The sequence below is a fragment of the Roseateles sp. P1_C6 genome (assembly GCF_056406315.1).
Genome location: NZ_JBFUAK010000010.1, coordinates 275,251 through 325,539, shown reverse-complemented (window position 1 = coordinate 325,539; position 50,289 = coordinate 275,251). Strand labels below are relative to the sequence as shown.

Annotated in this window: 45 protein-coding genes (1 of these 45 only partly in view); 16 read left to right on the top strand and 29 right to left on the bottom strand. The window is 69.0% G+C overall.

Annotated features, from left to right (window positions below; translation table 11 throughout):
• Both AC1D29_RS22720 and AC1D29_RS22715 read right to left on the bottom strand, forming a co-directional pair.
• Nucleotides 1-199 (bottom strand): transposase (locus tag AC1D29_RS22720; protein WP_477899856.1); only part of this gene is annotated, 199 nt, incomplete at its 3' end.
• Between the two features lie 920 nt (nucleotides 200-1,119).
• The gene (locus AC1D29_RS22715) at nucleotides 1,120-2,037 is read right to left on the bottom strand and encodes a LysR family transcriptional regulator (protein ID WP_477901696.1); all 918 of its coding nucleotides are present in this window, start codon (nucleotides 2,035-2,037) and stop codon (nucleotides 1,120-1,122) included.
• Nucleotides 2,038-2,218: 181 nt separating this feature from the next.
• Here AC1D29_RS22715 and AC1D29_RS22710 point away from each other — a divergent pair, with 181 nt between their 5' ends.
• The 4 genes from AC1D29_RS22710 to AC1D29_RS22695 are packed head-to-tail and all read left to right on the top strand — an operon-like array spanning nucleotide 2,219 to nucleotide 5,102.
• On the top strand, nucleotides 2,219-2,797 hold the full coding sequence (locus tag AC1D29_RS22710; protein WP_477901694.1) for a YceI family protein: 579 nt from the start codon (nucleotides 2,219-2,221) through the stop codon (nucleotides 2,795-2,797).
• Nucleotides 2,798-2,836: 39 nt separating this feature from the next.
• On the top strand, nucleotides 2,837-3,445 hold the full coding sequence (locus AC1D29_RS22705) for an FMN-dependent NADH-azoreductase (RefSeq protein ID WP_477901692.1): 609 nt from the start codon (nucleotides 2,837-2,839) through the stop codon (nucleotides 3,443-3,445).
• Nucleotides 3,446-3,491: 46 nt separating this feature from the next.
• Nucleotides 3,492-4,082 carry an NADPH-dependent F420 reductase gene (locus AC1D29_RS22700; protein WP_477901690.1) on the top strand — a complete coding sequence of 197 codons (591 nt, stop codon included), beginning with the start codon at nucleotides 3,492-3,494 and terminating at the stop codon, nucleotides 4,080-4,082.
• A 45-nt stretch (nucleotides 4,083-4,127) separates the two neighbouring features.
• Nucleotides 4,128-5,102 (top strand): pirin family protein, encoded by a 975-nt coding sequence (locus AC1D29_RS22695; protein ID WP_477901688.1) that lies wholly within the window; start codon nucleotides 4,128-4,130, stop codon nucleotides 5,100-5,102.
• 515 nt (nucleotides 5,103-5,617) lie between these two features.
• Here AC1D29_RS22695 and AC1D29_RS22690 read toward each other — a convergent pair.
• Nucleotides 5,618-6,382, bottom strand: a complete 765-nt coding sequence (locus tag AC1D29_RS22690; protein ID WP_477901686.1) for an SDR family oxidoreductase — start codon at nucleotides 6,380-6,382, stop codon at nucleotides 5,618-5,620.
• 335 nt (nucleotides 6,383-6,717) lie between these two features.
• Nucleotides 6,718-6,960 carry a hypothetical protein gene (locus AC1D29_RS22685; protein ID WP_477901684.1) on the bottom strand — a complete coding sequence of 81 codons (243 nt, stop codon included), beginning with the start codon at nucleotides 6,958-6,960 and terminating at the stop codon, nucleotides 6,718-6,720.
• Between AC1D29_RS22685 and AC1D29_RS22680 the strand changes: the two genes are divergently transcribed.
• From AC1D29_RS22680 to AC1D29_RS22670, 3 genes are all read left to right on the top strand, one after another.
• Nucleotides 6,946-7,653 carry an alpha/beta fold hydrolase gene (locus AC1D29_RS22680; RefSeq protein WP_477901682.1) on the top strand — a complete coding sequence of 236 codons (708 nt, stop codon included), beginning with the start codon at nucleotides 6,946-6,948 and terminating at the stop codon, nucleotides 7,651-7,653. The two genes, AC1D29_RS22685 and AC1D29_RS22680, sit on opposite strands and share 15 nt — an antisense overlap.
• 301 nt (nucleotides 7,654-7,954) lie before the next feature.
• Nucleotides 7,955-8,509: a DUF427 domain-containing protein gene (locus AC1D29_RS22675; protein WP_477901680.1), complete on the top strand. Its 555-nt coding sequence runs from the start codon at nucleotides 7,955-7,957 to the stop codon at nucleotides 8,507-8,509.
• A gap of 754 nt (nucleotides 8,510-9,263) precedes the next feature.
• A complete protein-coding gene (locus AC1D29_RS22670; protein WP_477901678.1) occupies nucleotides 9,264-9,638 on the top strand; it encodes a hypothetical protein in 375 nt (124 codons plus the stop codon).
• A gap of 76 nt (nucleotides 9,639-9,714) precedes the next feature.
• Here AC1D29_RS22670 and AC1D29_RS22665 read toward each other — a convergent pair whose 3' ends face one another.
• The 4 genes from AC1D29_RS22665 to AC1D29_RS22650 form a co-directional block, all read right to left on the bottom strand.
• On the bottom strand, nucleotides 9,715-11,205 hold the full coding sequence (locus AC1D29_RS22665; RefSeq protein ID WP_477901676.1) for a tripartite tricarboxylate transporter permease: 1,491 nt from the start codon (nucleotides 11,203-11,205) through the stop codon (nucleotides 9,715-9,717).
• 12 nt (nucleotides 11,206-11,217) lie between these two features.
• The gene (locus AC1D29_RS22660) at nucleotides 11,218-11,727 is read right to left on the bottom strand and encodes a tripartite tricarboxylate transporter TctB family protein (RefSeq protein ID WP_477901674.1); all 510 of its coding nucleotides are present in this window, start codon (nucleotides 11,725-11,727) and stop codon (nucleotides 11,218-11,220) included.
• A 142-nt stretch (nucleotides 11,728-11,869) separates the two neighbouring features.
• Nucleotides 11,870-12,832 carry a tripartite tricarboxylate transporter substrate binding protein gene (locus AC1D29_RS22655; protein ID WP_477901672.1) on the bottom strand — a complete coding sequence of 321 codons (963 nt, stop codon included), beginning with the start codon at nucleotides 12,830-12,832 and terminating at the stop codon, nucleotides 11,870-11,872.
• Nucleotides 12,833-12,857: 25 nt separating this feature from the next.
• The gene (locus tag AC1D29_RS22650; protein WP_477901670.1) at nucleotides 12,858-13,880 is read right to left on the bottom strand and encodes a porin; all 1,023 of its coding nucleotides are present in this window, start codon (nucleotides 13,878-13,880) and stop codon (nucleotides 12,858-12,860) included.
• Nucleotides 13,881-14,004: 124 nt separating this feature from the next.
• Between AC1D29_RS22650 and AC1D29_RS22645 the strand changes: the two genes are divergently transcribed.
• Both AC1D29_RS22645 and AC1D29_RS22640 read left to right on the top strand, forming a co-directional pair.
• Nucleotides 14,005-14,688 (top strand): response regulator transcription factor, encoded by a 684-nt coding sequence (locus tag AC1D29_RS22645; protein ID WP_477901668.1) that lies wholly within the window; start codon nucleotides 14,005-14,007, stop codon nucleotides 14,686-14,688.
• A complete protein-coding gene (locus AC1D29_RS22640; RefSeq protein WP_477901666.1) occupies nucleotides 14,681-16,156 on the top strand; it encodes a sensor histidine kinase in 1,476 nt (491 codons plus the stop codon). The genes AC1D29_RS22645 and AC1D29_RS22640 overlap by 8 nt, the downstream gene beginning before the upstream one ends.
• On the opposite strand, the gene AC1D29_RS22635 is transcribed toward AC1D29_RS22640, so the two are convergent.
• The 12 genes from AC1D29_RS22635 to AC1D29_RS22580 form a co-directional block, all read right to left on the bottom strand.
• Nucleotides 16,116-17,267, bottom strand: coding sequence for an MFS transporter (locus AC1D29_RS22635; protein WP_477901665.1), 1,152 nt, complete (start codon nucleotides 17,265-17,267; stop codon nucleotides 16,116-16,118). The genes AC1D29_RS22640 and AC1D29_RS22635 overlap by 41 nt on opposite strands.
• 17 nt (nucleotides 17,268-17,284) lie before the next feature.
• Complete coding sequence (locus tag AC1D29_RS22630) at nucleotides 17,285-17,746, bottom strand: thioredoxin family protein (RefSeq protein WP_477901663.1); 462 nt, start codon at nucleotides 17,744-17,746, stop codon at nucleotides 17,285-17,287.
• Between the two features lie 177 nt (nucleotides 17,747-17,923).
• Entirely contained in the window at nucleotides 17,924-18,919 is a 996-nt protein-coding gene (locus AC1D29_RS22625) for an extracellular catalytic domain type 1 short-chain-length polyhydroxyalkanoate depolymerase (RefSeq protein ID WP_477901661.1), read from the bottom strand.
• 2 nt (nucleotides 18,920-18,921) lie between these two features.
• On the bottom strand, nucleotides 18,922-20,298 hold the full coding sequence (locus AC1D29_RS22620; RefSeq protein WP_477901659.1) for an efflux transporter outer membrane subunit: 1,377 nt from the start codon (nucleotides 20,296-20,298) through the stop codon (nucleotides 18,922-18,924).
• On the bottom strand, nucleotides 20,295-23,450 hold the full coding sequence (locus AC1D29_RS22615; protein WP_477901657.1) for an efflux RND transporter permease subunit: 3,156 nt from the start codon (nucleotides 23,448-23,450) through the stop codon (nucleotides 20,295-20,297). Before AC1D29_RS22615 ends, AC1D29_RS22620 begins: the two co-directional genes overlap by 4 nt.
• A gap of 12 nt (nucleotides 23,451-23,462) precedes the next feature.
• Nucleotides 23,463-24,677, bottom strand: a complete 1,215-nt coding sequence (locus AC1D29_RS22610; RefSeq protein WP_477901655.1) for an efflux RND transporter periplasmic adaptor subunit — start codon at nucleotides 24,675-24,677, stop codon at nucleotides 23,463-23,465.
• A 156-nt stretch (nucleotides 24,678-24,833) separates the two neighbouring features.
• The gene (locus AC1D29_RS22605) at nucleotides 24,834-26,057 is read right to left on the bottom strand and encodes a multifunctional CCA addition/repair protein (RefSeq protein WP_477901653.1); all 1,224 of its coding nucleotides are present in this window, start codon (nucleotides 26,055-26,057) and stop codon (nucleotides 24,834-24,836) included.
• Between the two features lie 32 nt (nucleotides 26,058-26,089).
• A complete protein-coding gene (locus tag AC1D29_RS22600) occupies nucleotides 26,090-26,398 on the bottom strand; it encodes a DUF1272 domain-containing protein (protein ID WP_477901651.1) in 309 nt (102 codons plus the stop codon).
• A 1-nt stretch (nucleotide 26,399) separates the two neighbouring features.
• Nucleotides 26,400-27,080 (bottom strand): glutathione S-transferase family protein, encoded by a 681-nt coding sequence (locus AC1D29_RS22595; protein WP_477901649.1) that lies wholly within the window; start codon nucleotides 27,078-27,080, stop codon nucleotides 26,400-26,402.
• A gap of 72 nt (nucleotides 27,081-27,152) precedes the next feature.
• Nucleotides 27,153-28,097, bottom strand: coding sequence for a complex I NDUFA9 subunit family protein (locus AC1D29_RS22590; RefSeq protein WP_477901647.1), 945 nt, complete (start codon nucleotides 28,095-28,097; stop codon nucleotides 27,153-27,155).
• Nucleotides 28,094-30,103, bottom strand: a complete 2,010-nt coding sequence (locus tag AC1D29_RS22585) for a lytic transglycosylase domain-containing protein (RefSeq protein ID WP_477901645.1) — start codon at nucleotides 30,101-30,103, stop codon at nucleotides 28,094-28,096. The genes AC1D29_RS22590 and AC1D29_RS22585 overlap by 4 nt, the downstream gene beginning before the upstream one ends.
• A gap of 105 nt (nucleotides 30,104-30,208) precedes the next feature.
• A complete protein-coding gene (locus AC1D29_RS22580) occupies nucleotides 30,209-31,843 on the bottom strand; it encodes an esterase/lipase family protein (protein ID WP_477901643.1) in 1,635 nt (544 codons plus the stop codon).
• Between the two features lie 137 nt (nucleotides 31,844-31,980).
• Between AC1D29_RS22580 and AC1D29_RS22575 the strand changes: the two genes are divergently transcribed.
• A complete protein-coding gene (locus AC1D29_RS22575; RefSeq protein WP_477901641.1) occupies nucleotides 31,981-32,523 on the top strand; it encodes a 5-formyltetrahydrofolate cyclo-ligase in 543 nt (180 codons plus the stop codon).
• Between the two features lie 14 nt (nucleotides 32,524-32,537).
• Nucleotides 32,538-34,196, top strand: a complete 1,659-nt coding sequence (locus AC1D29_RS22570) for a cation:proton antiporter (protein ID WP_477901639.1) — start codon at nucleotides 32,538-32,540, stop codon at nucleotides 34,194-34,196.
• Here the strand turns inward: AC1D29_RS22570 and AC1D29_RS22565 are convergent.
• The 4 genes from AC1D29_RS22565 to AC1D29_RS22550 all read right to left on the bottom strand — a co-directional run bounded on the left by AC1D29_RS22565 (nucleotide 34,193) and on the right by AC1D29_RS22550 (nucleotide 36,833).
• On the bottom strand, nucleotides 34,193-34,822 hold the full coding sequence (locus AC1D29_RS22565) for a LysE family translocator (protein ID WP_477901637.1): 630 nt from the start codon (nucleotides 34,820-34,822) through the stop codon (nucleotides 34,193-34,195). The genes AC1D29_RS22570 and AC1D29_RS22565 overlap by 4 nt on opposite strands.
• A gap of 13 nt (nucleotides 34,823-34,835) precedes the next feature.
• Nucleotides 34,836-35,369: a DUF4199 domain-containing protein gene (locus AC1D29_RS22560; protein ID WP_477901635.1), complete on the bottom strand. Its 534-nt coding sequence runs from the start codon at nucleotides 35,367-35,369 to the stop codon at nucleotides 34,836-34,838.
• 95 nt (nucleotides 35,370-35,464) lie between these two features.
• Nucleotides 35,465-35,881 (bottom strand): helix-turn-helix transcriptional regulator, encoded by a 417-nt coding sequence (locus AC1D29_RS22555; RefSeq protein WP_477901633.1) that lies wholly within the window; start codon nucleotides 35,879-35,881, stop codon nucleotides 35,465-35,467.
• A 4-nt stretch (nucleotides 35,882-35,885) separates the two neighbouring features.
• Entirely contained in the window at nucleotides 35,886-36,833 is a 948-nt protein-coding gene (locus AC1D29_RS22550) for a LysR substrate-binding domain-containing protein (protein ID WP_477901631.1), read from the bottom strand.
• A gap of 90 nt (nucleotides 36,834-36,923) precedes the next feature.
• On the opposite strand from AC1D29_RS22550, the gene AC1D29_RS22545 reads away from it, so the two are divergent.
• Nucleotides 36,924-37,223, top strand: coding sequence for a DUF2917 domain-containing protein (locus AC1D29_RS22545; RefSeq protein ID WP_477901630.1), 300 nt, complete (start codon nucleotides 36,924-36,926; stop codon nucleotides 37,221-37,223).
• Here the strand turns inward: AC1D29_RS22545 and AC1D29_RS22540 are convergent.
• Nucleotides 37,170-37,577 carry a TfoX/Sxy family protein gene (locus AC1D29_RS22540; protein WP_477901628.1) on the bottom strand — a complete coding sequence of 136 codons (408 nt, stop codon included), beginning with the start codon at nucleotides 37,575-37,577 and terminating at the stop codon, nucleotides 37,170-37,172. The two genes, AC1D29_RS22545 and AC1D29_RS22540, sit on opposite strands and share 54 nt — an antisense overlap.
• On the opposite strand from AC1D29_RS22540, the gene AC1D29_RS22535 reads away from it, so the two are divergent.
• Genes AC1D29_RS22535 through AC1D29_RS22520 form a run of 4 tightly spaced genes read left to right on the top strand, consistent with a single transcriptional unit; the run spans nucleotide 37,576 to nucleotide 40,843 of the window.
• The gene (locus AC1D29_RS22535) at nucleotides 37,576-38,172 is read left to right on the top strand and encodes a 5-formyltetrahydrofolate cyclo-ligase (protein WP_477901626.1); all 597 of its coding nucleotides are present in this window, start codon (nucleotides 37,576-37,578) and stop codon (nucleotides 38,170-38,172) included. The two genes, AC1D29_RS22540 and AC1D29_RS22535, sit on opposite strands and share 2 nt — an antisense overlap.
• 52 nt (nucleotides 38,173-38,224) lie before the next feature.
• Nucleotides 38,225-38,470, top strand: coding sequence for a DUF1161 domain-containing protein (locus AC1D29_RS22530; protein ID WP_477901624.1), 246 nt, complete (start codon nucleotides 38,225-38,227; stop codon nucleotides 38,468-38,470).
• A gap of 10 nt (nucleotides 38,471-38,480) precedes the next feature.
• Nucleotides 38,481-39,797 (top strand): Xaa-Pro dipeptidase, encoded by a 1,317-nt coding sequence (pepQ, locus tag AC1D29_RS22525; RefSeq protein ID WP_477901622.1) that lies wholly within the window; start codon nucleotides 38,481-38,483, stop codon nucleotides 39,795-39,797.
• Complete coding sequence (locus AC1D29_RS22520; protein WP_477901620.1) at nucleotides 39,797-40,843, top strand: hypothetical protein; 1,047 nt, start codon at nucleotides 39,797-39,799, stop codon at nucleotides 40,841-40,843. The genes pepQ and AC1D29_RS22520 overlap by 1 nt, the downstream gene beginning before the upstream one ends.
• Here the strand turns inward: AC1D29_RS22520 and AC1D29_RS22515 are convergent.
• From AC1D29_RS22515 to AC1D29_RS22500, 4 genes are all read right to left on the bottom strand, one after another.
• Complete coding sequence (locus AC1D29_RS22515; protein WP_477901618.1) at nucleotides 40,840-43,089, bottom strand: WD40/YVTN/BNR-like repeat-containing protein; 2,250 nt, start codon at nucleotides 43,087-43,089, stop codon at nucleotides 40,840-40,842. The two genes, AC1D29_RS22520 and AC1D29_RS22515, sit on opposite strands and share 4 nt — an antisense overlap.
• 100 nt (nucleotides 43,090-43,189) lie before the next feature.
• Nucleotides 43,190-44,728: an ATP-binding response regulator gene (locus AC1D29_RS22510; RefSeq protein ID WP_477901616.1), complete on the bottom strand. Its 1,539-nt coding sequence runs from the start codon at nucleotides 44,726-44,728 to the stop codon at nucleotides 43,190-43,192.
• Nucleotides 44,729-44,761: 33 nt separating this feature from the next.
• A complete protein-coding gene (locus AC1D29_RS22505) occupies nucleotides 44,762-49,243 on the bottom strand; it encodes a response regulator (protein ID WP_477901614.1) in 4,482 nt (1,493 codons plus the stop codon).
• 69 nt (nucleotides 49,244-49,312) lie between these two features.
• A protein-coding gene (locus AC1D29_RS22500; protein ID WP_477901612.1) for a response regulator crosses the window boundary here: on the bottom strand, nucleotides 49,313-50,289 show its 3' portion. It continues 181 nt past the right edge of the window; the window shows 977 of its 1,158 coding nt (coding positions 182-1,158); its start codon lies beyond the right edge, outside the window — the gene reads right to left on this strand; its stop codon occupies nucleotides 49,313-49,315.

Sequence of the window (50,289 nt, the reverse complement as noted above, 5' to 3'; positions counted from 1 at the left end):
CGGTCGAGGCGCCTTCGAGCTGGCCGGCGTCGACCTCGTGCTGGCGAACCCAGGTGTGCAGCGTCTGCGGTACGCAGCCGATCTTGCCGGCGATGGACTCGATGGCGGCCCACTGCGACGGGTGCTCAGCGCGGTGCTCCAGCACCATGCGCACGGCGCGCTCACGGACCTCAGGCGAAAACTTCGTGGACTTCCTCATAGCTCCATTCTCTTGAGTTGGAGCCTCCTCGAAACCCGGGGCGGTTCAGCCTCGTACCAATCTTGAGCGTTATCAAGACAGGAATTTGCATTGTCGAAGCAGAAGTCCGGGACAGGATTTCGCGGAATGCAGGTGTCCCCGGACATGGCGGGCGTAGAAACTGAAACGGACAGCAGAAAGCAGAGCGAGACCGATAAAGCCTTATACATAGTTACCTCTCTGATGAATTGTCATGACCGACGTGACGATGTGCCACCTACTGATGAACCGGACCTAACGTCATGTCGACGCTGATCCTAGTGCTGGGCGCTACTTGGGCACCGCGGTCTTTCCCTTCCCTAACTTCTCGGTCGGCTGCCATACTTTTGTTAAAGGGCTGACCTCCGAAGTGCCTCAGACAGCCTAAGCCGTCCTCTTGCATTCCTGTCTTTGTGGCAGCTTAGTGGCTCTCAAACAGGAACCTTGTCGACGCGACAGGCGCTTTGTTGTCGCAGCGGGCAACGGGTAGTCCAACGTGCTTCGCACGCTTCCGGCCGCCGCTCATGTCCAACGTTGAACGGCACCTTTCTGGCTGTTCACTTCACCATTGCCGACTTCCGCTCTGGGCACCGACCTGCCTCTCGAAACGCCGACCGCCAGGACGCCGGCAGCTTGGTGCCCTAAGCGGAAGGTCGAGATCGACAGCGGAGGACTGCTCCGCAGCGAGTGCCGTCATCCGCGGCAGGTCGCCGGGTTCACGGTCTTGGACAGGAAGCAGTCGTCGAGTCACCTGTCGACATGGCAGCAACGACTGCTTTCGAGCGGCGAGGGTGCGCCACACGCACCTCACCCCGACATCTCTGCAGCGGAAGCTGCAAGCAACCGTCCGATCGCTCAAGCGTCATCTGGGTATCCCTGAAAGAGCCTTCCTGCCGAAGGCATCAGGGCAGTTCCCGCAAGGACTCCCAGGACTGTTTCAAGTGGTCAATGAACCACCTGCCCGCGGGCCCGGGCGGTTCGGAAGCCGGGTGATACGCGGACATGGTCAACATGAAGCCCGTCCGCGGCATGTCGTCCACATCGAGGACAACCAGGGTGCCGTCAGCGATGTCCTTCTCGACCATGTGCAGTGGCATGCCGCCCCAGCCGACGCAGTCCTTCAGGAAGGCGTACTTGGTCGACAGATCGGCTAGGCGCCAGGTCGACGGCGACACCACGCCGTAGTCGCGTCCTGCCATCAGGTCTGATCGGTCGGTGAGCACCAGCTGGACGTGCTTCGCCAGCTCGCTCCGGGGAATCCGATCTGCCCATGCCGCGAGCGGATGGTTCGCCGCGGCGACCGATACCAGGGGCAATTCGCCCAAGCGCTCGCTCACCAGCGACGGGAACGTCACAGCCGGCAAGGTCGAGAGAATGCCCAAACTGCACCGCCCATCCAGCACGGGCTGGTAAGCCGCTCCCAGGCCCTCCACGAACAGGCGCAACGGCGTAAGAGGGAATTGGCTCGCAAATGCCCTTGCGGCAGCGCTGACGAGCGCAGTGGGGAAGAACACGTCAACCACCACCGAGAGCTCGGTCTCCTGGCCTGCCGCCATCAGCTTGGCTCGGGCCTTCAGCGTGTCCACACCAGACACGATGTTGCGGGCGTCGGCCAGCAGAAGCACACCCTCCGCGGTGAGCTTCGGAAACCGGCCTGAGCGGTCGAAGAGCACCACGCCGATTTGCTGCTCCAACCCGCTGACCCAGCCGCTCACCGCTGACTGCACGCGGTTGAGCTTGCGTGCGGCGGCGGAAAAGCTGCCCTCGTCCACCGCGGCGATGAACGTCCTGAGCTGGTCCAAGGAAACGCCGTCGAGCAATTGAGACTCCTTCCATCTCTTAAACAGATGGATCGAATCTCAATATACCGGCTTCTCAGAATGAAAGCCGGTCTCCATCATTCGTTCCCATGCAGTCATCGCTGCAAAGGATAGGAGGCAGCAGGGACCCATCTCTGTTTTAGCCCCAGTTCCTGCAAGCCACCCTCAAAGGACCCGTCCCATGCGCAAGACCCTCATCGCGGCCGCACTGGCCGCCGCCACCGCACTCGTCGGCACTGCTCACGCGGAAGTCGCAACCTACAGCATCGACCCCACGCACACCTTCGTGACCTTTGAGGTCACCCACTTCGGCACTTCGACCAACCGCGGTCGGTTCGAGAAGAAGGAAGGCACTGTTCAACTCGACAAGGCGGCCAAGACCGGCAAGGTCGAACTGACGCTCGAGACCGGCTCCATCAGCACCGGCACGGCCGCGTTCGACCAGCACCTGCAGAGCGACAACTTCCTCAACGCCGCCGCGTTCCCGACCGCCAAGTTCGTCGCCAGCACGTTCAGCTTCAACGGCGACAAGGTCAGCGAAGTGGCGGGGCAACTCACGCTGCTGGGCAAGACCCTCCCCGTCGTGCTGAAGGCCTCCAACTTCAACTGCTACACGAACCCCATCCTCAAGCGCGAGGTGTGCGGCGGTGACTTCGAGACCACGATTCAGCGCAGCCAATGGGGCATCGGCTGGGGCATCAACTTTGGCATCCCCGACACCGTGAAGCTCGCCGTGCAGGTCGAAGCCGTCAAGCAGTAAGCCCGCTGCGAACCACCCCCACCCACTTCGAGACCCAACATGCAACTCCTTCATCTTGACTCCAGCGCCCTCGGCGTCGCGTCCGTCAGCCGCCAGCTGACTGCTGAAATCGTCGCCCGCCAGAAGGCGCTTCACCTGGACATCCGGGTGACCTATCGGGACCTTGCAGCCGACCCCGCCTTGCACCTCACCGGCGCTCATATGGCCGCGCGCATGGGTGCTACCAGCGACGACGCCACCATCAACGCCGACCTGGTCAAGGGCAACGCCTACATGGACGAACTGCTCGCCGCAGACGTCCTCGTCATCGGCGCACCCATGTACAACCTGTCGATTCCGACGCCGCTCAAGGCCTGGATCGACCGCGTCGCCGTGGCCGGCAAGACCTTCCAGTACACCGCGACCGGGCCGCAAGGGCTGCTCAAGGGCAAGACGGCCTTCATCGCATCGGCGCGGGGCGGCGTCTACTCGGCCGGCAGCCCGGCTGCTGCGCTCGAGCACCAGGAAAGCTACCTCATTGGCCTGCTGGCCTTCCTCGGTGTGACCGACGTGAAGGTCGTGCGCGCCGAAGGCATCGCGTTCGGGCCGGAAGCCAAGGACGCTGCCATCGCGAAGGCCCTCCAAGACATCGAGGCGATTGCGGCCTGAAGGGCACGCGCTTCGCACATCTCAAACCCCCATCGAAAGAATCATCATGACCTCCTACTCCATCATCGGTTCCGGCAACGTCGGCACCGCCCTGGCTCGCCACTTCGCCCGCAGCGGCATCTCCGTGCGGATCGCCAACACGCGCGGCCCAGAGTCCATTGCATCCCTTGCTGCTGAACTCGGCGACAAGGTGATTCCCGTCGCGCTGCAGGACGCTCTTGCGGCCGACGTCGTCATCCTGGCTGTTCCGTTCCGTGCTCACGCGGCGGTCGGCGGTGCCCTCCCGAACTGGTCTGGCAAGGTCGTTGTCGACGCGATGAACACCTACGGCATCTCGCCGGAAGAGTTGAAGGGGCAGGCTTCCACTGACGTGGTGGCTGCCGCCTTCCCGGGTGCGAAGGTCGTCAAGACGCTGAACCAGCTGCCGGCCAAGCTGCTCGCGCAAGACCCTGCGGTCAACGGTGGTCGGCGTGTCATGTTCGTGTCGAGCAACGACGCCGGCGCTGAGGCGGCGATGGCCAAGCTGGTCGCGGACCTGGGCTTCGCGCCGGTCCCTCTGGGCAGGGCGAACGAGGGCGGGCTGCTGATCGGTATGGGCGGGCCGCTGATCCTGCAGAACCTCATCAAGCTGAGCTGACTGCCGCCCACGGGTGGCTCACCCACTGCTCTCTTCGGATTGTTCATGCCCCGTTCCATCATCAGCGTCGCCCGGCTCGGCACCCCCTGGGAAACCATCGATCCGTTTCTCGTCTGCGCCTATCACCTCGACCACTATCCACCTGGGAACGCCGACTTGGGACCGGTTGAGCCACCACCTGCCGATACAGGTGCCGGAAAATCCTGGCGCATGTACTTCGGGCAGACGGTGCCGGGCTTCCCTGCCCACCCACATCGCGGCTTCGAGACCATCACCATCGTCCGCCAGGGCGTGGTCGACCACTCCGACTCACTGGGGGCCACAGCACGGTATGGCGCTGGCGATGTGCAATGGCTGACGGCGGGAAGTGGCGTCGTGCATGCGGAGATGTTCCCTTTGTTGGACCCCCTCAAGCCGAACACGCTGGAGCTGTTTCAGATATGGCTAAACCTGCCGGCGCGCGACAAGATGGCTGAGCCCAGCTTCAAGATGTTCTGGGCCGAGGACATCCCGAGGCATGTTGAAGCTGGCGTCGATGTCACATGCATCGTCGGCACCTTGCACGGAGTGGACATGCAAGAGCCGCCGTCACCGCCTTCAAGGTCATGGGCGTCAGACCCTAGTTCGGACTTGGCCGTCTGGACGTTGAAGATGGCGCCGGGTGCGAGGTGGCAGCTGCCGGCTGCCTCGGGTAGCGGCACGCGCAGGCAGCTCCTCTTCTTCAAGGGCTCCACGCTGACCATCGACGGTGAGTGCGTCGACGCGCGTTCTGCTATTGAGGTCGACTGCTCCGCCGTGGTCGAGCTGGTCAATGGGTCAAAGGAAGCTGATGTACTGATGCTCCAAGGCCGCCCGATTGAAGAACCCGTCGTGCAGCACGGGCCGTTCGTCATGAACACGCTCGACGAAATCCGACGTGCTTACGTAGACTACCGAGACACCCGGTTTGGAGATTGGTCTTGGGGCGTCTACGACCCGAACCATGGCTCGAAGCGGGGAAGGTTCGCGTCAACCGATTGACGTTCGCGGACCGTGGTCAAGCGACTGCTCTCATGGGCGAAACTGCCGGTCGGTGCCAGCAGCGCTCAATGACCGGTCCGGGCGGCTGCTGTCGCTGATGTATCGGCATATGAATGACTCAGCTCAGCCTGGACCCGTAACTCGAACGAGGTCTGCTTTGGGCACATTCCCGCAGCTCGGTTCCGCGACGTTCGGGACAGCTTCGTGCCCATAGCCGAGATTGATCAGGTGCAGCAGGAGGCTGGGTGCTGCCGTTCGGTTTCAGCGGTCCGATAAGCGTTGCCGCCGACGCGGCCGTTGAACAAATCGATTTCTGTGCGTCAGCTGTACGTCGTGAAGCCGCCGATCAGCGAAGCAGGCACGCCATTGCCGTAGGAGCGCCGCAGGCTACTTTGCCAGGGTGCTGCACGCACCACGCTTTGTGGTTGACCACCACGCGCTGTCACCGGCCCGTCCACACCCCGTGCCGTTGCAGATCAAGGGCTGGACGGTCGCTGAAGGCAGCTTCGCGGCGATCAGATGAGGAAGCCGCCGTCCACCGGCAGCGCATGCCCTGTGGTGAACGAAGCGCTTTTCGAGCACAGCCACAGCACTGCCTGTGCAACTTCATTGGGCTCGCCGATGCGGCCCATTGGGTGCAGCGAGAGCACGCGCGCAGCCATCTGAGGGTCGCCCATCGCCAAGCCGGCCCGTTCGGCCAGCGGTGTGTGGATCACCGCAGGCGCCACTGCGTTGATGCGCACACCCTTGTCCGCGTACTCAAGCGCGGCGGCCTTGGTCAACCCGATCACGCCGTGTTTGCTGGCGTAGTACGCCACGCCGAGCCGGCCACCTGATAGGCCGGCTACCGACGCCATGTTCACGATCGCACCCTTGCTCTGCACGATGTGAGGCAACTCGTACTTCATGCTTAGGAAGACGCCTTTGAGGTTGACATCGATGACGTCATCCCACATGGCTTCGGGATAGCTCGCCGTCGGCACGAACGGCGCGCCTTCAATGCCGGCATTGTTGAAGGCGAAGTCCAGCCCGCCGTACTGCGCCACGGCCCTGCCCACCAGTGCTTCGACCTGCTCCGCCTGCGAGACATCGGTCTTGAAGAAGACCGCGTCACCGCCTGCGGCCCTAATCAACCGCACGGTTTCTTCCGATTCTTCTGCACGCCGGCTTGCGACGACGACACGTGCGCCTTCTTCGGCAAACAGCAGCGCAGTGGCGCGGCCGATGCCCGAACTGCCGCCGGTGACGAGGGCGACTTCGCCATTGAACTGTCTAGGCATGGAGCCTCCGTGAGGATGAACGGGCGGACGCGGGCCGATCGAACGGCCAAAGGCCCGTCTGCAGCATAGGCTTCTCGAAAGCCGTTTGCCTTGCCGATGGCCCCAATCACGGCACCCGTCGCCTGTCAGGCCGAAGACACCGACCAGCCGGTCCTGCTTACGCTCATCTCGAGCGCCAGCCAGCCGACCGGCGAATTGCCAGACGTGTTCAGCCCCGCAAAGTCACCTTGCGGCGACCCTAGGGGAAAGCCGTTCCCGGCCAGGAGCCGATGCCCGGGAGTGACAGCTCAGTGGATGCTCAATTTGAGCCCGTGAGCGAACAGATCGTCACCTCTCTACGTGTAATTGCCTCTCGATGGCAATGTCACCGGCACCACCCGGCCAATGCGTTTGCGCGCGATCGGAGCCAGGGTCTCTACAAGCCTGCCGACGGTGGTGCCTGGCTCGGCATCGCGTGATGTAACGTTGGTCGCTGTCCCTTCCTTCTCGCGGGGTATCTCTTGCCTGTCTTTCACCACGCTGGCGTCCGTCTGCATTACGACGTTCGAGGAGAAGGCCGCCCGGTGGTCTTCCTGCATGGAGGAACGGTCAACTTCAACACGAATTTCTCCGCTTTTGGATGGCGGGAAGATTTCGTTAGCCGTGGGTGTCAGGTCGTCGGTCTCGATTTCCGCGGCCATGGCCAGAGTGACAAGCCGCATGACGTAGGTGCGTATGGAACGGCAAACGTAGCCGGCGACGTAACGGCCTTGCTGGATCACCTGGGGTTGGATCGCGTCGACTTGGTGGCCTATTCGATCGGGACGGCCATTGCGCTTTGCCTGCTGCAGACGGTGCCGATGCGGATCAACCGGGTTGCACTGATCGCAACGGGGGACGGGCTGATTGGTCTGGCGCCACATGAGTTCAGTCGCATCCTGCCTGGGCTCGCCGCGGTGGTGGCGCGTTCCGAGTATCCAAAGGATCTTCCGAGGCACGTGGCGATGTATTGGAACTTCATTGAGACCAGCGGAGGCGACCGGGTGGCGCTGAAGGCGTTCGCCGATGCCTCGTATCCGCCGCTATCCGTAGCAGACGCGCAGCGCATCACCCATCCCGTTTTCGTGGTCAGCGGCGAGAACGATCTGGTGCTGGGTCGTGGTCCACGACTGGCCAGATCTCTTGGAAACGCCAGGTATCTCGAAGTCGCGGGCGCCGATCACTTCTCGCTTGCCGCTGACGGCTCGGTGAGAGAAGCGGTCGCAAGCTTCATCGATGAACAGGATGGATGAGGCGAAAGGGTGACCGGGATTCAGCCGGTGGGCCGCCCTGTACACCTTGAATCGGTCGCGCCGGCGGCAGTTCGAATTCGGCGACAGCTTTGCGGCAATGAGATCCGGCAGACGTATGTCTCCTGAGGGTTGAGACCGCCAGTTGGCCGGTTTGAGCAGCAGACATCAGGCGGTTGGCTGACGGACATCACTTGGCAGCAGGCGCATGGCGACGACATCCCGGACACGGCGAGCAGCTAAGTGTTCTGCGACGCCTAGGTGTTCCTCGAACTGCGCCCCGCCTCGTATGCTTTGACGCTTCATGAACAGCGATTCCAACAGACTAGCTAGCGCCCGCGCGCAATGGTGCTGGCGGGGAGAAGGCCGTCCCCCGTTCGCCGACGTCCCAGCATCGGGGCAGCATTCGGTCTGGGATTTCCCGCGCCCGCCCGAGCTCGTGCGTGAGACACGCGAGATTGTCGTGCGGTGGGGCAGCCGGGAGGTGGCGCGTACACGTGCCGCCTGGGCGGTGCGCGAGACTGCCCATCCGCCGACGTTCTACTTGCCGCTGGCCGACGTACAGCTTGGGCTGTTGCATCACGCGGGTGGCGGCTCATTCTGTGAGTGGAAGGGACCGGCTCGCTATTGGAATCTCGTTGACGGCGCGCACCGTTTGGACCAGGTCGCCTGGAGCTACCCCTATCCCTTGGCTGGTGCAGAGCCGCTCGCCGACTGTGTGGCTTTTTATGCCCACCCTCTCGACTGCAGCGTTGGCGGTGCGAAGGTCCAGCCGCAGCCAGGCGGCTTTTACGGAGGCTGGATCACGCCCGACCTAGCTGGTCCCTTCAAAGGCGGACCCGGCAGCGGAGATTGGTAGCCAGGCGGGCTGGCGGCCCGTCGCGCAAGACATGGCAACCCGCGCCATCGTTCAAAGCGCGAGCGTCGGCGAATGGCCGGTACCGGTGGGCCAGCAGTCGGTCAGCTGCCGAGCCTTTCAATGACCGTTGCGGCCGGTAGCGGCCACTGGATTCCGAAATCTGGGTGACATCAGCCAGCCTCTGCTGCCACCCGATTAATTTCGGCTTTGGGCACATTGCTGCCCCACGACTGACGAATCCGAGCGGCAGCACGCAGCCTTAAGCCGACGTCCCATACGCGGCCAGGGCTTAACTGCAAGCCGCGCCAAGATGTCGGCCTAGTCCGATCCAACTTTCACAGTCACCGGTTGGCGATGAAGACGCCTCGTCGCTTTTGGAGCAATGTCGGGTGATCCTGGCCGGCGAGATGACATAATCCGCCTAGTCGGCGAGACGATACGTTGCCGCCGATTGTTGGTCTGGTGTACCCACCTGTGTACCCAAGACGACGATTGCTGGGAAAGATGCAGTGTTTGCGCGGCCTGTAGCGCATTTTTGGATCCCGCCCCAGCCACCAAGAATGCAGGCCCCTGATTTCGATTGGAATCAGGGGTTTTTGCTTTCTGGGATTGGCGACCGGTTTCCGTGCCGAGTTGCACTGGTCCGAGTCTCGCCTGCGGTGTTCGCTGGTCCGCCCATGGACCTTGGACAGCTTCAATCTTCGTGGGTCGATTTGCCGTTCAAGGACCGCCCATGGCTGCTGGAAATACCGTCATGCAAGACGAACTGCTGGCGCTCGTCGCCAAGAGCCTCTGCACCCGCACGCTGAATCTCTTCGCGCAAGAGTCACGGCTGGACGGCGAGAGCCTGAAGGACGCCGTGGAACGGTATGAAGTCGATTACGCGTGGCATGTCCTGGGGTCGGACCGCCTGCGCAAAGAGACCGTGGCGCTGCTGGAGGCCAAGCTCGGGCATCCCGCGACCGACGCGCAGAAGACCAGTGTGGCCGACGTTTTGAAGGCGGCTGCTGCGGACCAGTCTTCGGACCTGTTGATGAGCTTTGACAGCGATGTGCCCGAACGGCTGGCAGCGATGCTGTGCTCGCGCCATGACCGCAAGACGCACTCCGAAGCTGAAGCGGTGAGCTGAGTCCGCGATCCGGTCGCATGCTGAAACGGCTCCCTCGGGAGCCGTTTTGCGTTGAGCGGCGCGGTTCTGACCGGCCTCAGCCCCGCCCCTTCCACCACTTCCACGCCCTCGGCAGCACCAGCACCGCCGCCAGCAGCACCAGCAGCCCCAGCGACAGCGGGCGCTCGACGAACACGCCCCAGTGGCCGCTGCCGATGGACAGCGCGTTGCGCATCTGTGCCTCGGCCAGCGGGCCCAGGATCATGCCGACGACCACCGGCGCGGTCGGGAAGTCGAAGCGCCGCATGACGACGCCCATCAGCCCCAGCCCCAGCATCAGGAACAGGTCGAACGCGCTCTGGCGCATGCCGTAGACGCCCACCGTCGCGAAGATCAGGATGCCCGCGTACAACTGCGGCTTGGGGATCTTCAGCAGCTTCACCCACAAGCCCACCAGCGGCAGGTTCAGCACCAGCAGCATCACGTTGCCGATGTACAGCGACGCGATCAGCGCCCAGACCAGCGCGGACGAGGTCGTGAACAGCTGCGGGCCGGCCTGGATGCCGTAGTTCTGCAGCGCGCTGAGCAGGATGGCCGCGGTGACCGAGGTCGGGATGCCCAGCGTCAGCAGCGGCACCAGCGTGGCCGTCACGGCGGCGTTGTTGGCCGCCTCCGGGCCGGCCACGCCTTCGATGGCGCCGGTGGTGCCGAACTCCTCCGGGTGCTTGCTGAGCTTGCGCTCGGTGGCGTAGCTGAGGAAGGTCGGGATCTCCGAGCCGCCCGCCGGGATGGTGCCGAACGGGAAGCCGATGAAGGTGCCGCGCAGCCAGGCGGGCCAGGAGCGCTTCCACTCCGTGCCCGTCATGTGCACGCTGCTGAGCTTGTTGATCTCCTGCGTGCTGCGGCCCTCGTAGAGCGCCATGTACAGCGTCTCGCCGACGGCGAACAGGCCCACGGCGACCAGCACGGTCTCGATGCCGTCCATGAACTCGGGCACGCCCATCGTGTAGCGCACCTGGCCGGTGATCTGGTCCAGCCCGACCAGGCCCATCGCCAGGCCGATGAACAGCGACGTCATGCCGCGCAGCGTGCTCTTGCCCAGCACGGCGCTGACGGTCGTGAAGGCCAGCAGCATCAGCAGGAAGTACTCCGGCGGGCCCAGCGTGATGGCGAAATCCGCCACGACCGGCGCGAACAGCGTGACCAGCACGGTGGCGATGGTGCCGGCCACGAAGGAGCCGATGGCCGACGTCGCCAGCGCCGCACCGGCACGGCCATTCTTGGCCATCTTGAAGCCCTCCAGCGCCGTCACCATCGTGCCGGTCTCGCCGGGGGTGTTGAGCAGGATGGAGGTCGTCGAGCCGCCGTACATCGCGCCGTAGTAGATGCCGGCGAAGAAGATCATCGACGCGGTGGGCTCCACCTGCGACGTGATGGGCAGCAGCATGGCCACCGTCACCGCGGGGCCCAGGCCCGGCAGCACGCCGATGCCGGTGCCGATCACGCAGCCGAGAAAGGCCCACAGCAGGTTGATGGGCGTGCCGGCTGTGGCGAAGCCGCCCAGCAGTTGGTTCCAGAGATCCATCATGGCCGGCGTCCTTTACAGCCAGCCGCTGGCCGTCAGCCCGGGCAGGTTGATGGCGAGCAGCTTGGTGAACATCCAGAACACGGGCGCGGAGATCGCAATACCCGTGACGAGGTCGATGACGCTGCGCCGCAGGCCGCCGGCGGCCTTGCCTTCGGCCACGCGCAGGCCGCGCACCGCCAGCGCAAAGCACAGGCCGCAGGACAGGATGAAGCCGATGGTCGTGATCAGGCTGGCGTTGGCGACGACGCCGGCCACCACCCAGGCGACGGCATGCCAGTCACCGCGCGCGGCGCCCGAGGGCGTCTCCATCTCGCGGAAGCCGCCGCTGCGCGCCTCCCACACCAGCCAGCCGCCGCAGACCATCAGCACCAGCGACACCAGCCAGGGCAGTGCGTTGGGGCCCACGCCGGCATAGCCGGCCTCGGCCGAAATGAAGGTGGCGCCCCAGGCCATCACGGCGCCGACCAGCAGCACGCCGATGCCGGCCAGCGTCTGGCTTGAGTTGGAAGTAGAACTGCTCATCGACGGCGTCTCCGTGTTTGACTTTGGGGCCGAGCACCGGGCCGCTCCCAAGCCGGCCCGTCTGGCGATGTGCTTGCCGGTCAATCCGGCAAGCATCGCCGTCCCCTCGGGGGACCGGCCAAGTTACTCCTTGGACGAGGGGCTAGATCATTCCTGACTTGACCATGATCGCGCGCAGCGCCGCGAACTCGCGGTCGACGAACTCGTCGAACTCCGGGCCGGCCAGCAGCGCCGGCGTCCAGCCGTTCTTCTCGATGGACTCTGCCCAGCTCTTGCTCTTGGTGGCCTGCACGACCATGTCGGTCAGTGCCTTGCGCTGCTCCGCCGTGATGCCGGGCGGTGCATACACGCCGCGCCAGTTGCCGATCTCGACGTTGATGCCCAGCTCCTTCAGCGTCGGCGCGTTCAGGCCCTTGATGCGGGCCGGCGACGTGACGGCGATGGCGCGCATCTTGCCGCTTTCCAGGTAGGGCTGGAACTCGCTGAAGCCACTGCCGCCGATGGTGACGTTGCCGCCCAGGATGGCCGCCGTGGCCTCGCCGCCGCCACGGAAGGGCACGTAGTTGATCTTGGCCGCGTCCACGCCCACGTCGCGGGCGATCATGGCTGCGGCGATGTGCTCGGTGGCGCCGCGCGAACCGCCGCCCCACTTGACGCTGCCGGGGTCCTTCTTGAGCTGGTCGACGACGTCCTTCATCGTCTTCAGCGGCGACGCCGCATGCACGACGAAGACGTTGTACTCGCTGATCAGCCGCGCGATCGGCGTGGCCTGCGACAGGCTCACCGGCGGCTTGCCGGTGATGATGCCGCCCAGCATGACGGCGCCCATGACCAGCAGCGCATGCGGGTCGCCCTTGCTGGCGTTGACGAACTGGGCCAGGCCCAGTGCGCCGGCCGCGCCGCCCTTGTTCTCGTACTGCACCGACGACGCGAGCTGAGCGTCCTGCAGCGCCTTGCCGAAGGCGCGGCCGGTGGTGTCCCAGCCGCCGCCCGGGTTGGCGGGGATCATCATCTTCATGGGAACGCCGGCTGCTTGTGCCGCCAGCGGCCAGGCGCCGGCGGCGGCCAGGGCCGCCAGGGACTTCAGGAATGTGTCGCGACGCATGGGTGTCTCCGTCTTGTGTCTAACGTCAGAACGAGTGATAGATGCCGGCTTCCAGACCGCTCGAATCCTGGCCCGGCGTGATGGCCGAGCCACCGGGGATCAGGAAGCGGCCGGTCGAGCTATTGTTCACCTGCGACAGCGTCGTGTAGAGCGAAGTGCGCTTGGACAGGTTGTGCACATAGCCTACGGCAAACAGCTTGCCCGTGTAGTCCTCGCCGTTGGCGCTGTTGCGCGAATGTGCGTTGACATAGCTGGCGCGGATGATGCCGTTGCCGATCGCGTAGTGGGCGCCGATGACGTAGTTCTTCTGCTCGCGGGTCGTCTGCTTGCTGTTGTGCACCAGGCCCAGCAGCTTCAGCGCACCGAGGGTGTAGCTGCCGCCCAGGTTGACGACCTTGAACTTGTCGCCGGCCAAGGTGTTGGTCGTGTCCGACACGCCCAGCGCGATGTCCAGCCCGTTGCCGGCATAGCCGATGCGCGCGCCCACGTAGCGGCCCGTGGTGCCTTCGCCGGCGGCCACCATGGCCTGGCCGTAGACGCCGCCCAGGCCGTCGGGCAGGAAGTAGCCGACCGAGTTGTCCGAGCGGATCACCGTCTTGGACGTGCCGGACACGCCTTCGAAGCCGTAGACCAGGTTGCTGGCCGCGCCGACGCCATTGGTGCCGAAGGCGTTGAACTTGCTGATGTTCCAGAAGGTGGGGGTGTAGTCGCGGCCCAGGCGGACCTCGCCGGCGTCCTTGCTCGCGAGGCTGACCGTCGCGCGGCGCCGCCAGTCGCCGCCGGCGCCCACGTCGGGGCCGATGGCGCCCTCGAGGTGGAAGCTGGCGCTCAGGCCGCCCCCCAGGTTCTCCTGGCCACGGAAGCCGATGCGGCTGGTCTGCAGGCCGTCGATGCTTTCCAGGTTCAGCGTCTTGCTGCCGTTCTTCAGGCGCTGCACGCCCACGTCCAGCACGCCGAAGATGGTCACGCTGGAGGTCTGGGCCGCGGCCAGCGTCGAGGTGGCAACGAGTGCCGCACAGGCGAGCGCCTTCATGGTCTGCGATGTCATCGCTTGTCTCCTTTTCTTATGGGAGAGGCCATGCTCGAAAGCCAGGCTGTCATTCGGCTGTCCATCGCGTCGGGGTAAACCTCAGCCCCTGCGCCGGGGTGGCCCGGTGCTAGCCTGCCGGCCCATGAAGCTGCTGGTCATCGAGGACAACGCCGCGATGCAGACCACGCTGCAGCGCTCCTTCGAGCGTCGCGGCTTCAAGGTCGTCATCTGCGACGACGGCGCCAAGGCGCTGAGCCGCTGGCGCGCCAGCGTGCCCGACGTCGTGCTGCTGGACCTGTCCATGCCGGGGCTGGATGGCCTGGACGTGCTGGCCCAGGCGCGTGCCGAAGGCCTGGCCACGCCGGTCATCATCATCACGGCGCGTGGCACGCTGGGCGACCGCATCCTGGGCCTGAACACTGGCGCCGACGACTACCTGCCCAAGCCCTTCGACCTGGACGAGCTGGAGGCCCGCATCCGCGCGTTGGTGCGCCGCCAGGGCCAGGCCGGCGACGGCCCAAGAGGCGCGGAGACGCCCAGCTTCTGCGGGCTGCGCGTGGACGTCGAAAGCGGCGCCGTCTGCCATCACGGCCAGCCGCTGGACCTGCCACCGCGCGAGGTGGCGCTGCTGCGCGCGCTGCTGGTGCGGCCGGGCCAGGCCGTGGCCAAGGACAAGCTGTTCGACCTCGTCTTCGCGGACGCGGCCGACGCCCAGCCCGACGCGATCGAGGTGGTGGCCTACCGCTTGCGCAAGCGGCTCGCGGCGACCGGCGCCAAGCTCGTCACGCTGCGCGGTCTCGGGTACCTCTTGCAAGCAGATGACTGAATCGCGTCTCTGGCAACGTCTCGCCGGGCTGTCCATGCGCAGGCGCCTGCTGTGGGGCATCTTGCTGCCGGTGGGCCTGCTGGTGGCCATCAACACGGTGAGCCTGTACCGCGAGACGCTGCGCGCCGTGGACACGGCCTACGACCGCACGCTGCTGGCCTCGGCCAAGGCCATCGGCGAGCTGCTGGGCGTGCAGGGCAGCGGCGACCACGCCCGGCTGGTGGCGGCCGTGCCCTACGCGGCGCTGGAGGCCTTCGAGACCGACGGCCGCAGCCGGCTGTACTTCAAGGTGCGCGGCTTCAAGGGCGAGATGGTGTCGGGCGATGACGATTTGCCCGACTGGCAGGGCAAGCTGCCCGACCAGGGCGCCTACGCCGCGCTGGTGGACTTCTACGACGCCACTTTTCGTGGCGAGCAAGTGCGCATGGCCGTGCTGCTGCAGCCGGTCTCGGGGCAGACGGGCATGGGCCAGGCCACCATCCAGGTCGCCGAGACGCTGGACCTGCGCCGCAGCCTGGCGCGCCAGGTCTTGCTGCACACGCTGTGGCGGCAGGCGGCGTTGCTGGCGGTCATCGCCATCGTCGTTTGGGCCGTGGTGCAGCGCGCGACGCGGCCGGTGCGCGAACTGAGTGCCGCGCTGACGGCGCGCGACGCCGACGACCTCAGCCCCCTGCAGGCGCCGCGCATGCCGGCCGAGCTGGCGCCGTTGATCGCCGCCACCAACGATGCGCTGGCCCGCCAGGCGCGGCTGCTGGAGCATCAGAAGCGCTTTGTGCGCGATGCGTCGCACCAGTTGCGCACGCCGCTGGCGGTGCTGAAGGTGCAGGTGCAGTCGGCCCGGCAAGGCGACGTGGAGCCGCTGCAGGCGCTGGCCGAGATCGACACGACCGTGGCCCGCGCGACGCAGCTGGCCAACCAGATGCTGGCGCTGGCCCGCGCCGAGCAGATGCGCCAGCAGGGCGAGGCCATGCCCACGCAGGACTGGGCCGAGCTGACGCGCGCCGTGGCGCTGGACCTGGCGCCGCTGATCGCCAAGCAAGGGCTGGACTTCGACATCCACACCGAGCCCGCGGCCATCGCCAGCCACGAGTGGGCGCTGCGCGAGCTGACGCGCAACCTGCTGCACAACGCCATCCTGCACACGCCGGCCGGCGGGCGGCTGGGCATCACGCTGACGGTCGACGCGGGCACCGCGACGCTGGTCATCGCCGACACCGGCCCGGGCCTGACGCCGCAGCAGCAGGCCCGGCTGTTCCTGCCCTTTGCCGTGGGCGACGCCGGCAAGGGCTCGGGCCTGGGCCTGGCGATCTGCCAAGCGCTGGTGCATTCGCTGGGCGGGCAGATCGACCTTCGCAACCGGCTGGACGGCAGCCGCGTGGTGGGCCTGGATGCGCGCGTCAGCCTGCCGCTCGCGGGCCGGCGGCAGGTCAGGCCTGCTGCATCGCCCGCCGTGCCGTCAGCGCCATGAAGATGGCGAACACGACGACGACGACCAGGCCGGCCGTCAGCGACGAATGCTCGGCGACCAGGCCGATCAGCGGCGGGCCGGCCATCATGCCCAGGTAGCCCACGCCCGACACGGCCGCGATGCCGTGCGCCGACGACACGCCCGGCACCTGCGACGCGGCGCTGAACAACACCGGTACGACATTGGACAGGCCCAGGCCCACCAGCGCGAAGCCGGCGAGGGCCACGGCGGGCGAGGGCAGGGCCAGCGCGAGCGCCATGCCGGCGGCAGCCAGCACGCCGCTGGCGCGCATCAGCGCGGTGCCCGACAGGCGCTCCCGCACCCAGTCGCCACCGCAGCGGCCCGCGGCCATCGCGCCGCTGAAGCTGGCATAGGCCAGCGCCGCGGTGCTGGCCTCGCTGCCGCGCTCCTGCTTCATGAACAGCACGCTCCAGTCGTACATGGCGCCCTCGGCGATCAGGCCCATGGACGCCAGCACGCCCAGCAGCAGCAGCGGGCCGCGCGGGATGCTGAGCGGCTGCTTCTCTTCGGACGCGCCGGGCTCCACCGGCAGCATCCAGCGGCTGGCCAGCAGCACGGCGACGGCGCCCAGGCCGGTGGCGACGAACAGATGGCCTTGCGGCGTCAGGCCCAGTGCCGGTGCCGCGCTGCCCAGGCCCGCGCCCACCATGCCGCCCAGGCTGAACATGCCGTGGAAGCCGCTCATCAGTGGCCGGCCGGACTGGCGCTCGATCTCGCTGGCCTCGACGTTGACGGACACGTCCAGCAGGCTGCCGGTGATGCCGAAGCCCAGCATGACCACCAGCAGCGCCGCGTAGAACGGGAAGGCCAGCAGGCTGGCGACCGTGGCGCAGCACAGCACGCCCATGGTCGCGGCCACGGCGGCGGGGCCGAAGCGGCCGACGATGCGGCCCGCCTGCGCCAGCGCCAGCAGCGCGCCCACGCCGCCGGCCAGCATGGCCAGCGCCAACGCCTGCTCGCCCAGGCCGTAGTGGGCCTTGACGGTGGGCACGTGCACGCCCCAGGTCGCGAACATGACGCCCAGCACGAAGAACTGCGTGCGCAGCGCGATGGAGGCGCGGGCGATGGCGCCGGCGGGGGACGCCGTCACGGCAGGGCTGAGGGTGCTCACTTGGCCGTGGCGGTCACGCGGGTGAAGAAGTCGTAGACGCCCTGGTCGCCCATCTTGCGGGCGTCGGCCAGCTCGCCGCCTTCGGTGGCGTACAGCAGCTTGCCTTGCGGCGACAGCACGGCGACGGCCGGGATGCCTTTCTTCAGCGGCACGCGGTAGCTCTCGGCGATGTCGACGTTGTGGTCGAAGCGGCCCACGTCCACCTTGACGACCTTGAAGCTCTTGGCGATCAGCGGCGCGCTGGGGCCGCTCTTGAACGTCGCGTCCAGCATGCGGCAGTCGCCGCACCAGTTGGCGCCGAAGACCACCAGCACGGGCAGCTTTCCCTTCTCGGCGTCGGCCAGCGCGGCGCGGATGTCGGCCTTGGCGTCCGCGGCTTCGTCATAGATGGCGGGCGGGCCACCGGCCTGGGCGGCGAGGCTGGTGGCGAGGAGCAGGGAGGCGGTCAGGAAGCGCATGGCGAGGAGGCTTGTTGGGCAGAGCCGGGCATTGTGTGATGAGCGCAAAAAGGGGTTGGACAGCAGGGCTGCTGCGCGTTTGAAAGCGCTTTCAAACTATCTTGCATGACAAATGACAGCGATGTCAAGAGCCTCGCGGCGTGGGTCGCTGGCTCAAGTCGCCGAGTCAGGGGCGGCTCAACGGGACGACTGTTCGAAAAAGCGCCAGATCTGGTCGTTGGCATCCAGCGCCTGCGAGGCGCCTGCCTTGCCGCGGCGCACCGTGGACGCACCGGGCCAGGAATGGCCGCCGGTGTCCGTCACGCAGAGCTGCACGCTGACGCCGCCGGCGCAGCCGGTGTAGGCCTCGCAATACGCCCCGTCCTTGGCACCCGACTTGTCCAGCGTGCGCTGCGGGGCGGCGGCGCAGTGGTCGCGCTGCACCCAGCGCGACACGGTTTCGGGCACCGAGACGAAGGCCATCACCTTGCTCTCGTCGCGGAAGGCGCCCGGGCCGGCGCCACCGTTGAAGAGCACGTGGTCGTCGTCCTTGGCGTGGATGTGCAGCACAGAGATGGGCTTGCTCGGCATGCAGCTGGCGGTGGCGTCGGTGCCGGCCACGGATGCGACCGCGCGGAACACGTCGGCGGCCTCGCAGGCCAGGCGGTGGCTCAACATACCGCCGTTGGACATGCCGGTGGCGAACACGCGGCTCGCATCGATGCTGTAGCGGCCCTGGATGGCAGCGACGACGGCGCGTGCGAAGCCGACGTCGTCCACGCCCTTGTCGCGCGCATCGCCGCAGCAGCCGCCGGCGTTCCAGGTGGCGAACTTGCCGCCGGGAAGTTTGCTGTAGCCGTTCGGGAAGGCAACGACGAAGCCGGCCTCGTCGGCCTTCTTCTGCAGGCCGTACTTCTCGTCATCGGCCATGTACTCGGCATGGCCGCCGCCGCCGTGGAAGGCCAGCACCAGCGACGCGGGCCGGGCGGCGTCATAACCCGTCGGCAGGTGCACCAGCACCTTGCGGCCCTGCACCTGCAACTCCTGCAGGCCGCCCCTGGCCGGCGCACTGTCCTGGCCCTTCTCGGCGCGCCGCTGTTCGACGCGGGCCTTGAGGCGCTCGCGCAGCGTCTCCTGGGCTTGCGCCGCAGGCAGCAGCAGCGACAGGGCCAGCATGACGGCGAGACCGCGCATGCTCAGCCCCCGCCGCCCAGCGCGCGGTAGACGGCCACCAGGTTCTGCGCGCGCAGGCTCTGCACCTGCACCAGCGCCTGCTGGGCCGCGAACAGCGAGCGCTGCGCGTCCAGCACGTCCAGCGAGCTGGAGATGCCGGCCCGGTAGCGCTCCTCGGCCAGCGCCAGGCGGCGTGCCTCGGCGGCCACCAGCGCGGCCTGCGCGCTGCGCTGCTCGGCCAGCGTCGCGCGGCCGGCCAACGCGTCGGCCACGTCACGGAACGCGCTCTGGATCGCCTTCTCGTACTGCGCCGTCGCCAGGTCGCGCTGGGCGCGCGCGGCGGCCAGGTTGGCGCGGTTGCGCCCGGCGTCGAACAGCGGCTGGATCAGCTGCGGCGCAAAGCTCCAGGCCGTGTTCTTGAACAGGCCGTCGAGCTGGCTGCTGGTCGTGCCGAAGCTGCCGGTCAGCGTGATGCGCGGGAAGAAGGCCGCACGTGCGGCGCCGATGTTGGCGTCCGCCGCGGCCAGCTGCTGTTCGGCCTGGCGGATGTCGGGCCGGCGCGTCAGCACGTCGCTGGGCACGCCGGCCGGCAGTTCGGCCAGCGGCTCGAAGTCGGCCAGCAGGCCGGTCGGCGCGGGCAGGTTGGGCGGCAACGCGGAGCCCAGCAGCAGCAGCAGCGCGTTCTCGTCCAGCGCGCGCTGGCGCTGCGTCTGCGCCAGCGCCACGCGGGCCGACTGCAGCGCGGACTCGCCGGCGCGCAGGTCCAGCTCGCTGGTGATGCCGCCCTCGAAGCGCTGGCGGATCAGGCTCAGCGACTGCTCGCGGCTGGCCAGCGTGTCGCGGGTCAGTTTCAGCAGCGCCTCGTCGGCCTGCAGCGCGACCTCGGTCGTCGCGATGGCCGCGACCAGCGCGTTGCGCACCGCCAGCTGGTTGGCCTCGGCACCCAGCAGCTGGGCCTGCGCGGCGGCATCCAGGCTGCGCAGGCGGCCGAACAGGTCCAGCTCGTAGGCGGTGACCTGCAGGCCCGCCTGGTAGTTGCTGGTGATGCCACCGCTGGCATTGGGCGTGCGCGAGCCGCTCAGCCCCGCGTTGACGGTGGGCCAGAGGTCGGCGTCGCGCGCCGCCGCGGTGGCGCGGGCGGCGTCGATGCTGGCGATGGCCGCGCGCAGGTCGCGGTTGTTCGCCAGCGCCAGCGGGATCAGCTTCTGCAGCCGCTCGCCCTGGAAGGCCTGGGCCCAGGGCAGCTCGGCCGGCGCGGTGGCGCCGCTACCGCCCGCGTATGGGAAGGTGGTAGCCGGCAGCGCGCCCTGGGCGGCTTCGGCGGCGGTGGGCTTGCGGGGCTCGGGGCCGGCGCAGGCGACCAGTGCGAGCGTGGCGGCGAGGGTCAGTGCGTGCTTCATGCCTGGCCCCCCGACTCTTCCTCCGCCTCGTGGGCGTCGCGCCTTCGCTGGCGTTCGCTGCCGGGGAAGAACCTGCGCACGATGACGAAGAACACCGGCACCAGGAACACCGCCAGCATGGTCGCGGAGATCATGCCGCCCATGACGCCGGTGCCGATGGCGCGCTGGCTGGCCGAGCCCGCGCCGCTGGCGAGCACCAGCGGCATGACGCCCAGGATGAAGGCCAGCGACGTCATCAGGATGGGCCGGAAGCGCAGGTGCGCCGCCTCGATGACCGCCTCGACCGCGCCGCGGCCGTGGGCCTGCAAGTCCTTGGCGAACTCGATGATCAGCACCGCGTTCTTGGCCGCCAGGCCGATGATGGTGATCATGCCGACCTTGAAGTAGACGTCGTTCTCCAGGCCGCGGAAGTTGGCGCCCAGCACCACGCCCAGCACGCCCAGCGGCACGACCAGCAGCACCGCCAGCGGGATGCTCCAGCTCTCGTACAGCGCGGCCAGGCACAGGAACACGGCCAGCAGCGAGAAGCCGAACAGGATGAAGGCGGTGGAGCCGGACAGCTTTTCCTCGCGCGTCAGGCCGGTCCATTCGTAGCCGAAGCCCGCCGGCAGCTCGGCGGCAATGCGCTCCATCTCGGCGATGGCCGCGCCGCTGGACACGCCCTTGGCGGGCTCGCCGGCGATGCGCATGGTCGGGTAGCCGTTGTAGCGCACCGTCTGCATCGCGCCGCTGATCCACTTGCTGCTGGCAAAGGCGGCCAGCGGCACCGGCTGGCCGGCCGTGTTCAGCACGTTCAGCTTGAGCAAGTCCTCGGGCTGCATGCGCGCCCGCGCCTCGGCCTGCACGACCACGCGCTGCAGCCGGCCGGCGTTGGGGAAGTCGTTCACGTAGCTGGAGCCCAGCGACGTGCCCAGCACCGCGTTGATCGCATTGATGGGCACGCCCAGCGCCAGCGCGCGTTCGCGGTCGATGCTGAGTTCCAGCTGCGCCGCGTCCTCCAGGCCGTCGGGCCGCACGGCGGCCAGCAGCGGGCTCTTGGCGGCGGCGGCCAGCAACTGGGCACGTGCGGCCAGCAGCTCGGCGCGCGTGTGGGCGCCGCGGTCCTGCAGGCGCAGCGCAAAGCCGTTGGCGCGGCCCAGGTCGCGGATGGGCGGCGGGCTGACCGGGAAGATGACCGCGTCGCGGATCTTGCTCAGCGCGCCGAAGGAGCGCGCCACCAGCGCCTGCGCCGTGTGCTCGGCGCCGTGGCGCTCGTCCCAGGGCTTGAGCGTGATGAAGCCCAAAGCGGCGTTCTGCCCCGAGCCGGCGAAGCTGAAGCCGACCACGCTGACCATGCTCTCCACCTCGGGCTGCTTGAGCATGTACTCCTCGGTCTGCTTCATGACGGCCAGCGTGCGCTCCTGCGTCGCACCGGGCGGCAGCTGCACGTTGACGAGGATGCTGCCCTGGTCCTCGTTGGGCACGAAGGAAGTCGGCAGCTTCTGGAACATCAGCGCCGCCACGGCGATGACGGCCACGTACAGGATCAGCCAGCGCGGGGCCTTTTTCAACATGCGCGTGACGCCGCTTTCGTAGCGCTTGGCCATGCGGGCGAAACCACGGTTGAAGGCGCCGAAGAAGCCGCCTTTCTCCAGGTGGTGGCCGGCCTCGACGGGCTTGAGCAGCGTGGCGCACAGCGCCGGCGTCAGCGACAGCGCCATGAAGGCCGAGAACGCGATGGAGCTGACCATCACGGCCGCGAACTGGCGGTAGATGTTGCCGATGGCGCCGCCGAAGAAGGCCAACGGCACGAACACCGAGATCAGCACCACGGTCACGCCGACGATGGCGCCGGAGATCTGGCCCATGGCCTTGCGCGTGGCCTTGAGCGGCGACAACCCCTCCTCGCTCATGATGCGTTCGACGTTCTCGACGACGACGATGGCGTCGTCCACGACGATGCCGATCACGAGCACCATGCCGAACATCGTCAGCACGTTGATGGAGAAGCCCAAAGCCAGCAGCGTCGCGAAGCTGCCCAGCAGCGCGATGGGCACCACCAGCGTCGGGATGATGGTGTAGCGGATGTTCTGCAGGAACAGCAGCATCACCAGGAACACCAGGAACACCGCCTCGATCAGCGTCTCGACGACCTGCGAGATGGAGATGTCGATGAACAGCGAGCTGTCGAAGGGGATGTTGGCCTTCACGCCGGCCGGGAAGTAGGGCGCCAGTTCCTTGAGCCGCTTCTTGACCAGGCCGGCCGTCTGCAGCGCATTGGCCGACGGCGCCAACTGCACGCCGATGCCCACCGAGGGCTGGCCGTTCAGCCGCGTGGAGCGGCCGCCATAGGTCTGCGCGCCCAGCTCGACGCGGGCGACGTCCTTGAGCCTGACGGTGGAGCCGTCGCTGCCGGCGCGCAGCACGATGTTGCCGAACTGCTCGGCGCTGGTCAGCTGGCCGCGCACGACGACGGTGGCGAACAGCGTCTGGCCGGGCACGCTGGGCTGGTCGCCGATGGTGCCGGAGTCGACCTGCGCGTTCTGCGCCTGGATGGCGGCGTTGACGTCGGCCGGCGACAGCCGGTAGCCCAGCAGCTTGGCCGGGTCCAGCCAGATGCGCATGCCGCGCTCGGTGCCGAACAGGCTGGCCTGGCCCACGCCGGGCACGCGCTGGATCTCGGGCAGCACGGTGCGCGACGCGTAGTCACCCAGCGCGACGGGGTCGAAGGCCGGGTTGTCGCTGGACAGGATGGTGAACAGCAGGAAGTTGGGGTTGGCCTTGTCGACGCGCACGCCCTGCTGGATGACGGCGGCCGGCAGGCGCGGTTGCGCGCGCGCGAGCCGGTTCTGCACGTCCACCTGCGCCAGGTCGGGGTTGGTGGCAGGGTCGAAGTTCAGCGTCAGCGAGCCGGTGCCGTCGGCCTGGCTGACGGCCTCCATGTAGATCAGGCCGGGGGCGCCGTTCATCTCGCGTTCGATGATGCTGATGACGGCGTCTTCCAGCGTCTGCGCCGAGGCGCCGGGGTAGGTCACCGACAGCGAGATGGCCGGTGGGGCCACCGGCGGGTACTGCGCGATCGGCAGCTGCGTGACCGCGACGCCGCCGATGACGAGGATGAACAGGGCGATGACCCACGCAAAGATGGGTCGGTTGATGAAGAACTGCGCCATTCGGTGAGCCTCTCAGCGCGAGGCGGCCGACGCGGGAGCCGGTGCCGGGGCTGACGCCGCGGCGGAACCCGGCGGCGACCACGGTACGGGCCGCGCCTTGCCGCCGGCGCGCGTCTTCTGCAGGCCGTCGACGATGACCTTCTCGCCCGGCTTCAGGCCCGACAGCACCAGCGCCTGGCCGCTGCGCGGCGGGCCCAGCTTGACGGGCCGCGCGGTCACGCCGCCGTCCTCGCCGACCACCAGCACCGTGTCGCCCTGGGCTGTGCGGCTGACGGACTGCTGCGGCAGCCAGATGCCGTCGGCCACCTCGGCCAGCGCCAGGCGCACGCGCACGTACAGGCCGGGCAGCAGCGTGCCCTGCGGGTTGGGCAGCTCGGCGCGCAGCGTGATCTGGCCCGTGCTGGCGTCCACGCTGAGGTCCGAGAACAGCAGCTTGCCCGTCAGCGGGTAGAGGCTGCCGTCCTCCAGCACGAGCTGCACCTGCGCCGCCTCCTTGCCCGCCGCGCGCTGCAGCTGGCCATTGGCCAGCGCCGCGCGCAGTCGCATGACCTCGGCGGCCGGCTGCGTGAAGTTCACATAGAGCTTGTCGACCTGCTGCACGATGGCCAGCGGCGTCGCCTCGCCCTGGCCCACCAGTGCCCCTTCGGTCACCAGCGCCCGGCCGATGCGGCCCGAGATGGGCGACGTGACCGAGGCATAGCCCAGGTTGATCTGGCCCGTCTGCACGGCGGCCTTGCCGGCGGCCACGTCGGCGGCGGCCTGCTTGGCGGCGGCCTGCGCGGCCAGCGCCTCCTGCTGGCTGACGGCCTGGCTCTTGGCCAGCGGCGCGTAGCGGTCGGCCAGCGACTGGGCCTGCAGCAGGTTGGCCTCGGCGCGCGCGAGCTGGGCCTGGGCGCTGGCCAGCGTGGCGCGGTAGGGCGACGCATCGATCTCGAACAGCGGCTGACCGGCCTTCACGTCCGAGCCTTCGGTGAACAGGCGCTTTTGCAGGATGCCGGCGGCGCGGGCGCGCACCTGCGCGATGCGGAAGGCCTCCAGCCGGCCGGGCAGCTCGGTGGTCAGGTCGGCGCGGCCCGGTGTGGCCGTGATGACACCCACCTCGGGCGGTGGCGGCGCCGGCGGCGCGGCCTTGCTGTCGCCGCCACCGCAGCCGCTCAGCGCCATGCCCAACCCCGTACCCACCACCACTGCACCCCAGCGGGCGCTGCTACCCCATGCCGACTTCATCCTGTGAGCCTTTGTTTGGAAAGCGTTCCACGGCGTTGTGGCCGCTCGCGCCCGGCGCCACAGACAGGTTGGCGACAGGCAAAGCGACGACTTTAACGAGACCGCGTGGCAGGCGTTCGTGAAGCTTCGAAAAGTCCACAGCCGCCGGCAGGGCCGTCAGCCCTGCAGCGCTGCCAGCCGCGCGCGCTGCACGGCGCGGCCGATGTCCTGGCCCTTGGCGCCGCGCGCCATGGCCGCCGCGCTGACCGCGGCCAGGTCCACGCGCTGCGTGGCAGCCAGGTCGGCGCCCAGGCGTTCGCGCTGCGGATAGGGTCGGTTTTCCAAACCCAGGCGGCCACGCGCGTCGCATTCGCAGGCCCACAGCAGCTCGGCAAAGCGGTCCGGCCGGCGCCAGGCGTCGCAGCGCTCCAGCAGGCGCAGCCGCGCCTCGGCACTGAAGCCCTCGCTCTGGTGCACATGGGTGTGCTCGCGCGCGACCAGTTCGGCCAGCTCGCGGCAGTCGGTGGGCACCTTCCAGCGCGCGCTGACAACGCGGGCCAGCTTCTCGCTGCGCGCCTCGTGGGCGATGTGGCGCGGCAAGTCTTCCTTGCGCGTCGTGCCCTTGCCGAGGTCATGGCACAGGCAGGCGTAGCGCACGGTGAGCGGCGCGGCCTGCGCGGCGCACTGGTCCAGCACCAACATCAGGTGCACGCCGGTGTCGATCTCCGGGTGGTGGGCCTCGGGCTGCGGCACGCCGAACAGCGCCTCGACCTCGGGCAGCAGCTTCTGCAGCGCGCCGGCGTCGCGCAGCACGTCGAACATGCGCGAGGGCTTGGCCTCCATCAGCCCGCGCGACAACTCCTGCCAGACGCGCTCGGCCACCAGCGCGTCGATCTCGCCGGCCGCCACCATCGCGCGCATCAGCTCGACCGTCTCGGGCGCGACGGTGAAGTCCGCAAACCGCGCGGCGAAGCGGGCCAGCCGCAGGATGCGCACCGGGTCCTCCGCGAACGCGGGCGACACGTGGCGCAGCACGCGCTCGCGCAGGTCGCGCTGGCCGTCGTGGGGGTCGATGAGGGTGCCGGCCTCGTCCTGCGCCATCGCGTTGATGGTCAGGTCGCGGCGGGCCAGGTCTTGTTCCAGCGTGACGTCCGCTGCCGTGTGGAAGGCAAAGCCGTGATAGCCCGCGGCCGTCTTGCGCTCGGTGCGGGCCAGCGCCACTTCCTCGTGGGTCTGAGGGTGCAGGAAGACCGGGAAGTCCTTGCCGACCGGCTGGTAGCCGGCCGCAGCCAGGTCCTGCGGTGAAGCGCCGACAACGACCCAGTCGCGGTCCTGCACGGGCAGGCCCAGCAGCCGGTCGCGCACGGCGCCGCCGACGAGGTAGGTTTGGAAGGAGGACATGGCCCGGCATTCTGCGTCGGGCCGGCGCGCCGCTATCTTTTGTCCGGCGGCAGCCCGGTCAGCGCGGCCACCAGCCGGGCGTGGGCCTCCAGGTCCACCGGCCGCAACTTCGGCACCGTCCTCGCCGGGTAGGCGCCCAGGTAGTTGTCGCCCTTCCAGTTGCTGGCGGGGCGGACCGGCCGCGGCACGAAGCCGCCGCCGCAGTTGGGACAGACGTTGCCCAGCAAGCCTTCGGCACACGGGGCGCAGAAGGTGCACTCGAAGCTGCAGATGCGCGCGTCCAGCGACGCCGGCGGCAACGCCACCGCGCAATGTTCACAACAGGGGCGCAGTTCCAGCATGTCAGCGCCCCTTGCGGTAAGGCTCGTCCTCGACGACGAAGTCCTGCTCGCGCATGGCGTCGGCGATCCAGTCCTCCACGGCCGGGTGGGCCAGCAGCGCGTCGCGGTAGGCCGCGGCGCGCTCGGATACCGGCAGGCCGAAGCGGCTGAGCCGCACGGCCACCGGCGCGAAGTAGGCATCCGCCGCGCTGAAGGCGCCGAACAGGAAGGGCCCGCCGCTGGCTGCCAGCGCCTCGCTCCAGGCTGCATCCAGCCGCGTGACATCGGCGCGCAGCGCCTCGTCCTCGGCCCACAGCTTGGCGCCGACATCGGGGAAGAACACCTCGATGTTCATCGGGCAGACCGTGCGCAAGCGCGTGAAGCCGGCGTGCATTTCGGCGCACAGGCTGCGCGCGCGGGCGCGGGCCTTGGCATCACGCGGCCAGATCGCATGCTCGGGGTGGCGGTCGGCGACGTACTCGGCGATGGCCAGCGTCTCCCAGACCGTGAAGCCGTCGTCCTCGACGATGACCGGCACGCGCTGGGTCGGGCTGACGCCGGCGATGACGCGGTACCACTCCGAGCCTGGACGGAAGTCGAAGCGCAGCTTGACCTCGTCGAAGGGAATGCCGAAGGCGGACAGCAGCACGCCGCTGCGCATGGACCAGGACGAGTAGTTCTTGTTGCCGATGTAGAGCTTCATGGGGCCTTTCGCTGGAGGACCGCCGAGCTTAAAGAACGGGCGCCCTGGCCGCGATGAGCAATCCGCAACGGATTAATGCCTAGCGCGCCAGGCGTCCAGCCGCGCCAGCCCCGCGCCGGGGGCGAGATAGGTCGGCAGCACGGCCTCCAGCGCGGCCGGCCGGATGCCCAGTTCGGCCAGGCCGGGCAGTGCGCCGCTGGCGACATTGGGCACCGACAGCGACGCCAGGTTGTCGCGCGACAGCACGGGCTCGCCGGGCAGGCACTCCATCGCCAGCGCCTGCAGCGTGGCGATGGTGTGCGGCAGCGGCAGCACGCGGCGCTCGCAGCCGGCGGTTCGGCCGGCCAGCCGCACCAACTGGGCAAGCGTCAGCACGCGCGGGCCGGCGATCTCGTAGGTCTGGCCGACGGCCTCGCGGCGCAGCAGCACCTCCACCAGCGCCTGTGCCAGGTCTTGCACCCAGACGGGCTGCAGGCGTGCATCCGCCCCGCCCAGCGGCATCAACGGGAACAGCCGCTGCAGCCGCGCGAACAGGTTGACGCTGTGGTCGCCGTCGCCGAAGACCAGCGAAGGCCGCACCAGCGTCAGGTCCATCGCGCCGGTCTGCGTAGCGACCTGCAGCACCGCCTCGCCGGCGGCCTTGCTGCGCAGGTAGCGCGACGGCGCGTGTTCCGCCACGCCCAGCGCGCTGACATGCACGACGCGCCGTGCGCCCGCCGCGGCGATGCGCCGGGGCAGCTCCACATGCGCATGCTCGAAGGCCGCGGCGCTGCCCTGCAGGATGGCGACGAGGTTGACGACGGCGTCGTGACCTGGCACCAGGCGCGGCAGATCGTGGAAGACATCGGCCTGCACGACGGTCACGCCGGGCAGGCTTTGCACGGCTTGCGCGTGCGGCAGGCGGCGCGTGGGCACGGTGAGGCGCACGCCCGAACCGAGGCGGCGCGTCAGCTGCTCGCACAGCGCGCGGCCGACAAAACCGCTGCCGCCCAGGATCAGCACGGAGGAAACGCTCATGGCTTGGACTCCCCGGCCGCCGCGGGCGGCACATCGCTGACATCGGCATCACGGGCGCCGGCGGGGCCGACGCTCTTGCCCAGGCGCTCGCGCAGCGTCGGTGCCGGCAGGCCCAGCAGCTGGGCGTAGACGGCGCCGCCGATCAGCACCTTGCGCACATAGTCGCGAGTCTCGTTGAACGGGATGTTCTCGGCCCAGATGGCCGCGTCGATGACCGGGCCATCGCGCCAGCGTGCCGGCCGGCCGGGGCCGGCGTTGTAGGCCGCCGCGGCCAGCGCCTGCGCGCCGTCGAAACGGTCCAGCACCAGCTTCAGGTAGTTGGTGCCGATGCGCAGGTTGAAGTCGCGGTCGTGCATCAAATCCGGGCTGTAGCTCATGCCGACCTTCTTGGCCGTCCACTTCGCCGTGGCCGGCATGACTTGCATCAGCCCGGCCGCGCCGACATGCGAACGCGCGTCCAGCACGAAGCGTGACTCCTGGCGGATCAGGCCGTAGACATAGGCCGGGTCCAGCGCCGCGGCTTGCGCCTCGCGCATCAGCTCGACGCGGTGCGGTGTCGGGTAGCGCTGGTTGATGTCGATCTCGGTCTTGGTGCGCTCGCTGGTGTTGATGCAGCGGTCCCAGACCTCGCGGTCGCAGGCCTCCTGCGCCGCGGCCAGCAGCGCGCGGTCGCCCATGCCGCGCAGCGAGAAGTTCCACTCCCGCACGCCCTCGTTGCGCAGGCCCAGGTCGATGAGTTGCAGCGCGCGCGTCAGGCCCGGGTGGCTGCGCGCGGCGCGGCGCTCTTCGGCCGTCAGCGGCGGCGGCGCGGGCGGCAGCGGCGTGGGCAGGCCCAGGTCCTCGGCGGCCAGGCGGCCGAAGTAGTTCAGCGGCGTGGTCGCCAGCGTGGCGAGCTGGGCGCGCGCGGTGGCAGCGTCGCCCTGCTGGCCTTGCTGCCGGGTCGCGCGGGCCTTCCAGTAGACCCAGGCCGGGTCGCGCTGCTCGCTGCTGCTCATGCGCTCGATGGCCCGCAGCGCCGCGGACGGCGCCCTGGCACGCAGAGCGGCGCGGGCATACCAGGCCAGCGAGTCGTCACTCCAGGCGAGGTCGGGTGCCAGCTTGTTGGCGCGCTCGAAGGCGGGCAGCGCGTCGTCGCGCAGCCGCAACGCGGACTGGCGGCCGATCTGCACCCACAGCCAGGCCTGCAGGTCCTGCGGCAGCTTGCTCCACTTGTCGTTCAGCACGTCGCCGGCCTGGTCGGGGTCGTTGGCGGCCACGCGGGCCAGCGCCAGCGCCGTCAGCTCGGCCTCGGCACGCGGCGCGATGCGGGCCTTGCGCGTCAGGTAGCGGCCGGCGTTGTCCTGCAGCTCGGCGAGCTTCTGCTCCAGCGGCTTGGCCGCCAGCGGCATGAGGGCCTGGCGCGCGGCGCGCGGGCGGCTCTGCTCCGTGGCCAGGCGGGCCTTGGCCCACAGCGTGTCGGGTTTGAACAGGCCGGCATCGACAAAGGCATAGGCCAGCTGCAGGCAGCCGTCGTCGCCGTCCTTCTGCGCCAGCCAGGCCGCGCGCGCCGTGTCCGCGCTGACCTTGGTGCCGGCCAGGTGGTCGGCCAGCAGCGCATAGCAGGCGACCTCGCGGTCGTCGCGCATCTGGTAGCCGGCATGGTCGCGCCGGAAGCCGGCCCAATCGCGGCGGCGGCCCAGCTCCAGCAGCCAGTCATTGCGCAGCCGGTCCTCGACATAGCTGCCGGCATAGCGCGCGTAGAAGGCGTCCATCTCGGGCTGGCGGACCTCGGCGAGCCGGGCGTTGAGGTCGAAGTACTCGACCCAGCCGGCCAGCGCGTGGTTCTGTGCGCGTGCCGCGTCGACCAGCGTGGCCAGGCGTTTGCGGTCGCGCTTGGCCCAGGCCTCGCGGGCCTGCACGGCCAGGTCGGCGGCGGCTGGCGCCGGCTGCGCCGTGGCGCCCACGGCCGCCACCAGCAGCCAGGCCATGACCGAGCGGCCCATCCATTCGAGAACTCGCCCACTCATTTGACTCACACCTACCGCAACTGCCACGCCGGGCAATTTAACCCACGTCCCTATCCCTACCCGGGGACATTGGCGTTCGGCCGCATCGCGGCAGCGTCCCCCGGGTCAGCGCGCGTCCAGGTTCCAGCCCTCGATGACGAAGCGCAGCCGGCCGCGGATGCCTGGGTTGGTGGCCTTCATCCGGCCGTTGGGGTCCAGCGTGGCGCTGTCGAAGGGCACGTTCACCTCGATGCGGCCGGCGCTGAGCTGTGTGGGTGTGATCTCGGTGTCGGCCATGGCCACGCCGGCGTCCTGCCAGGCGTACTTGACCTTCCAGGGGTCACCGTCGGCGGCGGGCGGCACCATCTCTAGGATCAGCGCGTTGCGGAACAGGTAGCCGCCCTCGAAGTGCTCGTTGAGCCACAGCCGCTTCTCGATCTCGTAGTCGGGCACGCGCACGCCCAGCGTCATGCCGTAGGCCAGGGACCGGCGGCGCTTGTTGACCTTGGCCCAGTTGGCCAGGAACACGGTGCTGAGGTACTGGCTGCTGTCCTTCTTCCAGTTGGACTGCGCGACGCAGGCGACCGAGTCCTCCTCGGTGGTGCGCCTCGTCAGGTACCAGAGCTTGCCGCGCGGCGAGGCCAGCACCTCGATCTGGTACAGCGCGTTGACGGCGCGGCCGGCGTCGGCCTCCTTCTGCACCGCGTCGGGCAGGCGGATGTCGTCGATCTCCAGCCAGAGGTCCACGCGGATGTCGCCGAACAGGAAGCGCGCCAGGTTCTGGAAGCCCTCCTCGCTGTTGACGATGCCGAAGTGCCCCGAATGCGAGCGGTAGACGAAGGCCTTGGCGCATTGCTCGGTGACGTTGCCCTTGGCGTCCAGCCCGCACAGCGTCGCGTTCTCGATCTTGACCAGTCCGTCGCTGCCATGGCCCACGAAGGTGCGCGACAGGCCGGCCGCGGTCTCGTAGTCCAGCCGGTTGCTGCCCACCAGCGTGAACACGCGCCGCGACGGGAAGCGGGCCTCGGGGATCAGGTCCACGCGCTTGTGCTTCTTGGCCGCGGCGGCCAGGTCCAGGTAGGCCGGCATGCGCTTGTCGCGGTCGAAGTTGGAGATGTCGTTCAGCGACAGCCAGGACGGGATGTTCTGCCCCAGCACGTCGATGCCGTTGTGCGGCGTGGCGTAGGTGAAGAACTTGTCGACGTGCTTGACGACTTTCTCGGTGTCCAGCGCCGCGTTCTGCAGGAAGGCCCGGCACACCAGCCCGCCCATGGAATGCGCGACCAGGTAGCAGCGGAAGTCGGCCGGCTTGATGCCGTTGTCGGGGTTGCGGCACACCAGCTCGCGCACGCGGGCGATGAGCTTGGACAGGCCGCGCGCGAATTCCTCGATGTCCGGCGTCTTGCCGCCGCCGAGGTAGCTGGAGGCGGCGTCGTAGTAGCGGTAGATGACGATGCTGCGGCTGCCCAGCTTGTTGCTGGTCGGCTTGCCCATCGAGTCGGACTCCCACTCCGGGTCGATGATGTCGTAGCCGTCCTCGTAGACATCCTGATAGCCGTACTCCGACGCCAGCCGCACGACCGGCGACTCGAACACGTACTTGCGCGGCCGCTCGTCCTTGCTGGGCACCGCGCGGTACATCGTCGAACCCAGGTTGAAGCCGCAGAACGGGTCGGCCGTGGTCTCGTCGATCTCGCCGCGCGACATCGCATAACCGCGCACGTAGATGATGGGATGGAAGGGGGCGTCGGGCGTGGGCATGGGGCGGCTCCGAGGGGCGGTGACAGCCGACCATAGCCCCTAGCCCGGCGCCGACCAAGGGCACAAACCTGGGCTGCTGGCGGGCCGGTGCGGCCCCGTCGGTTCCAATACGCGGCGACCCGCTAACCTGCCCACCCATGAGCGCTGCCCACCCCGACCGTTCCGCCCTGCGCCGCGAGCTGCTGGCCGCGCGGCGCGCCTTTGTGGCCACCCCCGCCTTCCAGACGGCGCAGGCCGCCCTCGCGCCGCGCCTGGCCGAGCTGCTGGCGCAGCTGGAGCCCGAGCTGCTGGGCGTCTACTGGCCGCTGACGGGCGAGTTCGACCCTGGCGCGCCGCCCTGGCCGCGCGCGCTGCCGTTCGCGCGCCGCGACCCGGCCGACATGGTGTTCCGCCGCTGGGACGGCCATGCGCCGGCCTCGCAGGACGAATGCGGCATCTCCACGGCCACGGGCGCCGTCGCCGTGCCCGACGTCGTGCTGGTGCCTTGCGTGGGCTTCACGCGCGAGGGCTTCCGGCTGGGCTATGGCGGCGGCTATTTCGACCGCTGGCTGGCGGCCCACCCCGGGGTCACGACGATCGGTGTGGCATGGTCGGGCGGCGAGACGCATTTCGCCGTCGAGGCGCATGACCGCGCACTGACGCTGATCCTGACCGAGCGCGAGCTCATTTCCCCCGACTGAGGAGTTTTCGCACGATGCATGACGGCATGACGCTGATCTCGACGCTGGCCGCCGCCTTCGGCCTGGCCCTGGTGCTGGGCCTGCTGGCGCAATGGGCCAGGCTGCCGGCGCTGGTGGGCTATCTGCTGGCCGGCGTGCTGATCGGGCCGCACACGCCCGGCTTCGTCGGCGACGTACACCTGGCGCAGCAGCTGTCCGAGGTGGGCGTCATGCTGCTGATGTTCGGCGTGGGCCTGCATTTTTCGGTCGGCGACCTGATGTCGGTCAAGGGCATCGCGCTGCCCGGCGCGCTGGTGCAGATGGCCGCCGCGACGGCGATGGGCGCGGGCCTGGCGCACGGGTGGTGGGGCTGGACCCTGGCGGCGTCGCTGATCTTCGGCCTGGCGCTGTCGGTGGCCAGCACCGTGGTGCTGCTGCGCGCGCTGGAGTCGCGCGAGCTGCTGCACACCGGCAACGGCCGCATCGCCGTCGGCTGGCTGGTGGTCGAGGACCTGGCCATGGTGCTGGCGCTGGTGCTGATCCCGGTGCTGGGCGGCGAGGGCGGCAGCGGCGGCCCGGCGCTGTGGCTGACCATCGGCAAGACGCTGCTGGCCGTCGTGGTGTTCGTCGCGGTCATGCTGGTGGCCGGCCGGCGCCTGCTGCCGTGGATGCTGTGGCAGGTCAACCGCACCGGCTCGCGCGAGCTGTTCACGCTGGCCACCGTGGCGGCGGCCGTGGGCCTGGCGGTGGGCGCGGCGGCGTTGTTCGGCGTCAGCGTTGCGCTGGGCGCCTTCTTCGCCGGCCTGGTGCTGCGCGAGTCGGCCTTCAGCGAACGCGCGGCGCACGAGAGCCTGCCGCTGCGCGACGCCTTCGCGGTGCTGTTCTTCGTTGCGGTGGGCATGCTGTTCGACCCGCGCATCCTCATCGACCAGCCGCTGGCCGTGCTGGCCACGGTGGCCGTCATCCTGGTCGGCAAGACGCTGGCCGCCGGCGCGCTGGTGCTGGTGCTGCGCTACCCGCTGAGCACCGCGCTGACGGTGGCGGTCAGCCTGGCGCAGATCGGCGAGTTCAGCTTCATCCTGCTGGGCCTGGGCCAGAGCCTGAACCTCGTGCCGGCCGAGGCGACCAGCCTGGTCGTTGCGGGCGCCATCGTCTCCATCGCGCTGAACCCGCTGCTGTTCTCATGCGTGGAGCCGGTGCGGCGCTGGGTGCTGGCGCGCTCCGAATGGGCGCGCAAGCTGGAGGCGCGCGACGACCCGCTGGCCGAGCTGCCCGCCGACACGCCGGCCGCGGCACTGGCCGGGCAGATCGTGCTGGTGGGCCATGGCACGCTGGGCACGGCCTTGCATGCGGAGCTGGGCAGCCGGCCGCTGGTGGTCATCGACCATGACCGCGAGATTGTCGAGAAGCTGCGCGCCGCCGGCCAGGCGGCCGTGCTGGGCGAGGCCACCGAGGCGATGACGCTGGTGCAGGCCCACATCGCGCAGGCGGCCTGGCTGGTCATTGCCGTGTCCGACGTGCGCGGCGTGCCCGCCATGCTGGCCCTGGCGCGCCAGCTCAACCCCGCGCTGCGCTGCGCCGTCGTGGCCCACACCGACGAAGAGTTGCAATGGCTGGGCGAGGCGGGCGTCAACGAGGTGCTGCGGTCGCAGCAGGCATTGGCGCAGGCGCTGGCGCGGGTGGTGGCGGCTTAGGCCTTCTGCCTGGCGCCGCCGAAGGCCGCATACAGCCCCAGCGCGAAATACACCAACGCCGACACCCAGCGCCCGCTGCCGGTCGCGCCGCGCAGCAGCGGCTTCATCCAGCCGGCCAGCAGCGCATAGCCGCTGTCGGTCACGGCGGCGATGGCGACGAACAGGATGCTGAGCGTCAGCGCCTGCGCCGCCTGCGAGCCCTCGGCGTGCAGGAACTGCGGGATGAAGGCCGCGAAGAACAGCGTCGTCTTGGGGTTGAGCAGCGCGACAAAGAAGCCGTCGCGAAACAGCTGCCGTGGCGCGGCCGGTGGCGGCGGCGTGCCGTCCGCCGCCGCGGCGGGCTGGCGCAAGGCCTGGATACCGAGGTAGACCAGGTAGGCCGCGCCCGCCCAGCGCACGACGGTGAAGGCCAGCGACGACGCGGCGAACAGCGCCGCCAGGCCGATGGACGCACCGACCGCGTTGGCCAGGTTGCCCAGCGCGACGCCGGCCACCGACGCCAGCCCGGCTTGGCGGCCCTGCGCCAGCGTGCGCGCGACGATGAAGACGACGCCGGGGCCGGGCGTCAGCGCCAGCACGAGGGTCGCGATCAGGAAGGCGTAGAGGGCGGCGCCGGTGGGCAGCATGGTGGGGGTCTCCTCAGATGCGTTTCGATGGCATGAAACGCGGGTTGCGCAGCAGCGCCGCCGACACCAGCGACACCAGCAGGCCGACGGGCACGATCTCGCCCATGGTCATCGGGAAGCGGTACAGCGGGTTGGCGTACATGCGCTTGAAGTCATCCATCTTGGCGGCCAGCTTGGCCAGTTCGGCCTCCGGCAGGCCCTTGGCCTTGTTCTGGGCCAGGTACATCTTGGCCCATTCGGTGCCGAAGTCCATCTTGGTGATGGCCAGCGTCACCTCCCAGGCGGCCGCATAGACGACGCCGGCAACCAGGCTGATGGCCAGCCCCAGCACGAACGCGGGCCAGAAGCGGATGACGCCGCCCAGCTCGTCATCGCGCCGGCGCTTGATGGCGACGAAGACCAGGCTCAGCGCCACCAGCATGATCAGGTAGCCGATGACCATGCCGTGCTCGGGCGGCGCGCCACGGTTCATGATGAGCAGCGCGAACAGCGGCACGCCGGCCGCCAGGCCGGCGGCGATGCCGAAGGACAGGATGGTTTTCAACATGGGGACCTCAGGGCGGAGTGAAGAGGCCGCCATGGAACGATGTTCGGGCCGCCGGCGCTATCGGAAAAATGGGTGATTTCGCTGAAATCAGCCCTTCAGCGCAACAGTCCGAGTTCGCGGGCCTTCAGGATGGCTTCGGTGCGGCGGCGCGCATCGAGCTTTTCGTACAGCTTGGCGACATGCGTCTTCACCGTGTGCGGCGACACGTGCAGCCGCTCGGCGATCTCCTTGTTCGACAAGCCGGCCGCCAGCAGTGCCAGCACCTCGCGCTCGCGCGGGCTGATGCCCAGCGTCGCCTGCGCCTGCGGGTTGCCGTCGAACGGCGGCGGCGGCGCGCGGTGGCCCAGCAGCTTGACGCCGGCCCAGATGCCCAGGGCCAGGAAGGCCAGGGCGATCACGGCGATGTAGAAGGTTTCGGACTGGGCGCGGGCGAAGTGGCGGTAGTCCAGCCATTGCAACGCCGCCGCGCCCGCCGCCAGGGCCAGGCCGTAGAGCAGGGCACGGCGCCACATGGCGCTAGACGCCGGCCACCTGGGCCCGCGTGATGGCTGCCTGCTCGCGCACCCAGTCCGCGAACTGCTGCACCTCGGGCCGGCGTGCCGCGTTCGGGCCGACGATCATCCAGTAGCTGAACGGGCAGCCCAGCCGCCCGGCCTTGCCGAAGGGTTCGACCAGCTCGCCGCGCGTCAGGTGTTCGTGCACCAGCGGCAGGCGGGCCAGTGCCACGCCCTGGCCGGTAAGCGCGGCCTGCACCTGCTGGTAGGTGAAGTTCAGGTAGAGCCAGCGACGCGGCTGCAGGTCGTGCTCGCCATGCTCGGTCAGCCAGCGGCGCCAGCTCAGGAATTCGGCGCTGGGGCGCGGGTCGTCCTCTTCCGCCAGCGCATGGCCGGCGAGGTCGGCGGGCTTCTTCAGCGGTGCCGGCGGCTTCTGCAGATACCAGGGGCTGACGCAGGGCGAGAGCAGTTCCTCGAAGAGCTGCACGGCGTCCGCCGGCACCGACGGGCGGTCGTCGTAGCGCAGCGCCAGGTCGCTCTCGCCGTCTTCCAGGTCGACCTTGCGGTCATAGGCCGACACGCGAATGTCGATGTCCGCGTGCTCGCGCTGGAAGGCCTCCATGCGCGGGATCAGCCACAGCGACGCGAACGACGCAAAGGTACTGACATTGACGACGCGGCGGCCGCGCGTGCGGCGGATCTGCCGCACGGTCTGGTCCAGCCGCGACAGCACGGCCACGGCGGTGGGCAGCAGCTGCGCGCCATCGCTGGACAGCTCGACCTTGCGCGTGCCGCGCAGGAACAGCACGCAGCCGATCTCCTCCTCCAGCGACTGGATCTGCCGGCTGATGGCCGACTGCGTCAGGCTCAGTTCCTCCGCGGCGGCCCGGAAGGACAACAGCCGGGCGACGGCCTCGAAGGCGCGCAGGGGGCCGACCGAAAGCGGGCGCTGGCGAATGGGCTGATTCATGCGTGAATGGTATCAATCCCTGCGGCGCAATCATTGGACCGACGTGGGTGATCTAAGCAGAATCCCTGACATCAACCCAGGAGGCTCATCATGAGCGACGCGCAATCTGTATGGCATCTGGACGGTGGCCGGGCAATGACCCTGGCCGGTGGCGCCGAGGCGCGCCGCCTCGCGGTGGCCCGCGGCCGCGTGTGGCTGACGCTGTCCGGCACGGCCGACCAGCCGGCCGAAGACAAGTGGCTGGAAGCCGGCCAGGCCCTGGCGCTGGCGCCGGGCCAGACGGCCGTGCTGGAAGGCTGGCCGGCGGCTGATTTCGAGCTGCTGGTGCCGCCCACCTCAGGCGCGGCGGGCCGCGGTTTTCTTGGCCGCCGGTTTTTTGGCGGGCGCTGATTTCTTTTCGGCCTTGGCCGGCGGTTTGGCATTGGCCGCGCGCAGCGCGGCCTCAAGCGCCAGCCGCGCCCACGGCAGCATCAGCGGCGGCGACTCCAGCGCCTCCTCGGGCGGGCGGTAGTAGCCCGTCATGACGCGCTCGCCGTGCTTGGTCTCGAAACTGAACGGCGTGCAGCCGGCGGCGACAAAGCGTTCCCGCGTCGTGTCGTCCGTCTTCAGGAACAGCTGGCCGCGGTCGATGAGGGCCATGAAGAGGCCGTCGACATAGAAACCCTGGCCGCCGAACATGCGGCGCACGCGCACGGGTCCGAGCGGTGACAGCAGCTCGACGCACAGTTCGGTGAAGGCATCCATGCCGGTCACTGTAAGCTCGCGCGCCATGGATGCGAACGACCGCGCCGCGATCCGGCACAAGCTGATCGAACAACGCCTGGCCCTGCGTGACCGCCTTGCACTGGCGGCCGATCTGCAGGAGGTGCTGCGCGTCTGGCTGCTACGCCGGCGCGAGACCACCATCGGCGCCTACTGGCCCATCAAGGGCGAGTTTGATCCGCTGCCCGCGTTGTACCGCTGGGCCGAGGACCACCCGGAACGGCGCATCGGCCTGCCGGTGGTCGACAAGGTGCACGGCACGCTGCGCTTTCACGTCTGGTACCCCGGCTGCCCGATGGAGGAGGACGCCTTCCACATCCCCAAGCCCAAGGGCACCGAGGAATTCCAGCCGCAGCTGATGCTGGTGCCCTGCCTGGGCTTCGGGCCTTGCGGCCTGCGGCTGGGTTATGGCGGCGGCTTCATGGACAAGACGCTGTCCGAGATGCGGCCACGGCCCGCCTCGGTCGGCATCGGCTACGCGCATGGCTTCCTGCCGTTGCTCAAGCCCAGTGCGCTGGATGTGGCGCTGGATGCGATGTTGACGGAGGAGGGGGTGGTGTGGGACCGCGAGGGCTGAACGCCGGCTGCCAGACAATCCGGGCACATCCATTGCCACAAGCAAATCTGCCATGTCCAAGCCCATCCTGCTGGCACTGACCGCCACCGCCCTGTTGCTGACCCAGGCCGCCCAGGCCGCCCCCAAGCCCTGCGACGAACTGAAAGCCGAGATCGCCACCAAGCTGGACGAGAAGGGCGTCAAGGGCTACGAGATCACCGCCGTCGAGAACGACAAGGTCGCTGAAAAGGGCGATGGGGCCAAGGTCATCGGCAGCTGCGATGGCGGCACGAAGAAGCTGACCTACGTGCGCAAGTGAGGCCGCCGCCATGAGCCTTTACCTCGATCATCTCGCCACGCTGCAGCGCCAGGCTGAAAGCGCGCTGGATCGCACCGGTTTCGGCGCGCTGCTGATCGCCTCCGGCGTCGAGAAGTACGCCTTCCTGGACGACCGGCCCTACCTGTTCCAGCCCAACCCGCACTTCAAGCACTGGCTGCCGCTGACCAACCACCCGCACTCGTGGCTGGCCGTGCGACCGGGCAAGAAGCCGCGCGTCGTCTACTACCAGCCCGACGACTACTGGCATGTGCCCCCCAGCGCGCCCAGCGGCGAGTGGGTGGACGCCGTCGAGCTGGTCGTCATCCGCGAGCCGGAGGAGGCGGCCAAGGCGCTGGCCGACGTCGTCACGCCGCGCACGGCCATCGTCGGCGAGCTTGACGCGACGCTGCCTGGCCTCACGCCGAACAACCCCGAGCCGCTGCTGAACCTGCTGCACTGGGCGCGCGGCGTGAAGACGCCTTACGAGCTGGAACAGATGCGCGCCGCGCAGCGCCGCGCCGTGCCGGCCCACCTGGCCGCGCGCCAAGCCTTCCTGGCCGGCGCCAGCGAGGCGGCCATCCACCGCGCCTACCTCGTTGCCAGCGGCCACACGGACCGCGACCTGCCCTACGGCAACATCGTCGGCCTGAACGAGCACGCCGCGGTGCTGCACTACCAGTACCAGGACGAAAGCCCGCCGCCCGAATCGCGCAGCTTCCTCATCGACGCCGGCGCGCAGGTGAACGGTTATGCCAGCGACATCACGCGCACCTGGGCGGCGCCCGGGCACGACGAGTTCGCGGCGCTGATCGCGGCGATGGACGCCGAGCAGCTGGGCCTTGTCGACGAGGTGCGCGACGGCGTCGACTACCGCGACATCCACCTCAGCACGCACCGCCGCATCGCCCACGTGCTGCGCAACGCCGGCATCGTCAGCATGAGCGAGGAAGCCATGGTCGAGGAGGGCGTCACCAAGCCCTTCTTCCCGCACGGCATCGGCCATCTGCTGGGCCTGCAGGTGCACGACGTGGGCGGCTTCATGGCCAGCGAGAACGGCGGCGTGGCGGACAAACCCGAGGGCCACCGCTACCTGCGCCTGACGCGGCCGCTGCAGGCCGGCATGGTGGTCACCATCGAGCCGGGCCTGTACTTCATCCCGACGCTGCTGCGTGAGCTGCGTGCATCCAGGCATACGGGCCAGGTGGACTGGGCCTGCGTGGAACGGCTGGCGCGCTACGGCGGCATCCGCATCGAGGACGACGTGGCCTGCCGCGGCGCCGGCGAGGCGCCGGAGAACCTGACGCGGGACGCGTTCGCGGGGGCTTGATGACCTTCTCGGCACTGCTGCTGGCCGGCGCGCTCGCGCTGCCCGCCAGTGCGCCGGTGCCCGAGACGGAACTGTCGCGCGTGCAAGTGCAGGGTGAAGCCGCCACGGCGCGCGAGAAGAAGACACTGGCCCAGCTCTTCAAGGCGCAGGCGCTGTTCGACAAGTTCCATGCACTGGCGCCGCAGGCCGAGCTGAAGTTCAAGGTCTATGCGCGCACGCGGGCCGAGCAGGCGCAGCCGCTGGAACTGGGCCTGATGACGCCCGCCGGTCGCCAGCCGGTGGCGCTGGACGCCGAGGACCGCTTCGCCATCGACCCGGCCTGGAAGGCGCAGGCGGCGCGCACCGAACTGCGCAGCCGCCTGGCCGATGGCCGCGTGACCTGGCGGCCCGACATCCGCACGCCCGGCGTGCCGGACGGCGAGCGGCGCCTGGGCGACCTGCGGCTGCAGTGCCGCGTGGGTTTCGACAGCGGCGTGGCGCGCGGCTCGGTGGGCCTGGCCTGGCTCTTGTCGCTGGCCCTGGACGACTGCGAAGACCCCGACTGGAGCCCCAGCAACTTTGCCGACCGGCCGCTGTTTGCCGTCACGCTGGTGCACGGCGAGCGGCGCCAGGTCTTGAGCAACCGCCTGCTGCACGGCCTGCGCGACGGCGGTGGCAAGGCCTATGACTGGGGCTTTGCGCTGCGCGAGCGCATGTTCCGGCTGCCGCTGAACGACATGTCCTGGCCCGACGACACGCGTGTGCTGATGGAGGCCATGGACGACCCGCAGGCGCCGCCGGACGCAGGCCTGCAGGCGTTGCAGGACGACTGGATTCAGGCGGCGCTGGCGCTGGCGCCGGGGCTGACGCCGCAGGCCGTAGCCGCTCGCCTGGGCGCGGCGGTGGACGACACGCGCTTCGAGTCGGGCCGGCGGCTGCAGCGCCATCTGCACGAGGTCAAGGCGCCGGCGGCGCCGCTGCGGCTGGAGCTGGTCAGCCTGTTCGACGCGGACGACCGGCTGCTGAAGACCTCGCTGCGGCGGCTGGAGCCGGTGCGGCGCGACTAGCGTTGGGGGTCGCCGTAGACCACGCCTCGGCCATGCGTGCCGACGTAGACGCGACCGAACAGCTTGGGGTCGCCGCTCACCTGCAGGATCAGGCCCCACTGATGGGCGTCGTCGTTGATGCGCTGCCAGCTCGCCGCGTTGTCAGTGGAGCGAAACACGCCGTAGCGGCCTGACACGGTGCCGACCAGGTAGAGCGCGGGTCCGGCGGCCCCAGGCGCGCCGCGACCGAAGCCGAAGGCGTGGATCTGCGTGACGCCAGGCAGGCGCTTGAAGGCGTGGCCGCTGCCGGCGCGGTACAGGCCGTGGAAGGCCGCCAACCACAACTCGCCCTCGCGGCCGGGTGTCGCGTACAGGCGGTCCTGGCCGCCACGGTCGTCGCCGCGGTCGCTGCGGTTGTGGCTGCCCGCCGTGGTGCGCAGCACCGGGCCGTCGGGCAGCGCCAGCGGCCGGGCGCTGAAGCTCAGGCCGGCATCGTCGCTGGCGTAGAGCTTGTCGTCGAACAGCGCCAGCGCATGGAAGCGTTTGGCGTTCACGCGGTCGGCAACGACGCGGGTGCCGGCGGGCAGGCCTTTCACAGCCGTCCAGCTGTCGCCGCGGTCGTGGCTGACGTGGGGCACGCCCCCCTTGGGTGTCCACACCCAGGCCTTGCCATCCGCGGACACGGCGATGAAGCCATCGCTGGATTTGGCGTCGGGCACCGTGGCCGGCTCGCGCCAGGTGGCGCCGCCGTCCAGCGAGTAGCCGAGGTTCTTGCCGCCCTCGCGCGGGTGGCCCATGCGCACGATCACCTCGGGCGCAGCCTCGGCCCCGGTCACGTCGTGCGTGTTGCCGAAGAACGGCGGCTTGGGGTTGCCCGGTGCGGGCTTGTCGAGGTCGGTGTGCACGAAGCCCGAGTAGTCGCCGATGGCCGTCACCAGTGGCACGCCCTTCGTCGGGCTGTGCAGGGCCAGCGCCACGGTTTCCTCGATGCCGGTGCTCATGACCTGCCAGTGCGTCGGCTCGCCCTTGTCGGCGCGGGTCAGGTCCAGCGTCTCCCAGCCGCCGTAGCCGGTGGTGAAGAGGGCGTGGTCCGGGTTGGCGGGGTCGATCTTGACGTCGTACAGCCAATGCAGGTGGGTGTCGGCGACATAGGGCGCCGCGGCGGCATCGAACTTGGCGGTGGTGAACAGCGGCTGCCAGGTGGCGCCGCCGTCCGGGCTGCGGAAGAGTTCGTCGCCCGCGCCGCGGCCGGCCGTGCTGGCGAGCAGGCGCTTGGGGTTTCCGGCATCGACGGCGACTGCGGCATAACCGAACGGCTGCGCGGCGCTGGGGCGTTCGGGCGTGATGTCGGCCCAGGTCTGCTTGGCGACGTCGTGACGCCACACCGAGCCATCGCTCATGCGGTGCGGTCCGGGATCGCTGGCGTAGGCGATGTAAAGCTGGCCGTCGCCCGCCAGTGCGGCGCGCATGGGGCGGTGCCGGGTGGGTGCGCCAGGCACGGGGGCCCACGTCGCGCCGGCATCGCGGCTCACCCACAGGTTGGGCCGGCCGACGACCGACACGCCCGCATACAGCGTGCGGCTGGGCTTGCCGCGCGTGCCGCTGGCGGGGTCGAAGAGGATGAAGTTGATCGTGGCCTTGCCGTCGCTGCCACCCCAGCTGGGCAGCGGGCCGTCAGAGGCGTCGCGGCGCCAGGCCGAGTCGGGGAAGGTGTCGACCCGCTGGAAGCTGGCGGCTGCATCGCCGCTGCGCCATAGGCCGGCTTGGCGGCTGGCGAGGTAGAGCACACGGCCATCGTTCGGGTCCACGGCCAGGCGCTCGCCATTGCCGCGGCCCCCCTCGTTGCCGCCCAGCTTGAAGGGCAGGTCGGCGCGCTGGAACGTGCGGCCGCGGTCAAGCGAGCGCAGCACGGCGCCGTTGGGCACGGCGGGATTGGTGTAGGTGCCGCAGGCCAGGTACAGCGCGTCGGGGTTGTTGGGGTCGACCGCCAAACTCTCGACGCCCATCAGGTTGACCTCGCTGAGCGGCAGCCAGTCCAGCAGGGGCTGCCAGCGGCCGGTGGCGGTGTCGCGACGGTAGGCGCCGCCCATGTCGGTGCGGGCGTACGTGAGGCCGGGCACGGCGGGCTGGAAGGCAAAGCCGTCGACAAAGCCGCCACCGACGATGGCGACTGGATGCCAGGCGTAGGGCGCATCGGCGGTCGGCGCGGCCTGGGCGGCGGCGCCGACCAAGAGCAGGGCGCCCAGCAGGGGTTTGATGAGGGTCATGTCTCCAACGATTCTTATGACAGCGCTGGACATCGTAATTTGTTCGCCAAGCGAACAAATACGGTTTACCCGTGGAAACCGGCTGTGCCGCGTGGCGGGCTCAGTGCGGCGGGGAGGCCCGGGGCAGGCTCACCGTCAGGCGCGTCAGCCCTTCATCGTCGTCGGTCTCCATCGCGATATCGCCGTGCTGGGCCTGCACGAGCAGTCGCGCCGAGTAGGTCCCCAGTCCGCTGCCGTCCGGCTTGCCGGCCGTCACGAATTTGTCGAAGAAGCGCGCGCGGATCTCCTTGGGCACCGCGCCCTTGTTCTCGATGACGACGCGGACCGGTGCCTCGTCATGCAGGCGGATGGAGACCTTGCCGCCCTTGGGCGCTGCCTCGCAGGCGTTCTTGACCAGGTTCTGGAAGACCGAGAAGCACAGGCTGATGTCGCCCAGCGCCAGCACGGGGTCGGCGCCGACGGGCGTGTCGGTATCCGCTGAAATCGTCAACGCCTTCTCGCCGTAGGTGACGCGGGCCGTCTGCGCGATGCGGCGCAGCAGCTCGCCGAGCTTGACCGGCGCGGCCTTCAGTTCGAAGCGGCCGGGCTCGATCTTGTAAAGCTCGGAGGAGCGGTTGATCATGCCCAGCACCTGCAGCGTGATTTCCTCGACCAGCTGCAGTTGCTCGGTCTGCCGGCGGCCCAGGCTGTCGTCCTCCAGCAGCGTCTGCAGGATGCCCAGCGCGCCGGCCAGCGGCCCCTTGATGTCGTGCCGGGTGATGCGCTCGACGTCCTCGCGCAGCTGGGCGGCTTCCACCATGCCGTCGACCTCGGCCTGCAAGTCCTTGCGCAGTTGAACGTAGCGCATGAAGTTGCGCACGCGTGGCTTGAGGGTCTGCGGGTCGACCGGCTTGGTGATGAAATCCACCGCGCCAAGCTCCAGGCCTTGCAGGCGCGCGTCGGCCGTGCTCAGCGTCGTGATGAAGATGATGGGGATGGTCTCCGAGTTGGGGTGCTCGCGCATCTGGCGCGCCACCTCGAAGCCGTCCATGCCCTGCATCATGACGTCCAGCAGCACGAGGTCGGGCGGCGAATCGGAGGTCGCGAAGCTCAGCGCCTTGGCGCCGTTCTGCGCCAGGCGCACGCGGTAGTCGCCGCGGAACAGCTCGGACAGCAGGATGAGGTTGTCCGGCGTGTCGTCCACGATCAGGATGGTTGGCCGCGCCGGCCCATCGCCGGGCGCGGCTTGCTCTGGCGCCGGCGCGGGTGGCGATTCCTCGGCAAGCGGGGCAGGCGTCGTCCGTCGCGGGGTCCAGCGCAGCGCGCGTTCGACCCGGGACAGGAACTCATGCGTCGAATACGGCTTGAGCAGCAGGGAGGTCACGCCGGCACTGATCGCCTCGACCACCTTGTGCCGCTCAGCCTCGGCGGTGATCAGCACGAAGGGCAGCGCCGACAGCTGGGGATCGGCGCGCATGGCCTTGAGCAGCTCGATGCCGTTCATCACTGGCATGTTCCAGTCCGACAACACGATGTCGAAGGGCGCGGACTTCAACTGGCGCAGCGCCTCGGCACCGTCCTTCGCCGTCACGATGCGCTCCACGCCGACCTGGCGCAACTGGTTGATCGTGACCTTGCACATGGCCTCGAAGTCGTCCACCACCAGCCACCGGCTTGGGTTGCGCGAACGCAGTCATGGCATCGCCCCCAGTTGACGCAGCGCCTCCTGCGCGGCGTCGAAATCGTAGTCGGCCAGGGCTGCCGCCACCCGGCGCAAGCCCCTGGCCCGCGGCGAGCCCTCGGCCAGGCCCAGCAGTTCGTCGGCCAGGTCCGCGGCCTCGGCATCCCCTTGTGTCAGAAGCCTCGCCAGCCGATCCAGCGTCTGCCGCAGTTCCGGCCTGTCGATGCCGGATGCCGGCGGGCTTGTCGAGACGGCCTGCACCTCCTGCCCGGCAAGCCGGTCCAGCCCGGCCATCACCGGTGCCAGCTGCTGCAGCACGCGTGCCAGCGCGCCGTCGATCGCGGCCGCATCGCTGCCGGCCTGGCAAGCCGCTTCAAGCCCGGCGGCCGCGGCTTCGAGCGCGGTCGCGCCGATGTTGCCGGCGGTGCCCTTGAGCGTGTGGGCGGCGCGCCGGGCCGCCGTCGCGTCGGCGTCGATGCGGGCGGCCGCGAACTGCGATTCAAACCCGGCTTGGCCGGCGTGGAACTTGAGCAGCAGCCGGCGGTACAACGGCGGCTTGTTGGCCGTCGTCTTCAAGCCGCGGCCCACGTCGATGCCTGGCAGGTCGGGCAGCGCGTCGGCCGCCGCCAGCGGCGCCGCAGCATCGGCCACCGGCGGCAGGCGCACGCTCGCGGCTTCCAAGGCCGCCCCGCGGTGCGTGGCAGGCCGGACCCACCGGGCCAGCGTCGCGAACATCGTGTCCACGTTCAGCGGCTTGGCGATGTGGTCGACCATGCCCGCCGCAAGCACCCGCTCCCGGTCGCCCGTCATCGCGTTGGCGGTCATCGCGATGATGGGCAGCTGCTGCCATGCCGGGTTGCGGCGTATCGCCTCGGTGGCGGTGTAGCCGTCCATCACCGGCATCTGGCAGTCCATCAGGATGCCGTCGAAATCGGCGTCGCGCGACAGCGTGTCGAGCGCCTCCTGGCCGTTGCCGGCGCAGACCACGGCGATGCCGGCATTGCCGAGCAGGTCCAGGGCCAGCTCCTGGTTCAGGTCGTTGTCCTCGACCAGCAGCAAGCGCGCCCCGGCCAGGCTCGCGAGGTCCTGGCTGTGTGAGCCTGCCTTGGCCGTGGCACGCGTCTCGATGGGCTGGGTCCGGCCCAAGGCCTCGGCCACGGCCTCCAGCAGCGTGGACGCTGTCACCGGCTTGGTCAGCACGGTGGCTGGCGCAACGCCCTGCTGTTGGGCCGCGTCCACCGCCTCTTCGCGTCCGTAGGCGGTGACCATGATGACGGTGGGCATGCGGCGGTAGTTGCCGGCCTTGATCTGCCGCATGGTTTCCACACCGTCCATGCCGGGCATCTTCCAGTCCATCAGCACGACGTCGTAACTGATCTGGTCCTTGTCGGCCCGCGCCACCATGCGCAAGGCCTCGCGGCCATCGCGTGCGGCGTCGACCTCCAGGCCGAAGGACATCGCCATCGCGGACAGGATCTCGCGCGCCGAGGCGTTGTCGTCCACCACCAGCACGCGCGTCCCCATCAGCTCGTCGGCCCGGAACATGCGCCGCGGCCGGGGATCGGATTGCACGCCGAACCGCGCGCGGAAGTGGAAGGTCGACCCCTGCCCCTGCTCGCTCTCGACCCAGATGCTGCCGTTCATCAGCTCGACCAGGCTCTTGGAGATCGCCAGGCCCAGGCCGGTGCCGCCGTAGCGCCGGGTCGTGGAAGCGTCGGCTTGGGCGAAGCTCTCGAACATCCGCGCGCTTTGCTCGGGCGTCATGCCGATGCCGGTGTCCTTCACCCAGAAGTGCAGCTCCACGTCTTGCTCACCTTCGGACGCCGTCTCCACGCCGACGACCACCTCACCCCGCTCCGTGAACTTGACGGCGTTGTTGCCGAGGTTGATGAGGATCTGACCCAGGCGCAGCGGGTCGCCGCGCAGGGCCGTGGGCACGTTGGCATCGACGTTGAAGAGCAGCTCCAACTCCTTGTCGTCGGCCTTCAGACCCACGAGGTTGGCCAGGTTGTCCATGACGTCCTCGAGGCGGAAGTCCACCACCTCCATCTCCATCCTGCCGGCCTCGATCTTGGAGAAGTCGAGGATGTCGTTGATGATGCCCAGCAGGTTCTCGCCTGAGCGGTGCACCTTCTCGATGTAGTTGCGCTGCTTCTTGTCCAGCGGCGTCTGCAGCGCCAGGTGCGACATGCCGATGATGGCGTTCATCGGCGTGCGGATCTCGTGGCTCATGTTGGCCAGGAAGGTGCTCTTGGCCCGCGTCGCCTCTTCCGCAACCTCTCTGGCGCGCGCCATCTCGTCCTGCAGGTGCTTGCGCTCGGTGAAGTCCTGGTGGATGCCCACCATGCGCAGCGCACGCCCCTGTGCATCCCGCTCGGTGGCCCGGGCCATGGACAGGATCCAGCGCCACTCGCCCGTCTTGGCCTTCATGCGGAACAGCGCCTGGTATTCCTGTTCGGAAGGGTCATCGATGCAGCGCACGAACCCCTCGCGCGCGTGCTCGGCGTCATCGGGATGCAGCAGGCGGGCCCAGGCATCGGCGGCGCTGCCGTCCGTCGTGACCTCGTCCAGCGTGTAGCCCAGCATCTCGGCCCAGATCTCGTTGACCTCGCTGCGGCCAGTCGACACGTCCCAGTCCCAAAGGCCCAGGTTGCCGCCGCGCAGCGCGAAGTTCAGCCGTTGCGCGCTCTTGGCCAGCTCGCGTTCGGCGCGCTGGCGGTCGCTGACGTCGCGCACCGAGGCACACACGCAGTCCCCGCGGCCGACGACGTCGGGCAGGCGCGCCAGGCCCACCTCCACCGGGAACTCGACGCCATCCTTGCGCACGCCGTGCAGGCGCTGGTTGCCGGCTCCCATGATGCGCGCGCCGCCTTCATGGGAAAACGCGCCGCGCAGGCCGACATGCTTGCTCCGCGTCGGCTGCGGCACCAGGGCCTCGATGCGTTGGCCTGCCAGTTCGCCGGCCCCGTAGCCGAACATCGCGTCCGCCTGGAGGTTGGCGAGGATGATGCACCCCTCGGCATCGACCACCATCATGCCGTCGGGGGCCGATTCGATGATGCGCCGGTACCAGGTCTCCGTGGCCTGGATCGACGCCTTCTGCGCTTCCAGCTCGGTGGCCTGCTGCTCCAACATGCCCGCCTGATCGCGCAGCGCCTCGGCCTGGCGCCGGGTTTCGTCAAGCAGCCGGGCGGAGCGCGCCGCGCGTTCGAGGATCTCCAGGTTCATGGCCAGGATGGGCCTGAGCTCGTCCAGCAAGGCCCGCTCACGCACGCCGTGCGCCGACAAGGTGGCCAGCTCCAGCACGCCCAGCAGCCGGTCGCCGCGCAACAGCGGATACAGCGCGACCGCCTGCGGCGCGGCCTCGCCGAGGCCGGAGCCGATGCGCACGTAGTCCCGTGGTGGCGGGCTCAGCACGATGGGCTCGCGCTCCAGCGCGCATTGCCCCGCCAATCCCTGGCCCAGCGTGAAGCGCTGCGCCAGCGAGGCGGGCTCCAGATGGGCATAGCCGCCCACGAGGCACAGCTCCCGGGCGTCATGCTCGTAGACGTAGAGCAGCCCATGGCCCACGCCGGCGACCGGTGCGAGCTGGCTGAAGAAGATCTTGGCGAGATCGGCCTGGCTGGTCGCGGTCTGCAGCGCATTCGCAATCTGGGCCAGATGGCTCTTCAGCCAGGTCTGGTTGTCCATCTGCTGCGCCACGCCCTGCAGCACGCGCACCGACCGCGCCAGCTCCCCCAGTTCGTTGCCGAAATCCTGGTGGGGCACCTCGAAGGCCAGATTGCCCTGCGCGAGCTGTTCCACCGCGTCGCGCACGCGCACGGCGGGGCGGCGGATGGAGGCCGCGACCAGCCAGGAGACCAGCCCGCCCAGCAGCAGGCCACCGGTCAGCAGCGCCATCGTGCGCTCGCTTGCACCGCTCACCAGGCGCAAAGCCGTTTCTATGCTTTCCTGTGCCCCGACTTCCTTGCCCTTCACAACGGCATCCATCTGAGTCCGCACGGTATCGCCGGCGGACTGGAACTCGTGCGACGCCACGAACAGACGCGCCTGCGCCAGCTCACCCCGTCCCAACATGGCGAGCGCGGTGTCGACATTGCTCTTGTAGGTCGCATAGGCCGACTCGAAGCGGGCCAGCCGCTGCTGGTTCTCGTTGCGAACCACGCGCGGTCGCAGCTCCGTCAGCTCGCGCCGCAACGCGTCGTCCTGCTCGCCGACATGGCGAACGGCGATGTCGCGGTCCTCCTGCGTCTGGGCGATGAGGGCCTGCCGCAGTTCCCGACCGATGGTGAGATAGGCGGCCTGGGCATCCTTGGCGTTGGAGACGCCCAGCAGATCCTGTTCGTAGAGCTGCGTGACCTGTCGCAGCAGCGTCCGCTGCGTGAGCAGATCGCTGATGCCCAGCACCAAGGCCACGATCATCAGCACGGCGAAGCCGAGCAGCAGTTTGGTGAGCAGCGTGCGCCGCTCCAGCTGGTGCAAGCCGAATTTCATGGGGTCACCTCCAGCGGCGTTGGCGTGCGTTGCCACGCGTATGCGCCACCGCAAGCCAGGCGAGGCGCGTCAAGGCTGATCGGCGATGAAGGCCAGCGCCTGCGCCTTCTGCGCGATCTCGGCATCCGTGTCGGCGTAGCGCGCGGCGATCTCGCGGAAGGTGCAGGCGCAGGCGACGAAGGCGTCGAGGATGTCGGGATCGAAATGACTGCCGCGGCCGTCCTTCATGATCTGCTCGGCCTTCTCGTGCGGCATGCCTTCCTTGTAGACGCGCCGGCTGATCAGCGCGTCATACACGTCGGCCACGGCCATCAGCCGCGCCGACACCGGGATGTCGTCACCCGACAGGCCTTGCGGGTAGCCGGAGCCATTCCACTTTTCCTGATGGCCGTAGGCGATCTCCTTGGCCACGGTCAGGAATTCCACCTTCAGCCCCAGCCGGTCTTCCGCCTGCTGGATCGCATCGCGCCCGAGTCTGCAATGCGTCTTCATGATCTCGAACTCTTCCGGTTCGAACTTGCCGGGCTTGAGCAGGATGCGGTCGGGAATGCCGATCTTGCCGATGTCGTGAAGCGGCGCCGACTTGAACAGCGTGGTGATGAAGGCGTCCGTCAGCGCGCTCTCGAACCGCGGATGACTGCGCAGGTGCTCCGCCAGCACCTTCACGTAGTGCTGTGTGCGCCGGATGTGGTTGCCCGTCTCGTTGTCGCGCGTCTCGGCCATCGACGCCAACGCCAAAATCGTCACGTCCTGGACGGCAGCGACCTCGCGCGAGCGCCTCGCGACCTCGGCTTCCAGGAAGCTGTTCTGGTCACGCAAGAAGTCGGCCGCGAGCTTGAGCTTGAGATGAGTCTCGATGCGTGCCAGCACGATGGGCGGATTGACGGGCTTGGTGATGAAGTCCACCGCGCCCAGTTCCAGGCCGCGCTGCTCGTCCTCGGTGGCGCTCATGCTGGTCAGGAAGATCACCGGGATCTCCCGCGTGGCCGGGTCGCTCTTCAGTGCCACGCAGACGTCGGTGCCGGACATGCCCGGCATCATGATGT

Bases quoted from the DNA above. Each gene is read 5' to 3' on its own strand.
- AC1D29_RS22515 (WP_477901618.1), bottom strand. From the start codon at position 43,089: ATGACCCTCATCAAACCCCTGCTGGGCGCCCTGCTCTTGGTCGGCGCC.
- AC1D29_RS22640 (WP_477901666.1), top strand. From the start codon at position 14,681: ATGACTGAATCGCGTCTCTGGCAACGTCTCGCCGGGCTGTCCATGCGC.
- AC1D29_RS22540 (WP_477901628.1), bottom strand. From the start codon at position 37,577: ATGGATGCCTTCACCGAACTGTGCGTCGAGCTGCTGTCACCGCTCGGA.
- AC1D29_RS22575 (WP_477901641.1), top strand. From the start codon at position 31,981: ATGAGCGCTGCCCACCCCGACCGTTCCGCCCTGCGCCGCGAGCTGCTG.
- AC1D29_RS22590 (WP_477901647.1), bottom strand. From the start codon at position 28,097: ATGAGCGTTTCCTCCGTGCTGATCCTGGGCGGCAGCGGTTTTGTCGGC.
- AC1D29_RS22550 (WP_477901631.1), bottom strand. From the start codon at position 36,833: ATGAATCAGCCCATTCGCCAGCGCCCGCTTTCGGTCGGCCCCCTGCGC.
- AC1D29_RS22595 (WP_477901649.1), bottom strand. From the start codon at position 27,080: ATGAAGCTCTACATCGGCAACAAGAACTACTCGTCCTGGTCCATGCGC.
- AC1D29_RS22505 (WP_477901614.1), bottom strand. From the start codon at position 49,243: ATGAAATTCGGCTTGCACCAGCTGGAGCGGCGCACGCTGCTCACCAAA.
- AC1D29_RS22615 (WP_477901657.1), bottom strand. From the start codon at position 23,450: ATGGCGCAGTTCTTCATCAACCGACCCATCTTTGCGTGGGTCATCGCC.
- AC1D29_RS22630 (WP_477901663.1), bottom strand. From the start codon at position 17,746: ATGCGCTTCCTGACCGCCTCCCTGCTCCTCGCCACCAGCCTCGCCGCC.
- AC1D29_RS22660 (WP_477901674.1), bottom strand. From the start codon at position 11,727: ATGAGCAGTTCTACTTCCAACTCAAGCCAGACGCTGGCCGGCATCGGC.
- AC1D29_RS22585 (WP_477901645.1), bottom strand. From the start codon at position 30,103: ATGAGTGGGCGAGTTCTCGAATGGATGGGCCGCTCGGTCATGGCCTGG.
- AC1D29_RS22625 (WP_477901661.1), bottom strand. From the start codon at position 18,919: ATGCGCGGTCTCGCCGTCATGCTGGCCCTGTCGCTGCTGCTGCCTGCG.
- AC1D29_RS22670 (WP_477901678.1), top strand. From the start codon at position 9,264: ATGCAAGACGAACTGCTGGCGCTCGTCGCCAAGAGCCTCTGCACCCGC.
- AC1D29_RS22580 (WP_477901643.1), bottom strand. From the start codon at position 31,843: ATGCCCACGCCCGACGCCCCCTTCCATCCCATCATCTACGTGCGCGGT.
- AC1D29_RS22560 (WP_477901635.1), bottom strand. From the start codon at position 35,369: ATGTTGAAAACCATCCTGTCCTTCGGCATCGCCGCCGGCCTGGCGGCC.
- pepQ (WP_477901622.1), top strand. From the start codon at position 38,481: ATGAGCCTTTACCTCGATCATCTCGCCACGCTGCAGCGCCAGGCTGAA.
- AC1D29_RS22520 (WP_477901620.1), top strand. From the start codon at position 39,797: ATGACCTTCTCGGCACTGCTGCTGGCCGGCGCGCTCGCGCTGCCCGCC.
- AC1D29_RS22565 (WP_477901637.1), bottom strand. From the start codon at position 34,822: ATGCTGCCCACCGGCGCCGCCCTCTACGCCTTCCTGATCGCGACCCTC.
- AC1D29_RS22685 (WP_477901684.1), bottom strand. From the start codon at position 6,960: ATGCAGGAAGACCACCGGGCGGCCTTCTCCTCGAACGTCGTAATGCAG.
- AC1D29_RS22570 (WP_477901639.1), top strand. From the start codon at position 32,538: ATGCATGACGGCATGACGCTGATCTCGACGCTGGCCGCCGCCTTCGGC.
- AC1D29_RS22545 (WP_477901630.1), top strand. From the start codon at position 36,924: ATGAGCGACGCGCAATCTGTATGGCATCTGGACGGTGGCCGGGCAATG.
- AC1D29_RS22700 (WP_477901690.1), top strand. From the start codon at position 3,492: ATGACCTCCTACTCCATCATCGGTTCCGGCAACGTCGGCACCGCCCTG.
- AC1D29_RS22695 (WP_477901688.1), top strand. From the start codon at position 4,128: ATGCCCCGTTCCATCATCAGCGTCGCCCGGCTCGGCACCCCCTGGGAA.
- AC1D29_RS22555 (WP_477901633.1), bottom strand. From the start codon at position 35,881: ATGTGGCGCCGTGCCCTGCTCTACGGCCTGGCCCTGGCGGCGGGCGCG.
- AC1D29_RS22650 (WP_477901670.1), bottom strand. From the start codon at position 13,880: ATGACATCGCAGACCATGAAGGCGCTCGCCTGTGCGGCACTCGTTGCC.
- AC1D29_RS22535 (WP_477901626.1), top strand. From the start codon at position 37,576: ATGCCGGTCACTGTAAGCTCGCGCGCCATGGATGCGAACGACCGCGCC.
- AC1D29_RS22530 (WP_477901624.1), top strand. From the start codon at position 38,225: ATGTCCAAGCCCATCCTGCTGGCACTGACCGCCACCGCCCTGTTGCTG.
- AC1D29_RS22620 (WP_477901659.1), bottom strand. From the start codon at position 20,298: ATGAAGCACGCACTGACCCTCGCCGCCACGCTCGCACTGGTCGCCTGC.
- AC1D29_RS22600 (WP_477901651.1), bottom strand. From the start codon at position 26,398: ATGCTGGAACTGCGCCCCTGTTGTGAACATTGCGCGGTGGCGTTGCCG.
- AC1D29_RS22645 (WP_477901668.1), top strand. From the start codon at position 14,005: ATGAAGCTGCTGGTCATCGAGGACAACGCCGCGATGCAGACCACGCTG.
- AC1D29_RS22610 (WP_477901655.1), bottom strand. From the start codon at position 24,677: ATGAAGTCGGCATGGGGTAGCAGCGCCCGCTGGGGTGCAGTGGTGGTG.
- AC1D29_RS22675 (WP_477901680.1), top strand. From the start codon at position 7,955: ATGAACAGCGATTCCAACAGACTAGCTAGCGCCCGCGCGCAATGGTGC.
- AC1D29_RS22705 (WP_477901692.1), top strand. From the start codon at position 2,837: ATGCAACTCCTTCATCTTGACTCCAGCGCCCTCGGCGTCGCGTCCGTC.
- AC1D29_RS22665 (WP_477901676.1), bottom strand. From the start codon at position 11,205: ATGATGGATCTCTGGAACCAACTGCTGGGCGGCTTCGCCACAGCCGGC.
- AC1D29_RS22710 (WP_477901694.1), top strand. From the start codon at position 2,219: ATGCGCAAGACCCTCATCGCGGCCGCACTGGCCGCCGCCACCGCACTC.
- AC1D29_RS22655 (WP_477901672.1), bottom strand. From the start codon at position 12,832: ATGCGTCGCGACACATTCCTGAAGTCCCTGGCGGCCCTGGCCGCCGCC.
- AC1D29_RS22605 (WP_477901653.1), bottom strand. From the start codon at position 26,057: ATGTCCTCCTTCCAAACCTACCTCGTCGGCGGCGCCGTGCGCGACCGG.
- AC1D29_RS22690 (WP_477901686.1), bottom strand. From the start codon at position 6,382: ATGCCTAGACAGTTCAATGGCGAAGTCGCCCTCGTCACCGGCGGCAGT.